The organism is Micromonospora sp. NPDC000121 (assembly GCF_042899165.1).
Taxonomy (GTDB): Bacteria; Actinomycetota; Actinomycetes; order Mycobacteriales; family Micromonosporaceae; genus Micromonospora.
Genome location: NZ_JBIAZP010000001.1, coordinates 786120 through 840760 on the forward strand (window position 1 = coordinate 786120; position 54641 = coordinate 840760).

General features: G+C 74.6%; 59 protein-coding genes, 1 tRNA gene and 3 pseudogenes (1 of these 63 only partly in view). 37 read left to right on the plus strand and 26 right to left on the minus strand.

What is annotated here, in order from left to right; translation table 11 throughout:
• Positions 1 to 16 precede the first annotated feature (16 nt).
• Complete coding sequence (gene folP / locus ACFY23_RS03830) at positions 17 to 886, minus strand: dihydropteroate synthase (protein ID WP_350678126.1); 870 nt, start codon at positions 884 to 886, stop codon at positions 17 to 19.
• A gap of 367 nt (positions 887 to 1253) precedes the next feature.
• Between folP and ACFY23_RS03835 the strand changes: the two are divergent.
• The 4 genes and pseudogenes from ACFY23_RS03835 to ACFY23_RS03850 all read left to right on the plus strand — a co-directional run.
• Positions 1254 to 1689 (plus strand): annotated as a pseudogene (locus ACFY23_RS03835) (DivIVA domain-containing protein); the annotation flags it as partial.
• Between the two features lie 394 nt (positions 1690 to 2083).
• The gene (locus ACFY23_RS03840; RefSeq protein WP_350678123.1) at positions 2084 to 2581 is read left to right on the plus strand and encodes an SRPBCC family protein; all 498 of its coding nucleotides are present in this window, start codon (positions 2084 to 2086) and stop codon (positions 2579 to 2581) included.
• A gap of 176 nt (positions 2582 to 2757) precedes the next feature.
• Positions 2758 to 3339, plus strand: a complete 582-nt coding sequence (locus tag ACFY23_RS03845; RefSeq protein ID WP_350678121.1) for a DNA-3-methyladenine glycosylase I — start codon at positions 2758 to 2760, stop codon at positions 3337 to 3339.
• Positions 3340 to 3352: 13 nt separating this feature from the next.
• The gene (locus ACFY23_RS03850) at positions 3353 to 3976 is read left to right on the plus strand and encodes a hypothetical protein (RefSeq protein WP_350678119.1); all 624 of its coding nucleotides are present in this window, start codon (positions 3353 to 3355) and stop codon (positions 3974 to 3976) included.
• A 101-nt stretch (positions 3977 to 4077) separates the two neighbouring features.
• Here ACFY23_RS03850 and ACFY23_RS03855 read toward each other — a convergent pair whose 3' ends face one another.
• Together ACFY23_RS03855 and ACFY23_RS03860 are read right to left on the minus strand one after the other, a co-directional pair.
• Complete coding sequence (locus ACFY23_RS03855) at positions 4078 to 4869, minus strand: enoyl-CoA hydratase-related protein (protein WP_350678117.1); 792 nt, start codon at positions 4867 to 4869, stop codon at positions 4078 to 4080.
• Complete coding sequence (locus tag ACFY23_RS03860) at positions 4866 to 5690, minus strand: PaaX family transcriptional regulator C-terminal domain-containing protein (protein ID WP_350678115.1); 825 nt, start codon at positions 5688 to 5690, stop codon at positions 4866 to 4868. Before ACFY23_RS03860 ends, ACFY23_RS03855 begins: the two co-directional genes overlap by 4 nt.
• Before the next feature lie 190 nt (positions 5691 to 5880).
• Here ACFY23_RS03860 and ACFY23_RS03865 point away from each other — a divergent pair, with 190 nt between their 5' ends.
• Together ACFY23_RS03865 and ACFY23_RS03870 are read left to right on the plus strand one after the other, a co-directional pair.
• Positions 5881 to 6048 carry a DUF3117 domain-containing protein gene (locus ACFY23_RS03865; protein ID WP_013283866.1) on the plus strand — a complete coding sequence of 56 codons (168 nt, stop codon included), beginning with the start codon at positions 5881 to 5883 and terminating at the stop codon, positions 6046 to 6048.
• A 127-nt stretch (positions 6049 to 6175) separates the two neighbouring features.
• Entirely contained in the window at positions 6176 to 7645 is a 1470-nt protein-coding gene (locus ACFY23_RS03870) for a leucyl aminopeptidase family protein (RefSeq protein ID WP_350678112.1), read from the plus strand.
• A 39-nt stretch (positions 7646 to 7684) separates the two neighbouring features.
• Here ACFY23_RS03870 and ACFY23_RS03875 read toward each other — a convergent pair whose 3' ends face one another.
• Positions 7685 to 8272: an O-methyltransferase gene (locus tag ACFY23_RS03875; protein WP_350678153.1), complete on the minus strand. Its 588-nt coding sequence runs from the start codon at positions 8270 to 8272 to the stop codon at positions 7685 to 7687.
• A 283-nt stretch (positions 8273 to 8555) separates the two neighbouring features.
• Between ACFY23_RS03875 and ACFY23_RS03880 the strand changes: the two genes are divergently transcribed.
• Positions 8556 to 9896, plus strand: coding sequence for a trypsin-like peptidase domain-containing protein (locus ACFY23_RS03880; protein WP_350678151.1), 1341 nt, complete (start codon positions 8556 to 8558; stop codon positions 9894 to 9896).
• 75 nt (positions 9897 to 9971) lie between these two features.
• Entirely contained in the window at positions 9972 to 10394 is a 423-nt protein-coding gene (locus ACFY23_RS03885; protein ID WP_350678110.1) for a preprotein translocase subunit TatB, read from the plus strand.
• Between the two features lie 221 nt (positions 10395 to 10615).
• On the opposite strand, the gene ACFY23_RS03890 is transcribed toward ACFY23_RS03885, so the two are convergent.
• From ACFY23_RS03890 to ACFY23_RS03900, 3 genes are all read right to left on the minus strand, one after another.
• Positions 10616 to 11764 carry an Mrp/NBP35 family ATP-binding protein gene (locus tag ACFY23_RS03890; RefSeq protein WP_350678108.1) on the minus strand — a complete coding sequence of 383 codons (1149 nt, stop codon included), beginning with the start codon at positions 11762 to 11764 and terminating at the stop codon, positions 10616 to 10618.
• A 157-nt stretch (positions 11765 to 11921) separates the two neighbouring features.
• Positions 11922 to 12539 carry a DUF1003 domain-containing protein gene (locus ACFY23_RS03895; protein WP_350678106.1) on the minus strand — a complete coding sequence of 206 codons (618 nt, stop codon included), beginning with the start codon at positions 12537 to 12539 and terminating at the stop codon, positions 11922 to 11924.
• Positions 12532 to 13815 carry a magnesium transporter MgtE N-terminal domain-containing protein gene (locus ACFY23_RS03900; RefSeq protein ID WP_350678104.1) on the minus strand — a complete coding sequence of 428 codons (1284 nt, stop codon included), beginning with the start codon at positions 13813 to 13815 and terminating at the stop codon, positions 12532 to 12534. The genes ACFY23_RS03895 and ACFY23_RS03900 overlap by 8 nt, the downstream gene beginning before the upstream one ends.
• 33 nt (positions 13816 to 13848) lie before the next feature.
• On the opposite strand from ACFY23_RS03900, the gene ACFY23_RS03905 reads away from it, so the two are divergent.
• Positions 13849 to 14718, plus strand: coding sequence for a PhzF family phenazine biosynthesis protein (locus ACFY23_RS03905; protein WP_350678101.1), 870 nt, complete (start codon positions 13849 to 13851; stop codon positions 14716 to 14718).
• Positions 14719 to 14810: 92 nt separating this feature from the next.
• Complete coding sequence (locus ACFY23_RS03910) at positions 14811 to 15320, plus strand: hypothetical protein (protein ID WP_350678098.1); 510 nt, start codon at positions 14811 to 14813, stop codon at positions 15318 to 15320.
• A 222-nt stretch (positions 15321 to 15542) separates the two neighbouring features.
• On the opposite strand, the pseudogene ACFY23_RS03915 reads toward ACFY23_RS03910, so the two are convergent.
• Positions 15543 to 16217, minus strand: a pseudogene (locus ACFY23_RS03915) (HAD family hydrolase); the annotation flags it as partial.
• Positions 16218 to 16321: 104 nt separating this feature from the next.
• Here ACFY23_RS03915 and ACFY23_RS03920 point away from each other — a divergent pair.
• The 4 genes from ACFY23_RS03920 to ACFY23_RS03935 all read left to right on the plus strand — a co-directional run bounded on the left by ACFY23_RS03920 (position 16322) and on the right by ACFY23_RS03935 (position 21718).
• The gene (locus ACFY23_RS03920) at positions 16322 to 17281 is read left to right on the plus strand and encodes a DMT family transporter (protein ID WP_350678093.1); all 960 of its coding nucleotides are present in this window, start codon (positions 16322 to 16324) and stop codon (positions 17279 to 17281) included.
• A 226-nt stretch (positions 17282 to 17507) separates the two neighbouring features.
• Positions 17508 to 19733 carry an APC family permease gene (locus ACFY23_RS03925; RefSeq protein ID WP_350678091.1) on the plus strand — a complete coding sequence of 742 codons (2226 nt, stop codon included), beginning with the start codon at positions 17508 to 17510 and terminating at the stop codon, positions 19731 to 19733.
• 54 nt (positions 19734 to 19787) lie between these two features.
• Complete coding sequence (locus ACFY23_RS03930; protein WP_350678089.1) at positions 19788 to 20312, plus strand: SigE family RNA polymerase sigma factor; 525 nt, start codon at positions 19788 to 19790, stop codon at positions 20310 to 20312.
• Positions 20309 to 21718, plus strand: a complete 1410-nt coding sequence (locus ACFY23_RS03935; protein WP_350678086.1) for a hypothetical protein — start codon at positions 20309 to 20311, stop codon at positions 21716 to 21718. The genes ACFY23_RS03930 and ACFY23_RS03935 overlap by 4 nt, the downstream gene beginning before the upstream one ends.
• A gap of 57 nt (positions 21719 to 21775) precedes the next feature.
• On the opposite strand, the gene ACFY23_RS03940 is transcribed toward ACFY23_RS03935, so the two are convergent.
• Both ACFY23_RS03940 and ACFY23_RS03945 read right to left on the minus strand, forming a co-directional pair.
• Positions 21776 to 22522, minus strand: a complete 747-nt coding sequence (locus tag ACFY23_RS03940; protein ID WP_350678084.1) for a GNAT family N-acetyltransferase — start codon at positions 22520 to 22522, stop codon at positions 21776 to 21778.
• Positions 22523 to 22562: 40 nt separating this feature from the next.
• A complete protein-coding gene (locus tag ACFY23_RS03945) occupies positions 22563 to 23387 on the minus strand; it encodes an SDR family NAD(P)-dependent oxidoreductase (RefSeq protein ID WP_350678081.1) in 825 nt (274 codons plus the stop codon).
• Positions 23388 to 23515: 128 nt separating this feature from the next.
• Here ACFY23_RS03945 and ACFY23_RS03950 point away from each other — a divergent pair, with 128 nt between their 5' ends.
• Complete coding sequence (locus ACFY23_RS03950) at positions 23516 to 24472, plus strand: CoA ester lyase (protein ID WP_350678079.1); 957 nt, start codon at positions 23516 to 23518, stop codon at positions 24470 to 24472.
• Between the two features lie 54 nt (positions 24473 to 24526).
• Here the strand turns inward: ACFY23_RS03950 and ACFY23_RS03955 are convergent, their stop codons facing one another.
• A complete protein-coding gene (locus tag ACFY23_RS03955; RefSeq protein WP_350678077.1) occupies positions 24527 to 25030 on the minus strand; it encodes a DUF4190 domain-containing protein in 504 nt (167 codons plus the stop codon).
• 121 nt (positions 25031 to 25151) lie between these two features.
• Between ACFY23_RS03955 and ACFY23_RS03960 the strand changes: the two genes are divergently transcribed.
• Complete coding sequence (locus ACFY23_RS03960; protein ID WP_350678074.1) at positions 25152 to 26057, plus strand: SDR family NAD(P)-dependent oxidoreductase; 906 nt, start codon at positions 25152 to 25154, stop codon at positions 26055 to 26057.
• A gap of 19 nt (positions 26058 to 26076) precedes the next feature.
• Here the strand turns inward: ACFY23_RS03960 and ACFY23_RS03965 are convergent, their stop codons facing one another.
• Positions 26077 to 26631 (minus strand): DUF4190 domain-containing protein, encoded by a 555-nt coding sequence (locus ACFY23_RS03965; protein WP_350678069.1) that lies wholly within the window; start codon positions 26629 to 26631, stop codon positions 26077 to 26079.
• 173 nt (positions 26632 to 26804) lie between these two features.
• Here ACFY23_RS03965 and ACFY23_RS03970 point away from each other — a divergent pair, with 173 nt between their 5' ends.
• On the plus strand, positions 26805 to 28001 hold the full coding sequence (locus ACFY23_RS03970) for an acyl-CoA dehydrogenase family protein (RefSeq protein WP_350678066.1): 1197 nt from the start codon (positions 26805 to 26807) through the stop codon (positions 27999 to 28001).
• 296 nt (positions 28002 to 28297) lie between these two features.
• Here ACFY23_RS03970 and ACFY23_RS03975 read toward each other — a convergent pair whose 3' ends face one another.
• Both ACFY23_RS03975 and ACFY23_RS03980 read right to left on the minus strand, forming a co-directional pair.
• A complete protein-coding gene (locus tag ACFY23_RS03975; protein ID WP_350678064.1) occupies positions 28298 to 28705 on the minus strand; it encodes a CoA-binding protein in 408 nt (135 codons plus the stop codon).
• Between the two features lie 63 nt (positions 28706 to 28768).
• A complete protein-coding gene (locus tag ACFY23_RS03980; RefSeq protein ID WP_350678148.1) occupies positions 28769 to 29818 on the minus strand; it encodes an Rv2578c family radical SAM protein in 1050 nt (349 codons plus the stop codon).
• Positions 29819 to 29919: 101 nt separating this feature from the next.
• Between ACFY23_RS03980 and ACFY23_RS03985 the strand changes: the two genes are divergently transcribed.
• Positions 29920 to 30339, plus strand: coding sequence for a DUF393 domain-containing protein (locus tag ACFY23_RS03985; RefSeq protein WP_350678061.1), 420 nt, complete (start codon positions 29920 to 29922; stop codon positions 30337 to 30339).
• Here ACFY23_RS03985 and ACFY23_RS03990 read toward each other — a convergent pair.
• From ACFY23_RS03990 to trxA, 3 genes are all read right to left on the minus strand, one after another.
• Positions 30303 to 31214: an HTTM domain-containing protein gene (locus ACFY23_RS03990; RefSeq protein WP_350678059.1), complete on the minus strand. Its 912-nt coding sequence runs from the start codon at positions 31212 to 31214 to the stop codon at positions 30303 to 30305. The genes ACFY23_RS03985 and ACFY23_RS03990 overlap by 37 nt on opposite strands.
• A complete protein-coding gene (locus ACFY23_RS03995; protein WP_350678056.1) occupies positions 31211 to 31651 on the minus strand; it encodes a hypothetical protein in 441 nt (146 codons plus the stop codon). The genes ACFY23_RS03990 and ACFY23_RS03995 overlap by 4 nt, the downstream gene beginning before the upstream one ends.
• A gap of 136 nt (positions 31652 to 31787) precedes the next feature.
• Positions 31788 to 32150, minus strand: a complete 363-nt coding sequence (gene trxA / locus ACFY23_RS04000) for a thioredoxin (RefSeq protein WP_350678054.1) — start codon at positions 32148 to 32150, stop codon at positions 31788 to 31790.
• Between the two features lie 549 nt (positions 32151 to 32699).
• Here trxA and ACFY23_RS04005 point away from each other — a divergent pair.
• From ACFY23_RS04005 to ACFY23_RS04055, 11 genes are all read left to right on the plus strand, one after another.
• Positions 32700 to 33215, plus strand: coding sequence for a MaoC family dehydratase (locus ACFY23_RS04005; protein ID WP_350678051.1), 516 nt, complete (start codon positions 32700 to 32702; stop codon positions 33213 to 33215).
• Positions 33216 to 33276: 61 nt separating this feature from the next.
• Entirely contained in the window at positions 33277 to 33801 is a 525-nt protein-coding gene (locus ACFY23_RS04010) for a hypothetical protein (protein WP_350678049.1), read from the plus strand.
• Positions 33802 to 33873: 72 nt separating this feature from the next.
• Positions 33874 to 34497: an RNA methyltransferase gene (locus tag ACFY23_RS04015; RefSeq protein ID WP_350678046.1), complete on the plus strand. Its 624-nt coding sequence runs from the start codon at positions 33874 to 33876 to the stop codon at positions 34495 to 34497.
• A gap of 95 nt (positions 34498 to 34592) precedes the next feature.
• Positions 34593 to 35279, plus strand: coding sequence for a DUF6758 family protein (locus ACFY23_RS04020; protein WP_387051183.1), 687 nt, complete (start codon positions 34593 to 34595; stop codon positions 35277 to 35279).
• A gap of 116 nt (positions 35280 to 35395) precedes the next feature.
• Entirely contained in the window at positions 35396 to 35554 is a 159-nt protein-coding gene (locus ACFY23_RS04025) for a hypothetical protein (protein WP_007455302.1), read from the plus strand.
• A 6-nt stretch (positions 35555 to 35560) separates the two neighbouring features.
• Positions 35561 to 36436, plus strand: coding sequence for a PH domain-containing protein (locus ACFY23_RS04030; RefSeq protein WP_350678039.1), 876 nt, complete (start codon positions 35561 to 35563; stop codon positions 36434 to 36436).
• A 102-nt stretch (positions 36437 to 36538) separates the two neighbouring features.
• Positions 36539 to 37498: a SigE family RNA polymerase sigma factor gene (locus ACFY23_RS04035; RefSeq protein ID WP_350678036.1), complete on the plus strand. Its 960-nt coding sequence runs from the start codon at positions 36539 to 36541 to the stop codon at positions 37496 to 37498.
• A 56-nt stretch (positions 37499 to 37554) separates the two neighbouring features.
• A complete protein-coding gene (locus tag ACFY23_RS04040; protein WP_350678034.1) occupies positions 37555 to 38781 on the plus strand; it encodes a hypothetical protein in 1227 nt (408 codons plus the stop codon).
• A 47-nt stretch (positions 38782 to 38828) separates the two neighbouring features.
• Positions 38829 to 39695, plus strand: a complete 867-nt coding sequence (locus ACFY23_RS04045) for a PHP domain-containing protein (RefSeq protein ID WP_350678031.1) — start codon at positions 38829 to 38831, stop codon at positions 39693 to 39695.
• A gap of 40 nt (positions 39696 to 39735) precedes the next feature.
• The gene (locus tag ACFY23_RS04050) at positions 39736 to 40350 is read left to right on the plus strand and encodes a MarC family protein (protein ID WP_350678028.1); all 615 of its coding nucleotides are present in this window, start codon (positions 39736 to 39738) and stop codon (positions 40348 to 40350) included.
• Positions 40351 to 40485: 135 nt separating this feature from the next.
• Positions 40486 to 41328, plus strand: coding sequence for a RecB family exonuclease (locus tag ACFY23_RS04055; protein ID WP_387035873.1), 843 nt, complete (start codon positions 40486 to 40488; stop codon positions 41326 to 41328).
• A gap of 5 nt (positions 41329 to 41333) precedes the next feature.
• On the opposite strand, the gene ACFY23_RS04060 is transcribed toward ACFY23_RS04055, so the two are convergent.
• Both ACFY23_RS04060 and ACFY23_RS04065 read right to left on the minus strand, forming a co-directional pair.
• Positions 41334 to 42191: an oxygenase MpaB family protein gene (locus tag ACFY23_RS04060; protein ID WP_350678023.1), complete on the minus strand. Its 858-nt coding sequence runs from the start codon at positions 42189 to 42191 to the stop codon at positions 41334 to 41336.
• A gap of 84 nt (positions 42192 to 42275) precedes the next feature.
• The gene (locus ACFY23_RS04065) at positions 42276 to 42704 is read right to left on the minus strand and encodes a Fur family transcriptional regulator (RefSeq protein WP_350678021.1); all 429 of its coding nucleotides are present in this window, start codon (positions 42702 to 42704) and stop codon (positions 42276 to 42278) included.
• 193 nt (positions 42705 to 42897) lie between these two features.
• Between ACFY23_RS04065 and ACFY23_RS04070 the strand changes: the two genes are divergently transcribed.
• On the plus strand, positions 42898 to 43380 hold the full coding sequence (locus ACFY23_RS04070; protein WP_350678018.1) for a DUF2231 domain-containing protein: 483 nt from the start codon (positions 42898 to 42900) through the stop codon (positions 43378 to 43380).
• A 113-nt stretch (positions 43381 to 43493) separates the two neighbouring features.
• Here ACFY23_RS04070 and ACFY23_RS04075 read toward each other — a convergent pair whose 3' ends face one another.
• Positions 43494 to 43829 carry a hypothetical protein gene (locus ACFY23_RS04075; RefSeq protein ID WP_350678016.1) on the minus strand — a complete coding sequence of 112 codons (336 nt, stop codon included), beginning with the start codon at positions 43827 to 43829 and terminating at the stop codon, positions 43494 to 43496.
• A gap of 196 nt (positions 43830 to 44025) precedes the next feature.
• On the opposite strand from ACFY23_RS04075, the gene ACFY23_RS04080 reads away from it, so the two are divergent.
• A complete protein-coding gene (locus tag ACFY23_RS04080; RefSeq protein WP_350678014.1) occupies positions 44026 to 44208 on the plus strand; it encodes a hypothetical protein in 183 nt (60 codons plus the stop codon).
• Positions 44209 to 44591: 383 nt separating this feature from the next.
• Here ACFY23_RS04080 and ACFY23_RS04085 read toward each other — a convergent pair whose 3' ends face one another.
• Entirely contained in the window at positions 44592 to 44984 is a 393-nt protein-coding gene (locus ACFY23_RS04085) for an FmdB family zinc ribbon protein (RefSeq protein WP_350818887.1), read from the minus strand.
• Between the two features lie 92 nt (positions 44985 to 45076).
• Positions 45077 to 45712, minus strand: a complete 636-nt coding sequence (locus ACFY23_RS04090) for a 5-formyltetrahydrofolate cyclo-ligase (protein WP_350678009.1) — start codon at positions 45710 to 45712, stop codon at positions 45077 to 45079.
• Positions 45713 to 45797: 85 nt separating this feature from the next.
• On the opposite strand from ACFY23_RS04090, the gene ACFY23_RS04095 reads away from it, so the two are divergent.
• The 6 genes from ACFY23_RS04095 (at position 45798) to ACFY23_RS04120 (ending at position 52586) form a co-directional block, all read left to right on the plus strand.
• Positions 45798 to 48293 (plus strand): diguanylate cyclase, encoded by a 2496-nt coding sequence (locus ACFY23_RS04095; RefSeq protein WP_350678007.1) that lies wholly within the window; start codon positions 45798 to 45800, stop codon positions 48291 to 48293.
• Between the two features lie 9 nt (positions 48294 to 48302).
• The gene (locus ACFY23_RS04100; protein ID WP_350678004.1) at positions 48303 to 49265 is read left to right on the plus strand and encodes a UTP--glucose-1-phosphate uridylyltransferase; all 963 of its coding nucleotides are present in this window, start codon (positions 48303 to 48305) and stop codon (positions 49263 to 49265) included.
• Complete coding sequence (gene glp, locus ACFY23_RS04105) at positions 49262 to 50575, plus strand: gephyrin-like molybdotransferase Glp (protein ID WP_350678002.1); 1314 nt, start codon at positions 49262 to 49264, stop codon at positions 50573 to 50575. The genes ACFY23_RS04100 and glp overlap by 4 nt, the downstream gene beginning before the upstream one ends.
• A gap of 133 nt (positions 50576 to 50708) precedes the next feature.
• A complete protein-coding gene (locus tag ACFY23_RS04110; protein WP_387035870.1) occupies positions 50709 to 51317 on the plus strand; it encodes a GNAT family N-acetyltransferase in 609 nt (202 codons plus the stop codon).
• 178 nt (positions 51318 to 51495) lie between these two features.
• Positions 51496 to 52287 (plus strand): hypothetical protein, encoded by a 792-nt coding sequence (locus ACFY23_RS04115; protein WP_350677997.1) that lies wholly within the window; start codon positions 51496 to 51498, stop codon positions 52285 to 52287.
• A gap of 222 nt (positions 52288 to 52509) precedes the next feature.
• Positions 52510 to 52586: transfer RNA gene (locus ACFY23_RS04120), tRNA-Ala, on the plus strand.
• Positions 52587 to 52735: 149 nt separating this feature from the next.
• Here the strand turns inward: ACFY23_RS04120 and ACFY23_RS04125 are convergent.
• From ACFY23_RS04125 to ACFY23_RS04140, 4 genes and pseudogenes are all read right to left on the minus strand, one after another.
• Positions 52736 to 53374, minus strand: a complete 639-nt coding sequence (locus ACFY23_RS04125) for a hypothetical protein (protein WP_350677996.1) — start codon at positions 53372 to 53374, stop codon at positions 52736 to 52738.
• 140 nt (positions 53375 to 53514) lie between these two features.
• Positions 53515 to 53595 (minus strand): annotated as a pseudogene (locus tag ACFY23_RS04130) (GntR family transcriptional regulator); the annotation flags it as partial.
• A gap of 35 nt (positions 53596 to 53630) precedes the next feature.
• A complete protein-coding gene (locus tag ACFY23_RS04135) occupies positions 53631 to 54092 on the minus strand; it encodes a hypothetical protein (RefSeq protein ID WP_350677994.1) in 462 nt (153 codons plus the stop codon).
• Positions 54093 to 54106: 14 nt separating this feature from the next.
• Positions 54107 to 54641, minus strand: partial view of an AAA family ATPase gene (locus ACFY23_RS04140; RefSeq protein WP_350677993.1) — the 3' portion only. It continues 92 nt past the right edge of the window; only the last 535 of its 627 coding nucleotides appear in the window; the start codon falls outside the window, past its right edge — the gene reads right to left on this strand; its stop codon occupies positions 54107 to 54109.

Here is a 54641-nt window from a genome sequence, read left to right on the forward strand (position 1 = left end):
CGCGAGGTTGTCGGGCTCAGGCCAGGCCGCGCCGGGTCGCCGCGGGCGGGCGGTCACCGCGGATCGAGGCGACCATGTCGAGCACCCGGCGGGTGGGGCGGACCTGGTGCGCCCGGAACACCCGCGCGCCCAGCCAGGCGGAGACGGCGGTGGCCGCCAGCGTCCCCTCCAGCCGCTCGGCCACCGGGAGGTCCAGCGTCTCGCCGACGAAGTCCTTGTTCGACAGGGCGACCAGCAGCGGCCAGCCGGTGTCGGTGAGTTCGTCGAGCCGGCGGGTGATCTCCAGGGAGTGGCGGGTGTTCTTGCCGAAGTCGTGCGCCGGGTCGATCAGGATCCCGTCGGCCCGTACGCCCAGCCCGACCGCGCGTTCGGCGAGCCCGGTCACCGTCGCGACCACGTCGGCGACCACGTCGGGGAAGGCCGCCCGGTGCGGCCGGGTCCGGGGCGTCAGACCGCCGGCGTGCGAGCAGACCAGCCCGGCGCCGGTCTCCGCCGCCACCCGGGCCAGGGCCGGGTCGGCGCCGGACCAGGTGTCGTTGAGCAGGTCGGCGCCCGCGGCCACCGCCTCCACCGCGACCTCGGCCCGCCAGGTGTCGATCGAGATCACCACGTCGGGGAAGGCAGCCCGGACGGCGGCGATGGTCGCCACCGTGCGTCGGATCTCCTCGGCGGCGTCGACCTCGGCGCCCGGGCCGGCCTTGACCCCGCCGATGTCGATGATCTCGGCGCCCTCCTCGACCGCCCGCTCCACGGCGCGCAGCGCGCTGTCCTGGGCGAAGGTCGCGCCCCGGTCGAAGAACGAGTCCGGCGTCCGGTTGACGATCGCCATCACCACCAGATCGCCCGGGCCGAACGTCCGCCCACCGAGCCGTAGCGCCCCGGCCATACCGCCTCCTGAAGGTTCGCGCCGTCGTCCGGTCCCCGTCGCCGGCCGATCCCGACGCTAACCGGTCCGCCGCCGCCGGGCCCGGCCCGGTCGGTCGTCGCCGCGTCGCCCAGGGCGGCGCGCCGTGACGCGGCATCTCCACCTGCCGTTGTCCCGCCCGTCGTCGCCGCCTTTGCCGCGAGCCCGCCGGGTGCGGCCCAACCCTCTGCCGGTCATCGCCGCGTCGTCGCGTCCCGTCCGCCGTCGCCGCCTCGGCACGTTCCGCCTGTCGTCACGGCCCGTCGGGCGGCGGGCCGGCACCCGGATCGGGTGCGTCGGTCGGGGTGGTGGGGTCGCTCCGGCACATTCGACATGCCACGATCTGTGCATGGGTCAGGTTCTGCTCCTGCTTGTCGTCGCGCTGACCGTCGCGGCCGTGGTGTTCGGTGTGACCGTGCTGGTCACCGGCCGGGACCCGGGCCTGACGCCGGCCGAGCCGGACGGGCGCGCCGTGCCGCTGCCGGCCACCCGCCCGCTCCGCGAGGCCGACGTGGGTGAGGTCCGGTTCGACACGGCGCTGCGCGGCTACCGGATGGACCAGGTCGACCAGGCGTTGCGCCGGGCGGCCTACGACATCGGCTACAAGTCCGAGCTCGTCGGCGTGCTGGAGGCCGAGGTCGCCGCGCTGCGCGAGGGGCGGACCGCGGACGCCGAGGCCCTGCGCCGCGCCCGGGAGCAGTCGGCCGGGACGACCGCCGCCGACGCGTCGCCGCAGGCCCGGGCAACGGTGCCGGTGGGGGCCGACCGGCCGGACGGCGGCGGCCAGGACCTGGTCGTCGAGCCGATCCCCGCCTTCGCGGACCCTGAAGCGGGGACGGGTGACGCGACGCCGGCCGGGCCGACCGGGCGGGCGGCGTCGGCGCCGGGCGCCGACCCCGCCGGGCGTCCCGACGACGCGTCCGCCGCCCACGCGGGCGGCGACGGCACCGGGGACCGGACCGGCCGCGTCCCTGCCGAGCACGCCGAGGGAGACCCACGTGAGTCCCGGCGCGAGAACGTGACCGCCGGTGACGATCGGGTGACGGCGCCGACGGGCGCCGACCGGGCGATGTCACCGGCGGGCGAGGACCGGGTGACGGCGTTGGCCCGCGACGACGACACGACGGCGCCGGCGGGCGACGCCGGGCGGCAGGGGCCGGTGGTCCGGTCGGAGTCGGCGTGACCGGGCCCGCGGGCGGCGACAACCTGCGCGAGGCGGCACAGCCCGGTGCGGGCGAGGTCACCGCCACGGTGATCGTCGACGCGCCGGCGGAGCGGGTCTTCGCGGCGCTGACGGCCTGGGAGCGGCAGTCGGAGTGGATCCCGTTCACCACCGTCCGCGTGGTCGAGGGGGATGGCGGCGAGGGCAGCCTCGTCGAGGCCGTCACCGCGCTCGGCCCGGCCGCGCTGCGCGACGAGATGCGGGTGGTCCGGGTGGACGCGCCCTACGAGGTACGGGTGGTGCACTGCGGGAAGCTGCTGCGCGGCCCCGGCGTGCTGCGCTGCACGCCGCTGGCCCGGGATCGCACCCAGGTGGTCTGGCACGAGTGGTTCCACCTGCCCGGCGGCCCGGCCGGCCGGGTGACCTGGCCGGTGCTGTGGCCCGGCTCGAAGTTCAGCCTGACCCAGGCGCTGAAGAAGTTCGGCCGGCTGGTCGAGCAGGGCCGGCTGCCCTGACCGTCGGACGATCGCATGATCGACTCGACATGCCTGACATTGGGGCGTCGACCCGACCGGGACGGCCCGATGTGATTGACCTCGGGCTGACCGAGCCTCGCCTGCGGCGCGCGTACGGGCGCCGGAGGGCGGCCGCAGGCCGCGGGGCCGTCGGGCCCGTGCCCTAGCGTGGACGCGTGACTGACCTGGTGATCGGCGCCGACGGGCTGCCGCGCTGCGGCTGGGGGACCAGCACCCCGGACTACGCCGCCTACCACGACACCGAGTGGGGTCGCCCCCTGCACGGCGACGACGCACTCTACGAACGGATCACGCTGGAGGCGTTCCAGTCGGGGCTGTCCTGGCTGACCATCCTCCGCAAGCGCCCGGCGTTCCGGCTGGCCTTCGACGAGTTCCGGATCGAGACGGTGGCCGGCTACGGCGAGGCCGACGTGGCCCGGCTGCTCGCCGACGCGGGCATCGTGCGCAACCGGGCCAAGATCGAGGCGGCGATCGCCAACGCCCGGGCGGCGCTGGAGTTGCCCGAGGGGCTCTCCGCACTGCTCTGGTCCTTCGCCCCGCCGCCCCGGCCGACCCGGCCCACGTCCTTCGCGGAGGTGCCCGCGTTGACCGCGGAGTCCACCGCGATGGCCAAGGCGCTCAAGAAGCGCGGCTTCCGGTTCGTCGGCCCGACCACGGCCTACGCGCTGATGCAGGCCACCGGGATGGTCGACGACCACCTTGCGGGCTGCCACGTCGTGGCGGTGCGGGCGGCGTGATGGGATGGAGGCCATGACGACCGACACCGCGCACCGGGTGGACGGGGCGACCCACGCCGACGGCACGGGCGCCTGGGCCGTGCTGCTGCCCGGCGGGCGCTACGAGGCCGAGCGGCTCGTCCACCACGACACGCTCGAACTGACCGGCCTTGCCGACGCCGACCGACCCCGCCCCGGCGACCGGGTGGCGGTGCTGGCCGACGAGCCGCCACGGCTGGTGGCGCTGGGTCGGGTCGCCGCGGCCAGCGGCCAGGAGCGGGAGGATCCGGAGGATCCGCTCTCCGAGCGGGGCGAGGCGCCGCTGGTGGTGGCGTACACCCGGCGGGCCTTCGACGAGCCGGTGCCGGCCGAGACGGTGGCGCTCGCCGGGCCGGTGACCGCGCTCGACCCCACGGTGTTCCGGGAGTTGGCCGACAAGCTCGGCCCGCCGCCGCAGCGGCGTTCCTGGCTGGTCAGCCTCGACCTGCCGATCGAGGCCGCCTCGCCCGCCGAGGCGGTCCGGCTGTTCTGGGCGTACGTGCAGGAGCTGGGGCCGCGCGAGCTGCCCGCCTTCGTCTCGCCCTCCGGCGACGAGCTGGCCATGCAGGCGTTCGTGCTCGGCGCGGAGGCCAACCAGGATCCGGAGGAGGACGACTGACCTGACGGGGCGACGTCGCCGGGCCGGGGGCGGTTGGGCCGAAGCCCGGCCGCCCGGGCGGCGGCGACGATGCCCGGCCGCCCGGGCGGAGCCGGCAGGCGTCAGCGGCCCTCGAAGACCGGCTTCTGCTTGTTGACGAAGGCGACGGTGGCGGCCCGGTGGTCGGTGGTGCCCCCGCAGATCGACTGCGCCTGCGCCTCGGCGGCGAGGGCGTCGGCGAGGGTGCCCGCGTCGGCGATGGAGAGCTGCCGCTTGATCGCCCCGTAGGCGACGGTCGGGCCGGCGGCCAGTCGGGCGGCCAGCTCCTGTGCTGTCGGCAGCACCTGCTCGTCGTCCTCCACGAGGCGGTTGAGCAGCCCGAGCTGGCATGCCTCCGCCGCGCGCACCGGCTCGGCCAGCATCAGCAGCTCGACCGCCTTGGCGTGGCCGACCAGCCGGGGCAGCGTCCAGGAGGCGCCGGTGTCGGCGGCGAGCCCGACCTTGGCGAAGGCCATCAGGAAGCTGGTCGACGGCCCGCCGATGCGGATGTCGGCCAGGAAGGCCAGCGAGGCGCCCGCGCCGGCGGCCATCCCCCGCACCGCCGCGACGACCGGCTTCGGCAGGTTGGCCAGCCGGGCGGCGATCGGGTTGTAGTGCGCACGGACGGTGTCCAGCGGGTTGCCGTCGGTGGACTCCAGCGTCTGCACGTGCTCGCGCAGGTCCTGGCCGGCGCTGAACGATCCGCCCGCGCCGGCGAGCACCACGGCCCGGCAGGAGCGGTCGGTCTCCAACTCCGCCAGGGTGTCCCGCAGCGCCTCCTTGAGCGCCACGTCGAACGCGTTCATCGCCGTCGGGCGGTTCAGCGTCAGGGTGACGACGGCGTCGGTGCGGTCGACGAGCAGGGGCTCGGTCACGTCTCACGACCCTTCTGTCGGGCGAGGCGGTTGCCGGCGTCGAGGCACTGCTCGACGTACCGGTCGGCGGCCGGCCGCAGCCGGGCCGCGTGCCGGTCGAAGAAACTGGCCGCGGCGGTGCCGGGCCAGCGCTCGGGGAGCAGCGCCGGCGGCAGCTGCGGGTCCCGGAAAAGGAAGGTACGCCACGCGTGCACGAGCCGGAACCGGGCGGCGTACGCCTCCTCGTCCGGGCTGCGTACGGTGACGCCGGCCAGCAGCGGCCGCTGCTCGGCGACGAACTGCTCGTACGCCTGGCCGATCTCGGTCAGGTTCCAGGCGCGGCGCACGACCCCCATCGCCCCGGGGGTGCCGGAGGTGTGCGCGGCGGTGAACCGCTCGTAGCGCACGCCCGCCTCGTCGAGCAGCATGTCCACGTCCTCGCCGGGGCGGGTGGCCACCCAGGTGCAGTCGTCCAGGGCCCCGTAGCCGAGGAAGGACAGGTTGGCGGCGAGGCGTTGGCGTTCCCGCCGCGCGGCTGGCGCCTCCAGCACCAGCAGATCGAACCGGCCGTCCCAGGTGATCCGGCCGGTCCGGTAGATCCGGGCGGCCGCCTCGTCGAGTCGGCGGGCGGCTTTCGGTGTGATCGAATAACCCGGGCCGGAGGTGAGCCGGCACGGGTCCAGCCACCCCTGCCGGACCATCCGGGAGACCGCCGTACGCACGGCGGGCGGGGCGATCCCGAGCGGCGCCAGCAGCTTGACCAGGGCGGCGACGGGCGCCCGGCCGCCCCTCGCCCGGAGGTGGTCGCCGTACAGGTCGAAGAGTGCCGACCGTGCCTGCATGACCGCACATTGTGACAGGCCTTCTCAGGATAAGCTAGATGCTGTTACATCAATGCTGCTTCGGTTTGGGTCCGGCGGTGTTCATCAGGGAAAATCGTTGGTCGACACCCCCGCGTACGTTGCGGGTGGTCAAGACGAAGTGGCTGTGGGGCAACCCACCGACCCTGGTGTAGGTCTGAGGGGAGACAACATGGCGGCGATGAAGCCGCGGACGGGCGACGGTCCGCTGGAAGTCACCAAGGAGGGCCGGGGCATCGTCATGCGGGTCCCGCTGGAGGGCGGTGGCCGGCTCGTCGTCGAGATGACTCCCGACGAGGCCACCGCGCTGGGCGACGCGCTCAAGGCGGCTGCCGGCTGACCGAGGAGCGGTCCGCGCGCCCGCGCGGGCGTTTCGTCAACCCCTGAGCCACCGGCCCCGCCGGTGGCTCAGGGTCTTCATTCCCCGCGGAGCGCGCTCCGCGAGCTTCCTGGAGGTACGGCTCCGCGTGCTCGCCATTCGTCTGCTCGTCGAGCCGGAACGGCCCGACGTCCTCGTCCTGCCCGTGCGGCCCGCCGCGGCCGACGACGCCCCGGCCCGGCCGGTCCCGACCGACGTGGCGCTGCCCGACGGCGTGGCCGAGGAGGCCGCCGCCCTGGTCCCGGCCGCGCGCGCGACCGGGCGGCCCGGCGAGGTCCAGGCGCACCTCCGGCCCGGGCGCGATCCCGGCCGGCTGCTGCTGCTCGGGATCGGCGAGGGCGACGAGGCGGGCTGGCGGACCGCCGGCGCGGCACTGGCCCGGGCCGTCGGCGATGAGATGCGCGTCACGCTGGCCATGCCGGCCGGGGTCGCCCCGGCGGCCGTACGCGGACTGATCGAGGGGCTGCTGCTGGCGTCGTACCGGTTCCGGCTGACCGAGGCCGGCACCGCCGCGGCGCTGGCCGGGGTCGACATCGTGGTGGCCGACCCGGACGCGCACGCGACCGCCGTGGAGGTCGCCGCGACGACCGCCCGGATGACCCGGCTCGCCCGCGACCTCACCAACACCCCCTCGTCGATCAAGAACCCGGAGTGGTTCGCCGGCCAGGTCGCGCTCGCCGCGGCGGAGGTCGACGTGCCGGACCTGCACCTGCGGGTACGCGGCCCGGAGGAGTTGGCGGCGGAGGGCTTCGGCGGGATCCTCGCGGTCGGCGGCGGCTCGGCCAGCGCTCCGCGCCTGGTCGAGCTGGACTGGCGGCCGGCCGGCGCGCGTACGCACGTGGTGCTGGTGGGCAAGGGGATCACCTTCGACACCGGCGGCATCTCGATCAAGCCGGTGCCGGCGATGAAGCTGATGCGCAAGGACATGGCCGGCGCGGCGGCGGTGGTCGCGGCCACCCTCGGCGCGGCGGCGCTGCGCCTGCCCGTCCGGGTCACCACGCTCGCGCCGCTGGCGGAGAACATGCTCAGCGGCTCGGCCTTCCGCCCCGGCGACGTCATCCGCCACTACGGCGGCACGACCAGCGAGACCACCAACTCCGACGCCGAGGGGCGGCTCGTCCTCGCCGACGCGCTCGCCTACGCCGTCGCCGAGCTCAAGCCCGACCTGCTGGTCGACCTCGCCACGCTGACCGGCGCGAACGCGGTCGCGCTGGGCAAGCGGATGGGGGCCCTCTACAGCGAGAACGACGGGCTCGCCGCCGACGTGCTGGCCGCCATCGCGGCGGCCGGCGAGGCGGCCTGGAGGATGCCGCTGCCCGCCGACTACGTCGAGTACCTCGGCAGCGACCTGGCCGACCTCTACAGCGCGCCGGAACCGGCCAAATCGGTCACTGCCGCCCTGTTCCTGCGTGAGTTCACCGGCGAGCTGCGCGACCGGTGGCTGCACGTGGACATGTCCGCGCCGTCGTGGGCCGAGGGCGACGACGCCGAGCTGACCAAGGGCGCGACCGGCTGGGGCGTACGCTCGCTGCTGCGCTGGCTGGGGACGCTGGCCTGACCGCCGGTCGGCGCCGGCCCCCGGCGGGCCGGCGCCCGGTCAGCACTTGACGGCGGCGAGCAGCCCGTGGCCGACCGGCAGCAGCGCGGGGGTCCAGTGTTCCGACTCCCGGATCGCCTTGATCGTCTCGCGGATGGTGACCGTCTCGACGTCCCGGGCAGCGGGGTCGCCGATCCGGCCGTCGGCCAGCATGCCGTTGAGCGCCAGCACGCCGCCGGGTCGCAGCAGCCGCAGCGCCGCGTCCACGCAGGCGGCGAACCCGGTCGACTCGGCGTCCACGAAGACCAGGTCGTACGCGCCGTCGGCGAGGCGCGGGAGCACGTCCAGCGCCCGGCCGGTGATGATCCGGGTCCGGCCTGCGGCGAAGCCCGCCTCGGCGAAGATCCGGCGGGCGATCCGCTGGTGCTCCACCTCCACGTCGATCGTGGTGAGTACGCCGTCGGTGCGCATGCCGCGCAGCAGCCAGACCCCGCTGACCCCGGTGCCGGTGCCGATCTCGACCACCGCGCGGGCGCTGCCGGCGGCGGCGAGCAGCCGCAGCGCCGCGCCGGCGCCGGGGGTCACCGCGTCGAGGCCGACCTCCCGGGCCAGGCTGCGGGCGGTGCGCAGCACGAGATCCTCGGTCACGTACGACTCGGCGAACTGCACGGCCTGGGTCGTCGAACTGCCGGAACCGGCGACCGTGGCGATGGGACACCTCCGGGCGGCGCGAGTGGTGCGGGGGCGGGTGGGCACTGTGAGCCTAGAGGCGACGTCGGACGGACGCAGCCGCGCGTCCGCCACCCGACGATCACGGCCGGCAACCGGTGACTGAGTCCGTGGCATCCGTGTAATCCTGGAAGCGGTATTCCGTCGATCGCGACCGGGCGGCCCCTCGCCGGGTCCGGGGCGCGCGGGATCCGGGGAAGGACTGGGAGGCACCGACGTGACCGACGGCTGGGACTGGCGCCAGCCCGGGGGGACTCCGGCACCGGCGCGACCGCCGGGGCCCGGGTACCCGCCGGCGGGGTCGCCACCGGCGCCGCAGGGCGCCGCGGGCGGCACGACATCGCCCTGGTGGTCCGACGCGCTCGCCGACCCGTGGCGCGACCCGGCGGCGCCGGCCGCCGTGGTGGTGCCGGCCGCCCCGAGCCCCGGCTCGGAGCCCGAGCCGGTCAGCGACCCGGACGCCCCGAGCCGGCCGACGCTGCGCCAACTGCTGCTCATCCCGCTGATCACCGCGCTGCTCGCTGGCAGCCTCGGCGGCGCCCTCGGGTACGCCTTCGCGGTGCGCGGCGGCGCCGGGGGTGGGCCGGTGCTCGGCGCCGACCCCCAGGCCCCCGGCCTGGCCCAGCGCCGGCCCGAGTCGCTCGCGGGGGTCGCCGAGCGGGTGCTGCCCAGCGTGGTGACCGTCCGGGTGGCCAGCCTCGGCGGCACGAGCGAGGGCTCCGGCTTCGTCGCCAGCGCCGACGGGCACGTGATCACCAACGACCACGTGGTGGCGGGGGCGACCGGCGGCAAGGCGTCGGTGATCTTCAACGACGGCAGCTCGGCCCCGGCCACCGTGGTCGGGCAGGACCCGGAGTCCGACATCGCGGTGATCAAGGTCTCCCGGACGGGCCTGCGCCCGGTCGAGTTCGGCGACTCGGACGCGCTGGCCGTGGGCGACCCGGTGCTGGCCATCGGGTCGCCGCTCTCGCTGGCCAACACGGTCACCGCCGGCATCGTCAGCGCGCTGGACCGGACGATGCAGGCCGGCGAGCCGGGCGGTCCCACGCGCTACTACGCGGCGATCCAGACCGACGCGGCGGTCAACCACGGCAACTCCGGCGGCCCGCTGGTCGACGGCGCCGGCCGGGTGATCGGCGTCAACTCGACGATCAAGTCGCTGGTCTCGGACGGGCAGGAGGCGGGCAACATCGGCCTCGCCTTCGCCATCCCGATCAACCAGGCCAAGCGGGTCACCCAGGACATCATCGGCACCGGCAAGGCCCGGCGCACCGTGATCGGCGCCCAGGTCGGCGGCCCGGGCGCGGGCACCGCAGGGGCCGGCGTACGCCTGGCGGCCGTCGAGCCGTCCGGGCCGGCGGCCGGCGCGGGGCTGAAGGCCGGCGACGTGATCCTCAAGCTCGCCGGGCGGCCGATGACCGAGCCGACCGACCTGATCGCTCTGGTGCGGAAGTTCGCGCCCGGTTCGGTGGTGACGGTGGAGTACCGCCGGGGCTCCGACCGGCAGAACGCCTCCGTGACGCTGGCCGCAGACGCCAAGTAGCGGCCGGTCACCCCCTCCCCGCGCGGCGTCCGACGTGCGTAGTCTTGCTGCTGACGCCGAGAGGAGGCCCGTGCAGTGTTCGACAACCTGAACTGGTGGGAGATCGGTGGGCTGCTGCTCCTGGCGCTGCTGATCTTCGGTGACCGGCTGCCCGCCGTGATCGGCGACGGCCTGCGACTGGTGCGCAACCTGCGCAACATGGCCCGCAACGCCACCACCGACCTCAGCCGTGAGCTGGGCACCGACATCCAGCTGGAGGACCTGCACCCCAAGGCGTTCATCCGCAAGCACCTGCTCAGCGAGGAGGACGAGCAGGCGATCCGGAAGCCGTTGCAGGGCGTCTACGACAACCTGCGCGCGGACGTCACCGGTGTGCACAACGAGCTGAAGGACGTCGCCTCCGCCGCGGACCTGCGGTCGAAGGGCGCCGGCCCGAGCACCGCCACGGGCGGCGCGCCGGCCCCCGCCCCCCGCGTCAGCTACGACGACGCCACCTGACCCCGCCCGCCGCCTCAGCCCGACCAACGCCTCCGGCCGGCCCGGCATCGTCCGCGACGGCGCGTCCGGCCCGGTGGGCCGGCGTCGTGACGTGGCCGGCGTGCGACCGCTCCCGGCCGGCCCGCGTCATACGCCGGCTGGAACGGCGACGGGGGCGGCGTCCCCGGGGGAACGCCGCCCCCGATCGGGTGGCGACAGCGCCGGCGGGGCCGGCGGGCGGATCAGCGGCCGGCGGGCTTGAGGCCCAGCGGCTTGCCGAGCAGCGACTCCCGCCGCAGGGCGAGCCGGTCGGCGACCTGGCCCAGCGCCTTCGCGGCCGGCGACTCCGGCTGGGCCAGCACGATCGGCGTGCCCTCGTCACCGGCCTCGCGGACCCGGGTGTCGAGCGGCACCTGCCCGAGCAGCGGCACCTGCGCGCCGATGGTCTTCGTCAGCGACTCGGCGACCGTCTGGCCGCCGCCCGCGCCGAAGACCTCCATCCGCGAGCCGTCCGGCAGCTCCAGCCAGGACATGTTCTCGATGACGCCGACGACGCGCTGGTGGGTCTGCAGGGCGATCGCGCCGGCCCGCTCCGCCACCTCGGCGGCGGCGGCCTGCGGCGTCGTGACGACCAGGATCTCGGAGTTGGGCAGCAACTGGGCCAGCGAGATGGCCACGTCGCCGGTGCCCGGGGGCAGGTCCAGCAGGAGCACGTCCAAGTCGCCCCAGTAGACGTCGGCGAGGAACTGCTGCAACGCCCGGTGCAGCATCGGGCCGCGCCACACCACGGCGGCGTTGCCGGCGGTGAACATGCCGATCGAGATGACCTTCACGCCGTGCGACTGCGGCGGCATGATCATGTCCTCGACGCGGGTCGGGCGGCCGTCCGCGCCGAGCATCCGGGGCACCGAGTGGCCGTAGATGTCCGCGTCGACCACGCCGACGGAGAGCCCACGGGCGGCCAGCGCCGCGGCCAGGTTGACCGTCACGCTGGACTTGCCGACGCCGCCCTTGCCGCTGGCGACCGCGTACACCCGGGTGCGGGAGCCCGGCTGGGCGAACGGGATGACCGGCTCCTGGGAGGCGCCCCCGCCGCGCAGCTTCGCCTGGAGCTCCTGGCGCTGTTCGGGGCTCATCACGCCGAACTCGATCTCCACGCCGGTCACCCCGGGCACCGCGCCGACCGCGGCCGTGATGTCCGCGCGCAGCTTGTCCTTCAGCGGGCAGCCGGCGACGGTGAGCAGCAGCTCGACCCGTACGACGCCGTCGTCGCCGACCTCGGCGGAGCGGACCATGCCCAGCTCTGTGATGGGCCGGCGGATCTCCGGGTCGTTGACGGTGGCCAGCGCGGCCTGGATCGCGTCGGAGACGGTGCTGACGGGTGCTGACATGCCCGCAATGCTACGTCGGCGGTGCCTCGCCACCGCGCCAGCGGGGCCCGGTGTGAGCGAATCGATGACGGCGGTTGGGGGTGGACCGCCGACGGCGCGAAGTGGGACGATCAAGGCGAACGCCGCTCGCCCGGCCCCTTGGGGCGAGCGGCGTTCTTCACGCGTCCCGGGCCTCCGGCCGGCCGTCCCGGGCCCAGTCGCCGTCCAGCTCGTCGCGGGGCTCGTCGAGCCCGTCCCCGCCCTGCTCGCGCTGCGCGGACCGCTCCTGCTGGCGGCGTTCCAGCCGCTGCCGGCGGTGGCTCGCCTCGTCCAGTTCCTCGGCCAGCCGGGCCAGCTCCGAGCGGAGGAAGTCCCGGGTCGCCACCTCGCCCATCGCGTTGCGCAGCGCGGCGATCTCCCGCGCCAGGTACTCCGTGTCGGCCTTCTGCATGGTCGCCCGCCGGCGGTCCTCCTCCAGCGCCACCCGGTCCCGGTCCGTCTGGCGGTTCTGCGCCAGCAGGATCAGCGGGGCCGCGTAGCTGGCCTGCAGGGACAGCACCAGGGTCAGGAACGTGAAGGTGTACGGGTCGAAGCGCAGGTGCGCCGGGGCCAGGGTGTTCCAGCCGAACCAGAGCGCGATCACCACCGTCATGTAGACGATGAAGTTCGCGGTCCCCATGCCCCTGGCGATGCCCTCGGACCACCGCCCGAACGCCTCCGGGTCGAACCGGGGCAGCTTGACGCCCCGCCGCTCGCGCGGCTGGTCGAGCCGCGGCGCCCGTCGCTGGTCAGCCATCCGCGCCGCCCACCGGCTCGGAGGCGGCCGGGCTCGCGGTGGCGTCCCGGTCCCGCCAGTCCCGGGGGAGCAGGTGGTCCAGCACGTCGTCGACCGTGACCGCGCCGACCAGCCGGTTGTTGCGGTCGACCACCGGCATGGCCACCAGGTCGTACGTGGCCATCCGGCGGGTGATCTCCGGCAGCGGGGTGGTCGCCCGCAGCGGGTCGATGTCGTTGACCACCACCCCGCCGAGCAGGTCGGCCGGCGGCTCGCGGAGCAGCCGCTGGAAGTGCACCATGCCGAGGTAGCGGCCGGTCGGGGTGGTCATCGGCGCCCGGGACACGAAGACCTGCGCGGCGATCGCGGGCGAGAGCTGCGGCTCCCGGATCCGGGCCAGGGCCTCGGCGACCGTGGCGTCCGGCGGCAGGATCACCGGCTCGGAGGTCATCACGCTGCCCGCCGTGCCGGGCGTGTACTTGAGCAGCTGACGCACCGGGTCGGCCTCGTCCGGCTGCATCAGGTCGAGCAGCACGTCCTGCTCCGGGGGCGGCAGCTCGCTGAGCAGGTCGGCCGCGTCGTCCGGGTCCATCTCCTCCAGGACGTCGGCGGCCCGCTCCCGGTCCAGCGCGGCCAGGATCTCCACCTGGTCGTGCTCCGGCAGCTCGCTCAGCACGTCCGCCAGACGCTCGTCGTCCAGCGCGGCGGCGACCTCGTTGCGCCGGGCGTCGGGGAGGTCCTGAAGGGCGTTGGCGAGGTCGGCCGGGCGCATGTCCTCCAGCACCGCGAGCAGGTTGGCGGTGCCCCGGCTGTCGGCGATGCCGCTGAGCCCGCGTACCCGCTCCCACTCGACCTGGTGCAGGTGGCCCCGGCGGCTCAGTCGCCCGGTCTGCTCGCGTACGGCCACCCGGGTCAGCGACCACTCGCCGCCCCGGCTGCACTCCATGGCCACGTCGACCACCGAGCCCGGCTGCCCGCCCGGCTCGACCTGCACCCGCCGGTCGAGCAGCTCCTGGAGCACGAGCAGCTCGTTGGGGCGCTTCTCGAAGCGCCGCAGGTTGAGCGTGCCGGTGCCGAGCACGACCGCGTCGGCGTCGATGGAGGTGATCCGGTTGATGGAGAGGAAGATGCGCCGCCGCATCGGCATCTCGGCGACCAGCCCGACCACCTCCGGCGGGCGCTGGGTCGGCCGTAGCCGGGCCACCGCGTCGCGGACCCGGCCCACCTGGTCGCCGTTGGGGTCGAAGACGGCGACCCCGGCGAGCCGGGCGATGTAGATCCGGGTCGGCATGCTCACGGGCACCAGCCTAAGCGCCTAGTGTTTATCAACATGTCGACCTTGGCCTACGAGATCGTGGACGTCTTCACCGACCGCCCGTTCGCCGGCAACCCGCTGGCCGTGGTGTTCGGCGCCGAAGCGCTGGCCACCGAGCAGATGCAGGCGCTCGCGTGTGAGTTCAACCTCTCCGAGACGGTGTTCGTGCTTCCGCCCACCCAGGTCGGCGCCACCTACCGGGCCCGCATCTTCACCCCGGCCGAGGAACTGCCCTTCGCCGGGCATCCGAGCGTCGGCGCGGCGGTGACCGCCAGCCGCCGGGGGCTGTTCCCGCCGGGGCAGGTCATGCAGGAGTGCGGTGCGGGCGTGCTCCCGATCGAGGTGACCGCGACCGGGGCCACGCTGACCGGCGGCGTCCCCACCCTCGGCCCCGAGCTGGACCCGGAGCCGCTGCTGGAGATGGCCGGCCTGACCGCGGACGACCACGTCGGCCCGGCGCCCCGGGTGGCCGGCTGCGGGCTGGAGTTCCCGTACCTCCCGGTCCGTCCGGACGCGGTGGCCCGCGCCCGGGTGAACGCGGGGGCGGCACAGCGGTACGGAGTGGAGCACGTCAGCGTCTTCTCCTGGGACGCCGCCGCGCAAACCGCGCACGCCCGGGTCTTCGTGCCCGGGTTGGGCGTGCCGGAGGACCCGGCCACCGGCTCGGCCGCCCTGGGTCTCGGGGTGTGGCTGGTCGCCAGCGGCCTGCTCCCCGCCGACGGGCGCGCGGAGTACACCGTCCACCAGGGCATCGAGATCAACCGCCCGTCGGTGCTGGCCTGCACGGTGACGGCCGCCGGCGGCCAGGCGGTGGGCACCACCGTGGCCGGCCACGTCATGCCGGTGGCCCGGGGCGACATCATGGTCCCTCCGTTCGTCGGCTGACCTGCGCGATCCGTGCCGCCACGCCCACCGGCCACGCGGACGGACGCCGGGCGGCGCTGACGGGACGGGGACGGGTGCGGGAGGATGCGGGTGTGACCGACGCGGACCGGACCAGCACGCCGCTGGTCGACGAGGCGATGAAGAAGGCCGCCGTGGCCTGGGTGAGCGTGCCCGGCGGGCCGGCGCTCGCCCTCTGGTGCATCCCCCTGGAGGGGGCGCTCTTCGTGGTCAGCGGCCCGGGGGAGCAGTCCGCGCCGGGGCTGGCCGACGCCACCGACGCCCAGGTCACCCTGCGCGGCGACCACGGCGGGCGGATCGTCACCTGGCCGGCCCGGGTGAGTCGCCTCGTGCCGGGCACCGAGCACTGGGAGAGCACGGCCCCGCTGGTGGCCGCGAAGCGGCTCAACGCGCCCGGGCCGACGGCCGAGCTGGTGGCCCGCTGGGCGGCAGACGGCTGCGCGGTGAACCGGTTGGCCCCGGCCGGGGAGCCGCTCGCCGGCGCCGCGCTGCCCGCGGGCTCGCTGGCCGAGGTGCCCCGGGAGGCGCCGGTGGTCCGGGCGATCCGCAAGCCGTTCCGTCTGCACCGCGTCCGCCGCCGCTGAGGCGGGGCGGTCACGAGGCCGGCCGGCCGGTCGCGTCGTGGGCCGCGGGGCGCGGCCGGGTCAGGAGAAGCAGCCCGCCGGCATCGGCGCACCCGCCAGCACGGGTGTGCCCCCCGGTTTGGGCCCGGCCGCCGGCACCGCCACGCCCGCCGGCACCGGCGTCCTAGCCGGCGCGGGGGCGCCCGCCGGTATGGGTGTGCCCGCCGGCAGCGCCGACCGGCCGACCAGGTCGACCACCTCGTCGAGCGAGCGCAGCACCGGCCCGCGCCAGGCCGCGTCGGCGTTGAACACCATGTGTTCGGCCAGGTCCGGCGCGGCCAGCCGCACCGCGGTCATGCCGGCCCGTTCCGCCCCGGTCAGCTCCTGGCTGCCGCCGTCGCCGACGTAGAGGCAGTCCGCCGCGGCCACGCCGAGCCGCCCGCATGCCGCCTGGTAGAGCACCGGGTCCGGCTTGCAGCGCCCGACCTGCACCGAGAAGACCCGCACGTCGAGCAGCGGGGCGATCGGCAACTGCGGCAGGAACGCCGGCAGCTCGTGGGTGCAGTCGCTGATCAACCCGGTCAGCAGGCCGCGCCGGCGCAGTTCGGCCAGCGTGGGCACCGCCTCGTCGCGTAGCCGGGTGTCGGCGCGTACGGCCCGGTGGCGGGAGGCCACCGCCGACCGGACCGCGTCGTCCGAGGGGTGTACGCCGGCCTGCTCGCAGACCCAGCGCAGAGTCGCCTCGGCGTTGCCGTACCGCCCGCAGGCCCGCTCGTAGAAGGTGCGGTCGAGCACGTCGACGAGCGTGCGGGGCGGGCAGCCGAGCAACTCGGCGGTCGACCGGTGCGCCGCGCCCCGCTGCACGGAACGGGTCAGCGTGCCGAAGAAGTCGAACAGCACCGCCTGGTAGGTGGGCATGGGAGCGCCTCCGGGCGGTCGAGGGGTCGCCGGCGCGGACAGGCATGATCGTAACCGAGCGCTGACGGTCCGTCATGGGCCGTGCCGTGTGAGGATTGCGTCCCGTGTCCACCGCACCGCACCGCCCGACGCTCGACCCGGTGACCACCGGGGCGCTCGTCCTGGCCGTCGTCGCCGTCTCGTCCTCCGCCCCGCTGGTGGCCTTCGCGGCGGCGCCCGCCCTGGCCGTCGCGTTCTGGCGCAACACGCTCTCGCTCGCCGTGCTCGGCCCGTACGCGCTGGGCCGGCGGCGCGCCGAGTTCCGGTCGCTGACGGTCGGCGCCGGGCGGCGTGAGGGCCTCTACTGCGTCCTGTCCGGGGTCGCGCTCGCCGCCCACTTCGCCACCTGGATGCCGAGCACCCAGCTCACCTCGGTCGCCGCGGCGACCGCCCTGGGCGCCACCCAGCCGGTCTGGCAGGGCCTGATCGCCCGCGGCCAGGGCCGCCGCCTGCCGGTCGCGGTGTGGGCCGGCATCGGGGTGGCGGTGGCCGGGGCGGCCCTCGCCACCGGGGCCGACTTCGGCGTCTCGGGCCGGGCCTTCGCCGGCGACCTGCTGGCGGTGGTCGGCGGGATGTTCGCGGCGGTCTACACCGCGCTCGGCGAGCGGGCCCGTACGACCATCAGCACGACCACGTACACCACCATCTGCTACGGGGTCTGCGCGCTGCTCCTGCTCGTGGTCTGCCTGGTCGGCGGGGTGCCACTGACCGGGTTCGACACCGGCACCTGGGCCGCCGTGCTGGCCCTGGTGGCCGGTGCCCAACTGCTCGGTCACTCGATGTTCAACTACGCGCTGCGCCGGGTCTCGGCGACCACGATCAGCGTGCTGGTCCTGCTGGAGGCCCCGGGCGCGGCCCTGATCGGCTGGGCCTGGCTGGGGCAGCTTCCCCGGGCCACCGCCCTGCCGGGGCTGGCGCTGCTGCTGGCCGGCGTCGCGGTCGTGGTGCTCGGCGGTGCCCGCGCCGCCCGCCGTGTCCCCGCCGCCACAGCCGTCCCGGCCGACGCGGGCCCGCTGCGCGACTGACCCGTGGCAACCCGGGCACGACGGGTTCCGGCTCGCCCGGGTGGACCGGGCGGATCGGGCGAAGTGTCGCGGCGGGGACGCCCGCCGGTCACCCGGCCGGGCGTCTGCACGCCCGTCGCGCGGTGCGCCGGCGGGCACTCTTTGCCGCGAGAACTGCCGTTCCGCCCGCCGGGGGCGGACGCGTCCGTGAGAGTGCGGAGGAGGGAGACACGGGACGGGACGGCGGATGGCTGAGCGGAACGGCGGCGAGGACGAGCGCGGCACGGTCGTCACGCCGTCGGCCGAGTTCCCGCCGCTCGACCCGGACGAGCTGGGGGCGCTGCGCCGGATCGGCGACCGCTGGCGGGCCGCCCGGCCGGGCCGACCACCCGGCGGGGACGCCCTGCCGGTCGATCCGACGCTGCGCCGGCACCCCGGCCAGCCGGCCCCGACCCGGTTCGGCCGGCTCGCCCCGATCGCGATGTTCCGGGTCGGGGAGCCGGACGAGCTGGTCGCCGCCGAGCCGGCCAACCTGCCCGGCACCCGACTCGGCCGGGCAGGCACCCGGCTGCGGCGGGCGCTGTTCGGGCCGCCGCTGAGCAGCGCCGCCGTGCTCTACGAGCGGATGCGCAAGCCGGTCGCCCTGCCGGTGCTCGCCTCCGACCTGCTCAGCTCGGTGGCGTACGGGCCGGAGGCGATGCTGGCCGTGCTGCTGCTCGCCGGCAGCGGCGCGCTCGGGCTCTCCCTGCCGCTGGCCGCCGGGCTGGCGCTGCTCATGGTCGCGGTCGGCGTCTCCTACCGGCAGACCGTGGCCGCCTACCCGCACGGGGCCGGCTCGTACATCGTGGCCGGCGACAACCTGGGCGCGGGAGTGGGCCTCGCCGCGGCCGCGGGTCTGATGACGGACTACGTGCTGACCGTGGCGGTGTCCGTCTCCGCCGGCGTCAAGGCGGTCACCTCGGCCGTCCCGGAGCTGACCGGCTGGACGGTGCCCCTCGGGCTGGCCGTGATCGGCGTGCTGCTCGCCGGCAACCTGCGCGGCGTGCGCACCGCCGGCAACCTCTTCGTGCTGCCCACGTACGCCTTCGTGGTCGCGCTGCTGGCGCTGCTCGCGGTCGGCTGGTTCCGCGCGGCCGGACGGGGGTTCGTTCCGGTCGACCCGCCGTCGGTGCCGGCCGTCGAGGGGCTGGGGCTGCTGCTGGTGCTCCGCGCGTTCTCCTCCGGCGCGGTGTCGATGACCGGCATCGAGGCGGTCTCGAACGCGGTGCCCGCGTTCCGGCCGCCGGAGTGGCGCAACGCCCGCACCACGCTCACCTGGATGGTCGCGATGCTGGTGCTGTTCTTCGTCGGGCTCATCGGGCTGATCCACCTGTCCGGGCTGGTGCCCACCGCCGAGCAGTCGATGCTCTCCCAGTTGGCCCGGGTCACGTTCCCCAGCGGTCCCTGGTACGGGCTGGTCCAGGCCGCGACGGCGATGATCCTGCTGCTGGCCGCGAACACCGCTTTCAACGACTTTCCCCGCCTGCTGTTCTTCATGGCCCGGGACGGACACGCGCCGCGCCGGTTCCTGCACATGGGCGACCGGCTCGCCTTCAGCAACGGGCTGGTCGCGCTGACCGTCGCGGCGGCGGTGATCCTGGTGGCCTTCCGGGGGCACACCGAGTCGCTGATCCCGCTCTACGCGGTCGGGGTGTTCCTGGCCTTCACCCTGTCCCAGGCGGGGATGGTCGTGCACTGGCGCCGCCGGCGCGGGCCCGGCTGGCGCCGCCGGGCGGCGGTCAACGCGGTGGGCGCCGTCTTCTCGGGGCTGATCCTGGTCACCGCGGCGGTCGCCAAGTTCACCGAGGGCGCCTGGGTGGTGGTCGTCGCCGTGCCGCTGCTGATCCTGCTGTTCCGGGCCATCCAGCGGCACTACCGGTCGCTGCACCGGTCGCTGGCGCTGCACCCGCCGCCGGCCGGCCCGGCGCTCGGGCCGCCGGTGGTGCCGGCGCGGCCGCCCGCCGCCGGGCCCGCCGCTGGACCCACCGCCGGGCCCGCCGCGCCCGAGGACGAGGAGCTGCCCGAGCAGGTACGCCACCTCGTGGTGGTGCCGGTCGTCCGGCTGAACCGGGCCTCGCTGCGGGCCCTGGCGTACGCGGCCTCGCTCGGGCAGCCGACGCTGGCCGTCCACATCGCCCCCGAGGAGCCGGAGGCGGACCGGTTCCGGGAGCAGTGGCGGGCGTGGGGCGACCACCTGCGGCTGGAGACGATCGTGTCCCCGTACCGGGCGGTGGTCGGGCCGCTCGCGCACTACCTGGAGGCGCTGCACGCCTCCCGCGCCGACCTGGTGCTGACCGTCGTCGTGCCGGAGGTGGTGCTGCGCAGCCGCTGGCACCGGCCGCTGCACAGCCGCACCGAGCAGCGGCTGCGCGCCGCGCTGCGCCGGCTGCCCGGGGTGGTGGTCACCAGCCTGCCGGTGCACCTGGACGAGTAGGTTCCCTCCGCGGCGGCCCCGGTCGGCGTCTGTCCCGGTAGGGAGGGCGATCCTTTGACCACTGAAGACCGCGCCCGGGCCGGCTTCGCCGAGTTCGTACGCGCCGAGACGGCGGGGTTGACCCGGTTCGCGTACCTGCTGACCGGCGACCGGCACCACGCCGAGGACCTGGTGCAGGTGGCGCTGGCCCGGGTCGCCGTGCGCTGGGAGCGGCTCGACGAACCCGGGGCGTACCTGCGCCGGGTGCTCTGCACGCAGGCGGCCAGCTGGTGGCGGTGGCGCAGGGCGCGCCCGCCCGAGCGGCTGGGCGCGACCCTGCCCGAGCGGGCCGGCCCGGCCGACGACCCCGACCTGCGGCTGGTGCTGCGGGCGGCGCTGGGTCGGCTGACCGTCCGGCAGCGGGCCGTGCTGGTGCTGCGCTACTACGAGGACCGCACCGAGGCCGAGACCGCCGAGCTGCTCGGCTGCCGGGTGGGCACGGTCAAGAGCCAGACGCGGCACGCCCTCGGCAGGCTGCGCGCCCTCGCCCCCGAGCTGGCCGAGCTGGTCGGCCACACTCCGCAGGAGGTGAACCGATGACGGTCCGACTCGGCGCGGCGCTGCGCGGCCTGGCGGACGGCGTGCCGGCCGCCGTCGTACGGGCGGATTTCTTCGACACGGCGCGGCGCCGGCACCGGCGTCGGCGGGCCGCCGCGGCGGGCGCGCTCGCCGTCCTGGTGCTGCTCGTCTCCGTCGGGTACGCGCTGCGCCCGGTCGCCCTGCCGGCTCCCGCGGCCTCCCGCCCCGACACCCCCGGCCTGCCCACCCGCCTGGTCACGCCGGGAGTGCTCACCGCGCCCGTCGACGGGTCGCCGCCGGGCCCGGCGGCGGTGCTGTTCGGCGGGCCGGCGGTGCGCAGCGACTGGCACGAGAACCGGATGGCCGTGGTGGCCGCCGAGACCGACCGCTACCGCCGCCTCGACGTCGGCCCGGTCACGCCGGGGTTCGACGCGCTGCTCTCCCCGGACGGCCGGTACGTCTGGGCCGGCGGCCTGCTGTTCGACCTGACGACCGGCGAACGCCACGGCGCGGGGACGGCGGGGCACCCGCTGGCCTTCGCGCCGGACGGGAACCGGCTCGCCTATGCGGCCGAGGACACCTTCACCGCGCCGAACACCTACGCCACCCCCCACGTGGGCCTGTACGACCGGGACCGTGGGGCCGACGTGCTGCGGGTCCCGGTCGGTACCGCCTGGGTGCCGCCCGGGCGGGCGGCCGTCTCGCCGGACGGGGGCACGCTCGCCGTCCAGGTGCGTGACGAGGTGTGGCTGGCCCGGGTCGCCGACGCGGGCGCCGACGGCACCGCCGAGCCGTACCGGAAGCTCCCAATGGGCAGCGGGCGCCTGGCCGGGCCGGGCGCGTGGTCGCCCAACGGGTGGCGGGTGGCCGTGCTGGAGCGGTCGACCTGCGAGAACTGCCCGGTGCCGTCCTACCCGCGCAGCTGGCGGTTGGTGACCCACAACCTGACGGTGTGGCCCGTGGGCGACGGCCCCGCCTTCCCGGAGGTGCGCTCCGCCACCTTCGTGCAGGTGCTCGGCTGGCGGTCGGCGGACGAGGCGGTCGCGCTGGTGGGCGTGCCCGGCCCGGACGCGGTCGACCGGCCGGACGAGCACGACATCGCCCGGAGCCCCTACGCCGAGCCGGGCACCACGGCCGTCCAGCTCGTGCTGCTACGCCGGGGTGCCGCCGCACCAGAGGTGCTGTTCCGCACCCCGGCAGGCGTCACCGAGCTCGCGGTCGCCGCCGACCTCGCGGTCGACGGTGCGGTCCGGAAGTCCGGTGCACCCGACTTCGGTCCGCCCCCACCCTGGCTGGTTGCTCTCGGTCTGGCCGGCGTGGCGCTGCTGGTCGCCGTTGCATCCGTCCTGGTGCGGGCGAGGCGGCGCCGGGCGACGGCGATCCCGCCCGACGATGCGGCGACGACGGCGGCCTCGCCGGGCGGGTGACGGGACTGGCGTGCCCAAGCCGGGCGACCAGCCGCGCCGCCGCCCGGCGGACCGGCGTCAGACCTCGTGGACCTCGAGCACGCGGGCGGTCGGGGCCGCGTCGCCCAGCGCGGCCCGCAGCGCCACCCGCTCCGGGTCGGCCAGGAAGGCGTCGTAGCCGTCGCGGGTGTCGAACCGGATCAGGTGCACCTCCGTGTGCCCGTCGCCGGTCCGCAGCCGGCGCTCCAGTCGCCCGCCGTGCCGCCCGAGCAGGCCCAGCACCTCGTCCTCGTACCGCCGGCCGGCCGCCACCTCGGGCAGCTCCACCAGGGCGACCACGCGCAACGCCGCCGCCGGATCGGTGACCAGCGACTTCCAGAAGTGGTGGTCGACGTGGCCGCCGGGGATGCCCTCCCGACGTCCCGTGTCGAGGTAGCCGTTGCGGCGGTAGAACTCGGGCGCCTGGAACGAGAACGAGGCGACCGACATCTGGGTGCAGCCGCGCCGGCGGGCCTCCTCCTCGGCGGCGCGCAGCAGCCGGCCGCCCCAGCCCTCGGACCGCCGGTCCTCGCGTACCCACACCATGTTGATGCCGGCGCAGTCGCCCCAGGTCCAGCCGGTCAGCCCGGCGACGAGTTCGCCGGCGGCGTCGGTGACCCGGACGGAGAGGTCGGCCTCGTCGGCCGCGCCGGTCGCCCGGTTGTTGAAGGCGGTCAGCTCGGCGTCGAGCCGGGCCGCCAGCTCCTCGTCCGCGCCGAGCACCCGCAGCGTGTCGCCGTCGCCGGCCGGCGCGTCCCGCGCGGCGGTGTCGTTCCCCGTCGTCATGCGGCGGAGTATGGCAGCGGGGCGGTCACGGGCGACACCGCTATCCCGCGATGCCGACCGCCTCGGCGCTGGCCGCCCAGAGTCGGGCGGCGAGCCGCGGGTCGGCCGCCTTGCGCAGCGGCCGGCGCGGCCGCCGGTCGGCGTAGTAGCCGCCGGTACGCAGCCGCGACGGGTCCTGGTTGGCGAGCCAGACCAGCGTCTCGGCGCCCTTCTCGGGACTGCGGAACGGCAGCAGCCGCATGCCCAGGGCGACCAGCCGGCTGTCGTTGCCGAACCGGGTGCGCACCACACCGGGGTGGAAGCAGTACGCCGGGACGTCCGGCCAGCGGCGGGCCGCCTCGGCCGTGAACAGGATGTTCGCCTGCTTGCTGGTGCCGTACGCCTGCACCGGCCGGTAGCGGCGCAGCGGGGCGTTCAGGTCGTCCGGGTCGAGCGCGCCGCTGCGGTGCGCGCCGGAGGCGGTCACCACCATCCGGCCGATCCGGTCCCGCAACAGGTTGCTGAGCAGGAACGGGGCCAGGTGGTTCGCCTGGATGGACAGCTCGAAGCCGTCGACGGTGGTGAGCGGCTGGAGCACGATCGCGCCGGCGTTGTTGGCCAGCACGTCGATCCGGTCGTACGCGGCCCGCAGCTTCTCGGCCAGCCGGCGGACGTCGTCCAGCACCGCGAAATCCGCCCGGAACAACTCGGGCCGTTCGCCCGACGCCTCCCGCACCTGCTCCGCTGCGGCCTGGAGCCGGGCCGGGTCCCGGCCGACCAGTACCACCTGGTCACCGCGGCGCGCCAGGTCCACGGCGGCTGCCAGGCCGATGCCCGAGCTGGCCCCGGTCACCACCACCAGCCGACGCCCAGTGAAATCTTCCACAGGTCCATTCACCCCGGTCACGGCACGAGGTTACCGTGGCGTCACAACGCCCTTTGGGATCGTTAAGTTCTCGCCTTTCTCGTCAGGTGGCGTCGGCGTGCCCGCCGCACGCTGGAAGGAGCGCATCCATGGCCGCAGTCGGTCGCCCCCGCCGGTCCTGCCTCGCGGTACCCGGCTCCAGCGTCAAGATGCTCGGCAAGGCCCAGGGTCTCCCCGCCGACCAGGTCTTCCTCGACCTGGAGGACGCGGTCGCCCCGCTGGCCAAGCCCGACGCCCGGAAGAACATCGTCGCGGCGCTCAACGAGGGCGACTGGTCGGGCAAGACCCGGGTCGTCCGCGTCAACGACCTGACCACCCCCTGGACCTACCGTGACGTCATCGACGTGGTCGAGGGGGCCGGCGCGAACCTCGACTGCGTCATGCTGCCGAAGGTGCAGAACGCGGCCCAGGTGCAGTGGCTCGACATGACGCTGACCCAACTGGAGAAGACGCTCGGCCTGGAGGTCGGCCGGATCGGCATCGAGGCGCAGATCGAGAACGCCGCCGGCCTGGTCAACGTGGACGCCATCGCCGCCGCCTCGCCCCGGGTCGAGACCATCATCTTCGGCCCGGCCGACTTCATGGCCTCGATCAACATGAAGTCCCTGGTGGTCGGCGCCCTCATCCCGGACTACCCGGGCGACCCCTACCACTACATCCTCATGCGCATCCTGATGGCCGCGCGGATGCACGACAAGCAGGCCATCGACGGCCCGTTCCTGCAGATCCGCGACGTGGACGCGTTCCGCGAGGTGGCCAAGCGCTCGGCGGCGCTCGGCTTCGACGGCAAGTGGGTGCTGCACCCGGGCCAGATCGACGCCGCGAACGAGGTCTACTCGCCGGCCCAGGCCGACTACGACCACGCCGAGCTGATCCTCGACGCGTACGAGCACTACACCTCGGAGGCGGGCGGCAGGCTCGGCGCCGTGATGCTCGGCGACGAGATGATCGACGAGGCGTCGCGCAAGATGGCGCTGGTCATCGCGGCGAAGGGCCGGGCGGCCGGGATGAGCCGCACCTCGACCTTCACCCCGCCGGCGGAGTGAGGCCGCGCCGTACGGCCCGTGCCGCCCCGGCCCGCGCCGGGGCGGCACGTTGCTTCAGTAACTGCTGCTCGAGCTGCCCTGGGTGATCGCCAGCACGATGATCCCCACGTAGAAGAGGATCAGCAGCACGAGCAGGCCGGTGAGGATCCAGCCGATGATGATGGCGGCCTTCGCCATGCCCTCGCCGCCCTCGCCGGTCTGCCGGATCTGCTTGGCCGCGACGTGACCGAGGATCGCGCCGACCGGCGCGGTGATGCAGGACGTGAAGCCGACCAGGGAGAGCACCAGGGCGGCGATCGCCATGCCGTTGGTCTTCTGCGGCGCGCCGTAGCCGTACGCCGGGTAGGCCGGCGGCGGGTATCCGGCGGGCGCCGGCTGGGCCGCCGGCTGCGTGCCGGCGTACGGGTCGCCGCCCGCGTACGGGTCCGCCGGGGCGTACGGGTCGCCGGTGGGTTGGGTGGGAATGGGCTGGCCGATCACCGGGTCGGCGGGCGGGCTCGACTGCTGGCCCGACCACGCCGGGTCGTTCCAGCCGCCGGACGGCGGGGGATATGTCATGCGTCTACTCCGTTGGGTGCGGGTGCGCCCGCCAGGGTAGTCACGCCGGCGCAAACCCTGGGGGGTCGCCACCTGGTGTGCCGCGTTGCCCGGGCCCTGGGAAGCGGGCAGGATCCTGACCATGGTGATTGACGCGCGAGCCGCGGACCGCTCCGGAAGCCGACCGAGACGGGACGTGAGCCGCCCCGGCCTGGCCCGGCGCACCCGGGCCGCCGCCCCGGCGAGCCCGGCCGGCACCGACGAGCCGGCGCCGCTGCCGGACCCGGTGACGATGCGGCTCGACGGGAAGGTCGCCCTGGTCACCGGGGCGGGCAGCCCGGACGGCATCGGGTACGCGACGGCGCGCCGGCTGACCGACCTCGGCGCCCGGGTGGCCATCGTCTCCACCACCCGACGCATCCACGAGCGGGCCAGCGAGTTGGGCGTGACCGGTTTCGTCGCCGACCTCACGGACGAGTCGGAGGTCGGGGCGCTCGCCGACGCGGTCACCGAGCAGCTCGGCGACGTGGAGGTGCTGGTCAACAACGCCGGGCTGGCCAGCCGGGCGAGCCCCGAGGTGCTGCGTCCGGTCGCGCAGCTCAGCTACGACGAGTGGCGCGGCGAGATCGACCGGAACCTCACCACCGCGTTCCTGTGCAGCCGGGCCTTCATCGGCGGCATGGCGGAGCGGGGCTGGGGCCGGATCGTCAACCTCGCGGCCACCGCCGGCCCGGTCAACGCCCTGCCGACCGAGGCGGCGTACGCGGCGGCCAAGGCGGGCGTGGTCGGGCTCACCCGGGCGCTGGCGATGGAGATGATCGCCGACGGGGTGACCGTCAACTCGGTCGCCCCGGGCACCATCCACACCGCGGCCTCGACAGTCGCCGAGATCAAGCAGGGCCTCGGCACCCCGGTCGGCCGCCCCGGCACGCCGGACGAGGTGGCCGCCGCGATCACCTTCCTCTGCTCGCCGGCCGCGTCGTACATCACCGGGCAGATGCTGGTGGTGGACGGTGGCAACAGCGTCCGCGAGGCGCAGTTCCGGTGAGCCGGGCGGACGGCGGGCGTCAGTAGGTGGTGCCGCTGTCGCCGGCGGCGACGACCAGGGCGATCCAGCCGCAGCAGGCGAGCAGGCCCAGCCCGGTGAAGACGTAGCTGAGGACGAGGCCCCAGGTGGCGAGCTGGTCGCCCTCCTCGCCCGTGCTGCGGATCTGCCGCTTGGCCAGGTGCCCGAGCACGATGCCGGCCGGGGCGAACACGAACGCGAGCACCAGCGACAGGATGGCCAGCACGTTCGTGCCGCCGGGCCGGGGACCGGACGGCGGGCCGTACTGCCCGTAGGGCACCTGCGGGGTGTACGGGGGCTGGTGCGCCCACTGCTGGCCGTGCGGCGGCTCGCCGGGCTGCTCGTAGGAGGGCTGCCCGTACGCCGGCTGCTCGTGGGAGGGCGGGCCGTAGGACGGCTGCTCGTAGGCGGGCGGCTGCCCGTACGGCGGCTGCTCGTGGGAGGGCGGGCCGTACGGCGCTGGTTCGGACCGCGACGGGTCGTGGCCCGGCGAGGGCTCCCAGGGCGACGGCGGCCGGTCCGGATCGGGCGGGCCCGGCGGCGGTGGCTGGCTCACGGTCTCCTCCTGCCGGTGGCGGATCACGTCCCCTCTTGCCGGACGCTACCCCAGCGGTGAACCTTTTCACAGCGGTTGTGTGGACTGGTCACCTTGGCCTCGCCCGCCAGGCGGCTGATACTGACCGAGCGTTCAGTTACCCATGAGTAAGGCGCCGACCCCCGGAGGCTGAGATGGCCCGACTCGCCCAGACGCCCGGCCTGACCGATGTGCAGCGGTCGATCCTTGAGACCGTCCGGGAGTTCGCCGACAAGGAGATCATCCCGCACGCGCAGCGGCTGGAGCACGCCGACGAGTATCCGACCGACATCCTCGACGGGATGCGCGAGATGGGCCTCTTCGGCCTCACCATCGACGAGGAGTACGGCGGGCTCGGCGAGTCCCTGCTGACCTACGCCCTGGTGGTCGAGGAGCTGTCGCGGGGCTGGATGTCGATCTCCGGCATCGTCAACACCCACTTTATCGTGGCCTACCTGATCTCCCAGCACGGCTCCGTTGAGCAGAAGGCCCGGCTGCTGCCGAGGATGGCCACCGGCGAGGTGCGGGGCGCGTTCTCGATGTCCGAGCCGGAGTGCGGCTCCGACGTCTCGGCGATCAAGTCGAGGGCCGTCCGTGAGGGCGACCGGTTCGTCATCAACGGCCAGAAGATGTGGCTGACCAACGGGGCGTACTCGTCGGTCGTGGCGACCCTGGTCAAGACCGACACCGGCGCGGACTCGGTCTACGGCAACATGAGCACCTTCCTGCTGGAGAAGGAGCCCGGCTTCGGCGAGACCGCGCCCGGCCTGACCATCCCCGGCAAGATCGACAAGATGGGCTACAAGGGCGTCGAGACCACCGAGATGGTGCTCGACGGGGTCACCGTCCCCGAGACCGCCGTCCTCGGCGGCGCGGAGAAGGTCGGCCGCGGCTTCTACCAGATGATGGACGGCATCGAGGTCGGCCGGGTCAACGTCGCCGCCCGCGCCTGCGGCATCTCCATCCGCGCGTTCGAGTTGGCCGTCGCGTACGCCCAGCAGCGCCGCACCTTCGGCCAGCCGCTCGCCAAGCACCAGGCGGTCGCCTTCAAGCTCGCCGAGATGGGCACCAAGATCGAGGCCGCGCACGCCCTCATGGTCAACGCCGCCCGCCTCAAGGACGCCGGCCAGCGCAACGACGTCGAGGCCGGCATGGCCAAGCTGCTCGCCTCGGAATACTGCGCCGAGGTCGTCCAGGAGGCGTTCCGCATCCACGGCGGCTACGGCTACTCCAAGGAGTACGAGATCGAGCGGCTGATGCGGGAGGCCCCGTTCCTGCTCATCGGCGAGGGCACCTCGGAGATCCAGAAGACCATCATCTCCCGCGGCCTGCTCAAGGAGTACAAGCTCTGAGGCTGAGGGCTCCGTCGCGTCGGCGGCGCCGGTCCACTGCCGGTGCCGCCGGTCGGCCCCTGTCGAGCTGAGTCGTCTACGACATCACTGCTGCCGTTCGCCTGGAACGGCGTCACCCTGCACGCCGCCCGGTGGCGCGAGCGTGAATCGTCTACGACATCAGCTCGACAGCGCGAGTCAGTGCGAAGCGGTAGTTCTCCTCGCCCCGCTCCCCGGAGTCGGTCGTCTACTCCTCGGCCATCCGTCGAGCTCGGCTGCACCCTGTGCGGAAGCCCGCCGCCCGGCCGTACGCCCGCTCAGCCCAGCCGGGTCAGGCCGGCGGCGGCGCGCTCCACGACCAGGCAGCGGTCCTCCACGTAGTCGATGCCCGCCTCCGTGGCGATGCGGCGCGCCTCGGGCGAGACGATGCCGAGCTGAAGCCAGACCGCCGGGGCGCCGATCGCCACCGCCTCGCGGACCACCTCGACCGCGTCCCGCGCCGGCCGGAACACGTCGACCAGGTCGACGGGGTGCGGGATGTCGGCCAGGGACCGGTAGACCCGCTCGCCGAACAGTTCGTCGGCGGTCGGATTGACCGGGATGATCCGCCAGCCGTACCGCTGCATCTGCAACGGCACGCTGTGCGCGGCCTTGCGGGGGTCGCGGGACGCGCCCACGACGGCGATCACGGCGGAGTCGGCGAGGATCTGCTGAGCGGAGCGCACCCGCCGACTCTAACCCCGCCGCTCAGCCGCCGCCCCCGAGCGCGCGGCGTAGCCCGTCGGCGTCTACAGCAGACTGAGCTGCTCGGCGGCCGGCGGTGCGGGCGTCGGGTCGGGCAGGCGGCGGTTGTCCCCGCGCTCGCCCCGGTGCAGCCCGTGCCGGCGGGACGCGATCCGCACCCGCGCCGTCACCTCCCGTTGGTAGGACTGCGGGACGTACGCGCCGGAGCGGTAGAGCTCGCGGTAGCGGGGGACCAGGTGGGGAAACTCGTGGCCGAGCCAGCGCGCGTACCACTCGCGGGCCCCGGGCCGCAGGTGCAGCGCCAGCGGCGTCACGCTGGTCGCCCCGGCCGCCGCGATCGCCGCCACCGTCGCGTCGATCGACTCCTCGTCGTCGCTGAGCCCGGGCAGGATCGGCGCCATCAGCACCCCGACGTCGAAGCCGGCGTCGGCCAGGGCCTTGACGGCGTCCAGGCGGCGCTGCGGGCTGGGCGTGCCCGGCTCGACCGCGCGCCACAGCCGCTCGTCGACGAAGCCCACCGAGAAGGAGACGCCGACCCGGGTCACCTCGGCGGCCTGGCGCAGCAGCGGCAGGTCCCGCAGGATCAGTGTGCCCTTGGTGAGGATGGAGAACGGGTTGGCGAAGTCGCGCAGCGCGGCGATGATCTGTGGCATGAGCTGGTAGCGCCCCTCGGCCCGCTGGTAGCAGTCCACGTTGGTGCCCATCGCGACGTGCGCGCCCCGCCAGCGCGGCGCGGCCAGCTCCCGCCGCACTAGCTCACCCGCGTTGACCTTGACGATCACCTTCCGGTCGAAATCCGCACCGGCGTCGAGGTCGAGATAGGTGTGAGTATTTCTCGCAAAGCAGTAGCGGCACGCATGGCTGCAGCCCCGGTACGGGTTGATCGTCCACTGGAAGGGGACGCGGGACGTGCCGGGCACCCTGTTGATGATCGACTTGGCCCGGATCTCGTAGAACGTCATGCCGGCGAAGCCCGGGGTGTCGAAGGTGCGGGCGACCGCGCCGGGCAGCGCCAGCGGCAGGGGTGGCGTCGCTGGCGCTGCCCGATCGGGGACCCCCTCGTCCGGGGGAGCGGAGAGGTTGTCCCAGCGCATGGCCTTCATTCGAACACGCGTACGAGCCGAGCGCAAGCGACCCGCCGTGTTCCCGCCCACCTCGGCGTCCGGCCGGGGTCCGGCGGGTGGAGGATGGAGGCATGGAGAGGTCGACGTTCGTCTACGACGGGGACTGCGCGTTCTGCACCCGGTGCGCCGAGTTCATCGACCGGCGGATCCCCACGGGCGTGCACGTGGTGCCGTGGCAGTTCGCCGACCTCGACGCGCTCGGCCTGACCGAGGCGGAGTGCGAGGAGGCGGTGCAGTGGGTCGGCGCGGACGGCTCCCGCGCGGCCGGCCCCGACGCGATCGCGAAGCTGCTCGGCGACAGCGGCGCGCTCTGGCGGGTGGCCGGCGCCGGCCTCCGGTTCCCGCCGGTACGCGCCGCCGCCTGGCCCGCGTACCGCTGGGTCGCCCGAAACCGGCACCGGCTCCCTGGCGGTACGGCCGCGTGCGCGCTGCCCGAGGAGGCGCGGGAGCGCCTCTACGGCCCGTCCGGTCGCCCGGCCGCGGACGCCTGACCGGCGAGTGACGGCGCGGGGCCGCCCGTTTCGACGGGCCGTCCGCCGTCCCGGCGCGCGAGCAGCCGGCGCGCCCAGACGATCGGCCGGACCCGTTCCAGCGGCAGGAAGCTGGTCATCGCGGCGAGGTGCGGGGCGAACGAGATGGTGATGGTCGCGATGGTGACCAGGTGGAACGAGTAGAAGAAGCCCACCGTCGCCAGCCGCCAGCGTTCCCGGAGCAGGAACACCACCGGGCTGAGCAGCTCGAACGCGACGATGCCGAACTGCGCCACGATCAGCAGGTACGGCACCGAGGCGATCAGGTCGGCGAGTTCGGTGCCGCGCCGGAGGATCGCCCGGGCCAGCACCGATCCGGTCAGCCAGTCCAGCCCGCCGAAGCGCAGCTTGGCCCAGGCGGCCAGGAAGTACGTGCAGATGACGGCGATCTGGGTGACCCGCAGGGCCCAGCCGCCGGCCTCGGTGCGGGCGGTGTCGCCGTGCCGGGCCCGGCCGGCGGTGGGCAGCACCGCCAGCGCGACGAGCAGGCCGAACCGGTCGTGGTCGACCTTGCCGTAGCTCATCGCGACGATCATCCACTCGAAGTAGAGCGCGAAGACGGTCCAGCCGAGCAGCCGGGGTGCCCGGCCGGTCGCGGCGAGCAGGGCGAGCGCCAGCAGGGCCCAGAAGATCACGGCGACCACCGCCGGGGTGGGCGTGGGCAGCGGCAGCACCCGCCCGACGAGCAGCGGCTGGTACAGCTCCCCGGGCACGGCGACCCGGGTGCGGATCCACGGGGTGAACACGACCAGGTCGGCGGCGACGAAGAGGTAGATCAGCGTCCGGAAGGCGGCCACCCGGCCGCGGGGCACCGGCTCGGTCAGCCAGCGGCTCATCGGCCCGCCTTCCAGGAGACCACCGTCTCGTCGGTCCAGCGGCCGGTGGGCCGGCCGTCGCGGATGCCGTGCCAGCGGATCACGATGCGGACCTCCACCAGCTCGGCCGCGTCGGGGTGGCGTTCGGCGTACGCGTCGGCGACCTCGGTGAGCAGTTCGGGGTCGGCGGCGTAGCGGTCCTGCTGTCCCTCGATCTCGGCCCGGCGGATGCCGGTGGCGCGTTCGCCCAGGTCGACGACCGCGCCGGTGCTGTCGACGCCCTCGACCCGGGTGTCCGGGGCGGGGGAGTTCGGCGGGTTGGAGGTCGAGTACATCCGGAACGGGCCGAACGGGAAGTGGTCGTCGGTGCCCCAGACGGTGCCGGCGAGCAGGACGGCCAGGCCGAGGGCGGTGGCGGCGAGCCGGATCGCGCGTCCACGGCTGGTCAAGGTCTCCATCGGGTCGTGACGATACGGGATGTACCGCCCGCTCCGGGCTCCCTCCGACGGCCACTTGTCGCCGCCCGGGTGGACGGGGTCGCGGACGCGACGACGGCCGGGCCCGTGGGGCCCGGCCGTCGTGGAGCGGGTCGGCTCAGTGCTGGTGACCGGCCAGCTTCTGCCGGACGTCGTCCATGTTGAGCGCCTGGACCTGCTCGATCAGGTTCTCCAGGGCGGACTCGGGGAGGGCGCCCGGCTGGGCGAAGACGATGACGCCGTCGCGGATCGCCATGATGGTCGGGATGGAGCGGATGTCGAACTTGGCACCCAGCTCCTGCTGCGCCTCGGTGTCGACCTTGCCGAAGACGATGTCGGGGTGCTTCTCCGAGGAGCGCTCGTAGACCGGGGCGAACCGCTTGCACGGGCCGCACCACTCGGCCCAGAAGTCGACGAGCACGATGCCGTCGCGGCCGGCCACCTCGTCGAAGTTTGCCGTGGTCAGCTCTACGGTTGCCATGAAAGTCTCCGATCGGCGCGGAATAGCTACGTCTGGTGGAACCAGGGCGTACCGCGTGGAATTCCCGGCAGTTGCGTGCCGAAACGCGCGCCGGCGGCCCGTGGTGGCGGTCCCGCTCCCATCGAGGGAGGCGGCTTTGCCGGCCAGGTGTGGATCGCAAGTGCACGACGCATTTGCGTGACCAGTGGTGATGGGAGCGCTTCCATAAAGATCGACTCAATGGATCGGCGCAATTCAGCAATCTGGCGGTTGACAAGCGCCTATCCGGTGTGCGGAGATCGCCGAGGACCTCCACCGCGATGACGCAGAGTAGTGTTACGAAAAGATAAATGTGACCTCTGTCTCTGTTCGGCCCTCGTTGTCATACGGCAGAATCTTCCGCATCAGAGCGTGGGCGGCGGGTGCCGGGGAGGGCCCCGCCGCTCATTGCGTCTCCCCCCGGTGGTGCCGGTGTGACATTTCCATGCGGCCCCCGCCCTGCTCCTCGCCTTAACACTCCATAAGGCATGCTGTGCCGAACTCCATCGCCGTCCGTCGAAGGGGACAAGGATGCAGTTCGGCCGCTACTACGAGGAGTTCGAGGTCGGCGCGGTCTACCGGCACTGGCCCGGCAAGACGGTCACCGAGTACGACGACCACCTCTTCTGCCTGCTCACCATGAACCACCACCCGCTGCACCTGGACGCGCACTACGCCGAGTCCGCGAGCCAGTTCAAGCGCAACGTGGTGGTCGGCAACTACATCTACTCCCTGCTGCTGGGCATGTCGGTGCCGGACGTCAGCGGCAAGGCGATCGCGAACCTCGAGGTCGAGTCGCTGCGGCACGTGGCGCCGACCTTCCACGGCGACACGATCTACGGCGAGACCACCGTGCTGGACAAGCGCGAGTCGTCCTCCAAGCCCGACCGGGGCGTGGTCTCGGTGGAGACCCGGGGCTACAACCAGGACGGCACCATGGTCTGCGTCTTCCGCCGCCGGGTGATGGTCCCCAAGAAGGAGTACGCGGCCACGACCGTGCCCGAGGGCGTGGACCCGGAGCGGCCGAGCTTCCCCGAGCCGCGCTGACGTCGACGGCCCCTTCCCGTCGGGTTCGGGTGGAAGGGGCCCATTTCTTCTTCCGGGGCATATGCTGGCGCCGGAGGTCCCCATGAGCCACTCCGTCGCCGGAGAGCCGCCCTCTGCCGGCCGCCGCGCCGCACCGCTGACCACCGCCGTCTACTCCGCCGCCGAGTGGGACCTGCTGACCAGCCTGCCCGGCCGGGTGATCGTGGCCGCCGCCGCGCCCGCCCCCGGCCGGCCCCGCCGGGGGGTCGCCGCCGGGCTCGCCGGCCTGGACGCGGTCGCGGCAGGTCGGGCCTTCGACAGCGATCTCGTACGCGCGGTGGTCGCCGCCATCTACGCCCGCCACGACGGGGCGTCCCCGTCGGTCGACCGACTCATCGATGTGGTGGACCTGCTCGCCGCCTGCCGCGCGGCGACCCGGGTGCTGCGGCGGGCCGATCCCGCCGACTCGGCGGCGTACCGGCAGTGGGTGCAGTCCGTGGCGGCCCGGGTCTGCCGGGCGACGACGCCCGGGGCCGAGGCGCTGCCGCCGGCGCCCGCCGACCGCCGCTTCCTCGACCGGCTCGGCGACGCGCTGGGCCTGGGCTGAGCCGCTGCCGGGCCGGCCCGCCGTCGGGGGCGCGGCTCGGCGCGGGGTCCGTGGGCCGTACCCTGCGTGACCGTGACCGGAGACCAGCTCGACGTCGGCGTGGGACCGTGGCCGGGGGACCCGCCGGACGACCCGCGGTACGACCCCGAGCTGCTCGCCGAGGGCGACCGGCGCAACGTGGTCGACCGGTACCGCTACTGGCGGCGCGAGGCCGTGGTGGCCGACCTGGACCGGCGCCGGCACGACTTCCACGTGGCGATCGAGAACTGGCAGCACGACTTCAACATCGGCACGGTCGTCCGCAACGCCAACGCCTTCCTCGCCGCCGAGGTGCACATCGTCGGCCGCCGGCGGTGGAACCGGCGCGGTGCCATGGTGACCGACCGCTACCAGCACGTGCGGCACCACGAGACCATCGAGGAGTTCGTCGCCTGGGCGGCCGGGCGGGAGTTGCCGGTCGTCGGCATCGACAACCTGCCCGGGTCGCGCCCGCTGGAGACCAGCACCCTGCCGCGGCGCTGCGTGCTGCTCTTCGGGCAGGAGGGGCCCGGCCTGTCCGACCCGGCCCGCGCCGCCTGCGACCAGCTCTTCTCCATCGCCCAGTACGGCTCCACCCGGTCGATCAACGCGGGCGTGGCCAGCGGCATCGCGATGCACGCCTGGATCCGCGCGTACGCCGGCCCGCCGCCCGCCTGAGCGGGTCGTTCCCTTCACCCGCCGGCGGCACCGAAACCGGCGCTCCGCTTGACGGGGCGGCGGCGCGGGGTGACGGTGGGAAGGTGAGTGTCGCGGTGAGTTGTCCGAGATGTGGCGGGCCCGTGCGGGCGCCCGACCTGATGCACACCGAATCGCGCTGCCTGGACTGCGGTCCGGTTCCCCCACTGCACGTGCCCGAGCACATCGGCGCGGAGATCGTCGCCAGCGTGGTGGACCGCATCACCGCCGCCGCCGACCCGCCGCGCCGGCCGGTGACGCCGCTGTGGTGCCCGTGGCCGCTGCCGCCGGGGTGGACCATGACCGGGTTGGCGTACGCCGGGGACGACCGGACCGGCGTGCGCGCCACCGCGGTCGCCTGCGCCGGGCCCGCACCGCTCGGCGGGGGCCCCGCCGACCTGGTCTTCGTGGCGGAGGAGCCGGGCGTCGGCCTGGGCACGCGGCTCGCCGGGATGATCGGCCCGGACCCGGGCCCGGAACTGGCCGAGGCGTTGACCGATCCCGGGCCCGGCCACCCGGAGCACGTCGGGCAGGCCAGGATCAAGGTGGCCGGTCATCCGACTCCACTGTGGCTTGTGAACTCGCCTACGGATCGAAGCGCGTACGCCGGCGAGGCTCGGGGTTTGTGGCTCCATGCGATAGCCTGGCCGGCGAGTGCGGGTCACCTGCTCGCGGAAGAAGTCGTGCTGCACGACCTTACCGAGTGGACACCGCCCGAGCTCGTGTACGGCGCACCGTCTCCGTATCTGCACGGGAAGGCTTGACATCCCTCCCGGAATGACGGAGAACGGACGCAGATATTCACTGTACGACACCACACTGATACTCTGGGTGCCGCTGCGGTAATGGGACCCGGCGCCGCGCGAGAGGATGGCCCGCCATGGTCAAGAAGGTCCTCACCTGGGCCGGAATCGCATTCTTGATCTTCTTTGTCGCCTACCGGCCAAATTCCGCCGCGGACGTGTTCAAGTCCCTGGGCGGCGGCATCATGGACATCGCACAGGGCTTCGGCGACTTCTTCACCAGCCTCGTCGCCTAGCCGCCGATGGGAAACCCCTCCGGTCCACCCTTCGACCCCGACGACCCCGACCGGGAGCGCCGGGAGCGAGACACGGAGCCGATCCCCCGGCTCGGGCCCGACGACGGGCCGGGCTACGGCACCGGCCCGGGTCTCGGCGACGGCCCGTCCCTTTCGGACGACGCCGGCTTCGGCGACGGCCCGGCGTACGCCGGGGAGGGCCGCTCCGGTCGGGCCTGGATCCGCGACCCGGAGGCCGGCTACCAGCCTCCGCAGATCTCGGAGGACGAGCTGGCCGGCCTGCGGGCCGACGCCGCCGGCATGGCCCCGCGCCGGGTGCTGCCGCTGGAGGACGAGCCCAGTTCGCTGGTCGCGCGCTACCTCTTCCCGACCGAGCGCTACCGGGGCGAGTGGAAGCGACACTGGATCCACCTCTCCACCCCGCTGCTGGTCGGCATCGCCGCGACGTTCGTGCTCGGCTACCTGTCCGGCTTCCTCGCCGGGCAGGACGTGGGCGCGCTCACCACGATTGCCGTGCTGCTCTGGTTCGCGGTGATGGGCTGGGTGGCGTGGAAGGTCGCCGACTGGTGGTACGACCGCTTCATCCTGACCAACAAGCGGGTGATGGTGGTCAACGGCATCATCACCCGGCGGGTCGCGATGATGCCGCTGGTCCGGGTCACCGACATGAAGTACGAACAGACCCCGACCGGCCGGGCGCTCAACTACGGCACGTTCGTGCTGGAGTCCGCCGGTCAGGAGCAGGCGCTCCGCGAGATCAAGAACCTGCCCAACCCGAACGAGCTCTACCTGCGCGTCGTCGAGGAGATGTACGAGCCGCAGGCGGTCGAGGCGCGGCTGGGCAAGGAGGCCGACGAGGCCAAGGCCGACGACGGGGCGTGAAACTTTTCGTCCGAACATCGGAGGAACTGCGCACCATTCGCCGTCGACCCGACCTGCCCGGCCGTGGCAACCTGCCAGGGAAGCGGGGCGCGGAGGTGGCTGATGGCGAGCAGGGATCCCTTGGAGGAGGAGTTCCGCGACTTCGTCGCGGCCCGCTCCGGCGCACTCCTGCGCACCGCCTACCTGCTCAGCGGGGACTGGGCCACCGCGGAGGACCTGCTGCAGACCGCGCTGACCAAGACCTACCTGGCCTGGAAGCGGCTCGGCGGGATCGAGGCGATCGAGCCGTACGCCCGCCGGGTCATGGTCAACACCTCGACGAGCTGGTGGCGGCGACGCTGGCACGGTGAACGCCCCACCGAGGTGCTGCCGGAGCGCGCCGCGGTCGACGAGATCGAGCATCAGCTCGACCGTGACCTGCTCTGGCGCCACCTGAGCGCGCTGCCGACCCGGCAGCGGGCGGTGCTCGTGCTGCGCTACTACGAGGACATGTCCGAGGCACAGACCGCCGCCCTGCTCAACATCTCCCCGGGCACCGTCAAGAGCCAGACCTCGCGGGCCCTGGGCACGTTGCGCCGCCGGATGGGCGCCGAGGCCACCCTCGACCTGCCGAGCGGGGCCGAGCCGACCCCGCCCCGGCCCCGGCGCGCTGCCGCCGACCGGCCGGCGCCCGCACCTGCGCCCGCCGACGCGGGGAGGTCGCCGGCGTACGGCGCGCCGAGGATGGTGGTGGGCGCGGACGCGGCGGCCGTGGTCGCGGCGACCAACACCCCGCCGCGCGTCGACGCACCGGGCGCAGGGCCCGCGCCCGCGACCGGGCTGCCCACGTCCGGCGCCGGCCTGCCCCGGCCCGCGACCGGCCTGCCCGGGCCGGAGACCGGGCTCACGCCGCCCGTCGGCGAGCCGGCGGAGGAGCCGGTTCCCGCGGCGTCGGGGGCGCGGGCGGGCCGTGGGGAGGGACCCGCCCCTGGAACCCCGGCCGGTCCGGAAGAGGCCGGCCGCGAGGAGGCGCGAGGCGTGCCGGTCGTACCGGCCGGCACCGGTGCCGGAGAGCGTCGGTGAGCCGCCCGGCGGGGCCTGCTGACAACCTGACCGGCGGCCCGAGGCGTCCATACGGCGTGACCGAGGACGAGCTGGAGCAGGCGGTGCGGGAGACGTTCGCCCGCCGGGTCGCCGTCGCCCACCCGCTCGCCGCCGACCCGGCGGGCCTGGCGATCCGCCGGGCCGACCGGGCCCGGCGCCGGCGCACCGTGGCCGGGCTGGCGCTGGCCGCGGTCACCACCGTGGGGATCAGCGCCGGGATCGCCCAGCTGGGGCAGCAGCCCGGCCGTCCCACCCATCCCACCGTCGTGCTCGGCGACCCGTACGCCTCGCCCCTGCCGAACCTGACCCCGACGCTGCCGGTCGCCCCACCCACCGACCCGGCGCAGAGCGCGGGCCGGGGCGAGGTGGACCTGATCCTCGGCGCGGTGCTCGCCACCACGAGCGGGCAGCGGCTGACGCTGTCCGGCGTGGGCCCGGCCGAGCGCGCCCAGCGGCTGCCGGACGGCACAGGCTGGGCCGTGGTGGGCGCCCCGACGGCGGCCGGCCAGGCGCTGTGGGTGGTGCAGCCCGACGGTGGGGCGCACCTGCTCCTGGCCGGGGCGCGGGACATCGCCCTCAGCCGCGACGGGCGTCAGGTCGCCTGGCGGGAGGGCACCGAGCTGGTCGCCGCGGGGATCGTCGGCACGCAGGTCGTCGGCGCCGCCCGCACGCCGGTGCCGGTCGGGGCGGCGCCGGTCGGCTTCGCCGGCGACGCCGTCCTGGTGCGCCTCGACGCGCAGCGGCCCGGCCACGCCCTGTGGCGTCCGGCGCGGGGCCCGCTGAAGACCGAGGGCGACCGCGCCACGCTGCGCGTCTACGGCACCCGCCCCGACGGCGTGGTGGTCGCGCAGGTGTCCGCGGGCGCTCCGCGCAGGCCCTGCCTCGCCCTGCTCGACCCGGCCCGGGACCTCGCGCCGGCCCGGACCGGCTGTGGACCCACCCTCGGCGACGACGGGCACGGCGGGGTCTCGGCCGACGGCCGGTGGCTGCTGGTCAACGGCCGGGCGGGCGGCGAGGAGCGGGCGTTGCTGGTCGACCTGGACCGGCTGGGCGACACCGCGGCGGTCCGCCCGGCCGGGCCGCCCGCGCACGGGCCGGTGGCGTGGACGCCCGAGGGGACGGCGTACTACTCCGACGCCCGCGCCGGGCTGGTGCGCGTCGACGTGAGCCGGGTGCTCGCGGGCGAGGAGTCCTCGTCCGCCCCGGTCAACGGCCTGGGCGACGGGCAGCGCCCGATCCCGGTCGGCCGCGACGGTTCCTGACCACGCCCGTGCGCGGAGCTTCGGCGGTGGCCGGTAGCGTCGGGGCGGTGAGCGCGCGCCCGCGGATCGACCTGCACACCCACTCCACCGCCAGCGACGGCACGCTCAGTCCGGCCGAGCTGGTGCGGGCGGCGGCGGAGTCGGGCCTCGACGTCGTGGCGATCACCGACCACGACACCACCGCCGGCTGGGAGCCGGCGCTGCGGGCGCTGCCGGCGGGGCTCAGCCTCGTCCGCGGTGCGGAGATCTCCTGCCGCTGGTACGGCGAGGAACCGGCGGTGCCGCTGCACCTGCTGGCGTACCTCTTCGATCCCGACGCCCCGGAGCTGGTCGCCGAGCTGACCCGGGTGCGGGCCGCGCGGCAGGAGCGGGGCGAACGGATCGTGGCGCTGCTGCGGGCCGACGGGATCGACGTGAGCTGGCCGGAGATCCTGGCCGGCGCGGCGGGCGGCTCGGTGGGCCGGCCGCACATCGCCCAGGCGCTGATCCGGGCCGGCCTGGTGGCCACCACCACCGAGGCGTTCGGGCCGGACTGGCTGGGCGAGCGCTACCGGCTGCCGAAGGAGGACATCGACGTCTTCCACGCGGTCCGGCTCGTCCGCGCGGCGGGCGGCGTGCCGGTCTTCGCCCACCCCCGGGCGACCCGGCGGGGGCGGATCGTGCCGGACGCGCTGATCGCCGACCTGGCCGCGGTGGGCCTGGCGGGGCTGGAGGCCGACCACGAGGACCACTCCCCGGCCGAGCGGGCGCACGTCCGTGCCCTCGCCGGCGAGCTGGGCCTGCTGGTGACCGGCTCGTCGGACTTCCACGGCACGCACAAGACCGTCCGCCTCGGCGCGTTCACCACCGACCCGGAGGCGTACGAGCGGCTCCTCGCCGAGGCCGGCGGGGTGACCGGGGTCGCTTCCGGCTGATCCACGTTTCCGCCCCCGGCGGCGCGGCTACGTTGATCACGTGGATGCCAAGCTGTTCGGTGAGGTCTTCGTGACCCTGCTGGTGATCGTCGACCCTCCGGGCATGATGCCCATCTTCCTGGCGCTGACCGGCCCGCTGCCGGCCCGGGACCGCAACCGGGCGGCCTGGCAGGCGGTCGCCCTGGCGCTCGGCGTGATCGTCATCTTCGCGGTGGCCGGCCAGACGCTGCTCGACTACCTGCACGTCGACCTGCCGGCGTTACAGGCCGCCGGCGGGCTGCTGCTCATCCTCGTGGCGTTGGAGCTGCTGACCGGCAAGGCCGACGACCCGAGCCAGCAGGTCACGTCGAACATCGCGCTGGTGCCGCTGGGCACGCCGCTGCTGGCGGGTCCCGGTGCCATCGTCGCCACCATGCTCTTCGTCCAGCAGGCCGACGGCGGGTCGGACTACACCGCCATCGCCACCGCGATCGTCGCGGTGATGCTCGCGGTCTGGGTGGTGCTCCGGTTCTCCGGCGGGATCGTCAAGATCCTGCGCCCGGGCGGGATCGAGGTGCTGACCCGGATCGCGGGCCTGCTGCTCGCGGCGATCGCGGTGCAGCTCATCGCGGACGCGGTGGCCGCCTTCGTGACCCAGTACGCCAACATGGCCTGACCGTCGCCCGGGTCTGTCGGGGCCGGATGGCAGGATCCAGGTGTGCGACGAGCCTCTTCAGCCGGACGATCCTCCGCCACGGGCCGGGCGCCCCGCCCCCGCGGCGACCAGCCCGAGCAGCTCGGCTTCGAGGGCATGCCGGAACGGCTCTTCGTCTGCACACCCAGCAAGCTCGGCGCCTACGCGGACTGCCCCCGGCGCTACCGCTACTCCTACGTCGACCGTCCGGCCCCGCCCAAGGGCCCGCCGTGGGCGCACAACTCCCTCGGCGCGAGCGTGCACACCGCCCTGAAGAACTGGTACGCCCTCAGCCCCGAGCGGCGCCGGCCCGAGGCGCTCGCCGTGCTGCTCAAGGGCACCTGGGTGCGCGAGGGCTACCGCGACGAGGAGCAGGAGCGGGCGGCCTACCGGCGGGCGCTGGGCTGGCTGGAGTCCTACGTCGAGACCCTGGAGCCGGGGGTCGACCCGCTCGGCGTGGAGCGGGTGGTGGCGGTGAAGACCGGAGTGCTGGCCTTCAACGGCCGGGCCGACCGGATCGACTCCCGCCCCGGGCCCGAGGGCCCCGAACTGGTCATCGTGGACTACAAGACGGGCCGCACCGGGCTCGACGCCGACGACGCGCGCGGCTCCCAGGCCCTGGCGCTCTACGCGTACGCCGCCGAGCGGGTGTTCCGCCGGCCGTGCCGCCGGGTGGAGCTGCACCACCTGCCCACCGGCACGGTCGCGGCGCACGAGCACACCGTCGAGTCGCTGGCCCGGCAGCTCAACCGGGCCGAGGAGACCGCGCGCGACATCATGGCCGCCGAGCGGGCGGTCGCCGACGGGGACGACCCCGACGACGCCTTCCCCACCACGCCGGGTCCCCGCTGCGGCTGGTGCGACTACCGGCGCACCTGCCCGGCCGGGGCGCAGACGCCCGGCAAGGAGCCGTGGGCGGCCGTCGAGCAGCCCGCCGACCCGCTGCCCGGCCGGGACTGAACGGTTCAGGCGGGGGTGCGGGCGAGGCGGGCGGCGCGTTCCTTCGCGGCCTGCTGCAAGGGCCCCTCCCGCCAGCGGCGGGGCAGCGCGGCGAGAGTCAGCCGCAGCGCCCGCACCGTCAGGTCGGCCGAGAGCGCGGTGGTCGGCAGGCCCAGGCCGCCGTACAACCGCCGGGCCCAGGCCGGCAGCAGCGCGAACGCGGTGCCGGCGATGCCGAAGTACGCCCAGCGGGCCGGCCCCAGGTTCAGCCCGATCCGGGCGGGCAGGCTGAGCTTCCACGGGATCGGCGGGGCGGTGAGGAAGAGGGCCGTCTCGGCCGCCTCGCGGGTGATCCGCAGCTCCGGACGGATCCACCGGTAGTAGTCGGCCACCTCGGCGGCGGTGCCGGGGACCGTCCGCGGGTCGAGGCCCACCAGCGCGGCGGCGCGCCGTTGCTCGGTGTAGTAGCCGTCGATCTCGTCGGCGGTCAGCGGCAGCCCCGCCCGGCGGGCCGTGTCGAGGAACGACTCGACCTCGGTGACGTGCACCCAGCGCAGCAGGTCGGGGTCGTCGACGCGGAACTCCTCCCCGGTGGCCGGGTCGGTCGCCCGCAGGCGGGCGTGCCGCCGACGTATCCGCCGCCCGGCGGCCTCCGCCTCGGCGGTGGTGCCGTAGATGGTGGTCGCCACGTAGGTGGCGGTGCGCACCAGGCGGCCCCACGCGTCGGAGCGGTAGTCGCTGTTCTGGGCGACCCCGGCCATCGCGCGGGGGTGCAGTGCCTGGAGGTAGAGCGAACGCAGGCCGGCGACGATCAGGATCGGCTCCTCGTGCACCTTCCACGTGACCGAACCCGGACCGAACAGACCGAGGTCATCGGAGTCCACCGACCTAGCGTGCCATGCCCCGCGGCCACCCGCCCCAGGCAACGGACGTCAGCCCGTCGGCCGTATCGCCGTCGGCGGGAGCGGTCAGTGGTCGGCGGAGCGGCGGGACTGGCAGGTCGGGCAGAGGCCCCAGAAGGTCACTTCCGCCTCGTCGACCTCGAATCCGTGGGCGATGTCCGGGTCCAGGCAGGGGGTCCTGCCGACCGCGCAGTCGATGTCGGCGATCTCGCCGCAGCCCCGGCAGACCACGTGGTGGTGGTTGTCCCCGGCCCGCGCCTCGTAGCGGGCGGGGCTGCCGGCCGGCTCGATCCGACGGGACAGCCCGGCCCGGGACAGCGCGCCGAGCACGTCGTAGACCGCCTGGGTGGAGACGGAGTCGAGGCGCTCGCGGACCCGCCGGGTGATCTCGTCCACCTCGAGGTGGCCGCCGGCGGCCAGTACCTCGAGCACGGCGAGGCGCGGCCGGGTGACCCGCAGGCCCCTCGACCGGAGCAGCTCCTCCCCACCGGACATCTGTCCATGACAGCACGAGGTGACCGGGTCGACAACCAGCCTCCGGCGCAGGGTGGCCCCGGCCACAGCCAGCTCGCCGTCCCGGCGCTGAACCGGACCGGTCCGGGGCGCGTGTAGCGGATCAAGAGGCATGGGCGGGTCGGCCGACGGACCGTAGGCTGGCAACCCGCGACCGCGTACGCCGGAGGTGTGGATGTTCGAGGAGATCCTGGGTCTGCCGGCCCACGTGCTGGTGGTGCACGCGGTGGTGGTGCTCGTGCCGCTGTTGGCGCTGCTCTCCGCCGCGTACGTGGGGCTGCCCCGGTTCCGGCCCCGGCTGGACTGGGCGGTGGCGATCCTCGCCGTGGTGGCGCCGGTGGCGGCCTTCGTCGCGGTCGAGTCCGGCGAGGAGCTGAACGACGCGTTCATGGCCCGGGGCATGCAGGGCCCGATCGTGGACCAGATCCTCCAGCACTCTCGCTACGGCGACATCCTGTTCTGGTACGTCCTGCCGCTGGCCGTGGCGTCGCTGCTGCTGCTCGTGCTGACGAGCGGGCACCCGCGCGTGCCGAGGCTGCCGTCCTGGATCACGCCAGTGCTGTCGGTCGTGGTGGTCGCGCTCGGCGTCGCGAGCATGGTCTACGTCTACCTGACCGGCCACTCGGGCGCCGAGGCGGTCTGGGGCAACACCCTCTGACACCCGCCCCGCCTGACCTCCGCGGCACGCACCTGCGACCCACCTTCCGTCCCGTTCTCGGGCCCCCGGCGGGGCACTGTCGGCGAGATCGCGCGGGGAGGGTGGGGATCGGGTCAGAAGACGAGGCGCGAGCAGATCAGGCAGACGAGGACCACCAGCACCACGCCGGCCACCGCGCCGACGCCGTACGTGACTCGCTGCGCCCGCTGTTCCGCCGCGTCGAGCCCGGCCATGTCCTGCGGGGGCAGCCGCCGGGGCGGTGGCGGTCGCAGGTGCACCGGCGGTCGCCACCCGGCCGGGGGCGGGGTGGTCGCCGGCGGGCCCACGTAGCCGCTCCCGGGCGCCGGCGTCGGCGTCGGCGTCGGCGCGGCCCCGGTCCCGGACTGCTCCGGAGTGTCGGGGCGCCGCCAGTACTCGTCGGGGGCGCTGCCGGAGGTGGGGGTCGTCACGCCGTCCGACGCTACCAACGCTCCGGCCCGGTGGCCGCTGGACGCGGCCGGGCGGTCGGCGGGCCGTCCCGGCCAACCGGGTCCGGAGGGCACCGGGGTCCGGGCTTCGGATCTCCGCGCGAGAGGGGCGCGGGCATGGTGGTCGACCCGGTCGGAAGCCGGTGACCGGGTCGCGGCTGCGCTAGTCTTGCCGCTCGTGAGCACCGAGTTTCCTCCGACGCCGGCGGTACGCGGCGACGACGACCGTGCGGTCGACCTGAGCGACGACTTCGTGGTGCTGCCCGAGCAGACCGCCGACGACACGGATCGGGGCTGGGGCGAGCGCTCCGGCGGCAACGACGACTGGCTGCTCGCGGAGCGCCCGCCGCACTGGGACTGAACGGCCGCCGGGCGGCCCGCCGGGACTCGGGGACGGCCGCCGGGCGACCCGCCAGCGTCCCGGGCCGGCCAGTCGGGCCACCCGCCGGGACTTGAGGCCCGCTTTCGCACCTGTGGAGAAACCCCGCCGGCCTGTGGACAACGTCCCCCGGGCCTGTGGATGACGCGGCGACCCTGTGGACAACCTCCTGCCGGCAACCGCGCGACCACCCCTGTCGCGCCTTCCGCCTCCACGGAGTAATCCGAGGGGCGGCACCCGGTCCGTCCCGACGATCGAGACGTAGAGCCAGGGCGCGGGGGCCGGCCGCCCCTACCCCGGTTACCGGAACGGCGGGACGTGCCCGGGGCGGGCGGAGCCGGCCCCGGGGCAGGTCGTGGCGTGCGTCAGGAGGCGCTGGCGGTGCTGGCGGCCGGGGTCTTGCTCGCCCCGCTGCCGGAGCCGTTCGAGCTGGACGACGACGAGGACGAGGACGAGGCGGCGGTCGAGCCGCTCGACGAGCCGGAGTCACCACCGGAGGAGGACGAGTCGGACTTCGCCGGCTTGGCGGCGGTGCCGCTGCTGCCGGTGTCGCTGCCGGAGGTGCGGGAGTCCGTGCGGTAGAAGCCCGAGCCCTTGAACACGATGCCGACCGAGTTGAAGAGCTTGCGCAGCCGCCCCTCACACGCCGGGCACTCGGTCAGCGGCTCGTCAGAGAAGGACTGCACCGCCTCGAGCTGGTGGCCGCACGCGGTGCAGGCGTACTGGTACGTGGGCACGTTCTCCTCCGGATCTGGCACGGCCGGTTGGCACTCGACGTCTTCGAGTGCCAATGGTGCGTCATCGCCCCCGGATTCGTCCAGCGGAAGTGTGGGGCGCGACACCGCCGCCCTCAGGCGCGACCCGCCGCGTCCCGGGGGGCGGCGTCAAGCGTACGCAGGCCGTCGGCGGGAGTGACCACCGCGCGCACCGGCCGGTCGTGCGGCTCGGCGGGCAGCGCCCCGACCAGCTCCCCCTCGTGCAGCGGCACCACGGTCAACGCGGTCGCGGGCACCCGGGCCAGCGCCCGGTCGTACGAGCCGCCGCCCCGGCCCAGCCGCAGCCCCCGGCGGTCCACCGCCAGCGCCGGCACCACCACCAGCTCCGCCGCCGCCACCGCGTCCCGGCCCAGCCGGGGCCCGGCCGGCTCGCGCATGCCCCGGCCGGCGGCCACCAGCGCGTCCGGCCCCGCCCAGGCCGCCCAGTCCAGGTCGAGATCGTCACAGAGCACCGGCAGCAGCAGCTCGGCCCCCGGCGGCAGCGCCGCGTGCAGCACCGCCGGCAGGTCGGGCCCGCCCGGCTCGGAGCCGACCGGCACGTACGCCGTCATCCGGCGCGGGCGCAGCCGGCGTACGAGAGCCACCAGCTCGGCCTGGACGCGCCCGGCGGCCTCGGCCCGCCGCGGCGCCGCCAGCGCCCGGCGGGCGGCGAGCACGGCGGCGCGCACGTCCCGCTTCGCCGCTTCCGCTTCATGAGAGAAATCGGGCACGCAACACTCCTGACGCAACGTTTGTCACCTGGTTGCTCTGTGTCAGCATCGCAAGCGACGGCGGCGGAACTTCCGGGGGGACCGAGTGACGCTTCGCGGGCGGTTGACCACAGCCTTCCTGGCGGTGGTGCTCGGCCCGGTCCTGCTCGGGGCGTTCTTCGTCGGTTCCACGGTGGTGGCCGTCGACCGGAGCCGTTCCACCGAGCGGCTCGCGGTGGCCGCCGCGACCGTGCGCACCTCGGTCGACGCCCTCTGCCAGCAGCTGCGGGCCGCCGCCGACGCGGTCGCCCTGGCCGGCGACCGGCCCGTTGCCGCGAGCCAGGTGGTCAGCCGCGGCCTGGCGACCGCCGTGCGGGTCACCGACGTGGCCGGCCGGGTCACCTACGCCACCGCCGGCGGGCCGACCGGGCCCTGGCGGGACTGCGCCGCCACCGCGCCGGCCGCCGGCCCGGTGCGGGCGCTCGCCGCCCGGGTCGACCTGCGCGACCGGTCCGGCGGGCCGCTGGGCACGGTCGCCGCGGCGCACCCGGTCGACCCGGCCTTCGTGGCGCGGCTCGCGGCCGTGACCGGCGTCGCGGTCACCCTGCTCGACGACGCCGAGGCGCCCGTCCGCCTCGCCCACACCACCGAGTCGACCGGGGTACGCGACGCCGTGCTCGCCGCCGCCGGCACGCTCGACGGCGAGCGGGTCACCGAGACCGCGGACGGCCGGTACGTCCGCCGGGTCGGCCCGTCCGCCGGGCAGCCCCTGCCGCTGGTGCTCTCGGTTCCCAGCGACCAGCCGCCCGGCCTGTACGCCGCCCTGGTCGCGGCGGTGCTAGTGGCGGCCCTGCTGGCGGTGGTGGCCGCCTGGCGGCTGGCCCGGGTGACCACCCGCCCGCTGGTGGAGTTGGCGGGCGCGGTGGGCCGGGTGGCCCGCGGTGATCTGACCGTCCGGGTGCCGGTGCGCAGCCGCGACGAGATCGGCCGACTGGCCGGCGCGTTCAACCGGATGACCCGGGAGACGGGCACCTACGTGGCGGCGCTGACCAGCAGCCGCGACCAGTTGCGCGGGCACCTCGCGGTGCTGGGGGACACCCTGGCCAGCACGCACGACCTGCAACGCATCCTGCGGGTGATCCTGCACAGCGCGATCGCGGCGACGGGCGCCCGGGCCGGCGCGGTGCTGCTGGTCGACGACGGCGGGGTGCTCGTCGCGCAGTGCGCGGAGGGGCTGGACGGGCGCTGCCCGCCCGACGAGCGGGCCGGGCCGCTGCGGGTGCCGCTGGGCAGCGGGGTGCTCGGGGCCGTCGCCGCCACCGGTGAGCCGCAGCGCGGCCGGGCGGAGCCGTCCGCAGTGGTGACGGGCGAGCCGAGCTGCCGGACGTACGTCGCGGTGCCGTTCGCCGCCCCGGGCGCGACGGGCGCGGTCGACGCCGCAGCCCGCGCGGACGCCCCGCCCGCCCGGCCCGGCCTGTCGGATCCGGCGTCCCCGGCCGGGGCGCTCGGCGTACTGGCCCTCTACGACCGGCTCGGCGCGGACGAGTTCGACGACGACGACCTGGTGACCCTGCGGACCTTCGCGGGTCACGCCGCCGTGGCGGTGGACAACGTGCGGGTGCACGAGGAGGCGCAGCGGCTGTCGCTGACCGACCCGCTGACCGGGCTCTGGAACTACCGTTACCTGCGGGAGTCGATCCGCCGGGAGGTCGAGCGGGCGAACCGGTTCGGCCGGATGCTCAGCGTCCTCGCCCTCGACCTGGACCGGTTCAAGGAGGTCAACGACACGCACGGGCACGCGGCCGGCGACGCCGTGCTGGCCGAGTTCGCCCGCCGGGTGCGCGGCGAGATCCGCGAGGTGGACCTGGCGTTCCGGCAGGGCGGCGAGGAGTTCGTCGTGCTGCTGCCGGAGACCGACGCCCGGGGGGCGGCGATCGTCGCGGAGCGGCTCGGCGCGGCGATCCGGGAGGCCCCGATCGCGGCCGACGGGCACGGCGGGGGTGCGCCCGTGGCGATCCGGGTGACGGTCTCCATCGGCATCGCCGTCTATCCCGGCCACGCCAGCACCGGCCAGGAGGTGCTGGACGCCGCCGACGACGCGCTCTACGCCGCGAAGGCGGCCGGCCGGGACACCTGGCGGATCGCCGAGGACCGGGCCGGCGAGGAGGGGGCGGATGCCGGTGGGGCCGGCGAGGAGTGGGCGGGCGTCGACCGTACCGGCGAGGAGTGGGCGGATGCCGGTGGGACCGGCGAGGAGCGGGCGGGCGCCGACCGTATCGGCGAGGGGCGGCCCGCCCACGGCCCGGCCGACCCGCCGGCCCGGGAGATCCCCGTCCCGGCGGGCGCGGTCAGCCCCACGGACGGGATGCCGCGCGCCGGCGCCCCGCGCCAGCCGGCCCGGACCCGCCCCGACCCGGCCGATCCCGTCGACGCCGAACCGTGCGGCACGCCGGCCGGACCCGGTGCCGAGCCCCGGAGCACGCCGGCCGCGTCCGGGGCCGAGCCCCGGACCACGCCGGCCGGACCCGGTCCCGCGCGGCCCGGCACGAGTGGCGGCGCGTCTTCCGGTCCTCACCCTCCACGGCAGAGCCGTGGCCGATAGTCTCGCGACATGTCGGAGCACTCAGCGAACCCCTCAACGGCGACCGCCGCAACCGGTCGCTCCCGCGCGGTCAAAGCCGTCATCCCGGCTGCCGGACTGGCCACCCGGTTCCTGCCGGCCACGAAGGCGGTGCCCAAGGAGCTGCTTCCGGTGGTCGACCGGCCGGTGCTGCAGTACATCGTCGAGGAGGCCACCCAGGCCGGCATCGGCGACGTCCTGCTGATCACCGGACGGGGCAAGACGTCGATGGTGGACCACTTCGACCGCCGCCCCGACCTGGAGGCCCGGCTGGAGGAGAAGGGCGACGCGGAGCGGCTGGCCGCCGTGCGCCGCCCCAGCGAGCTGGCCGAGATCTACACCTGCCGGCAGCCCGAGCAGCTCGGTCTCGGCCACGCCGTCGGGTACGCCGAGTCGCACGTCGGTGACCAGCCCTTCGCGGTGCTGCTGGGCGACGAGTTCGTGAAGCAGTCCGAGCCGCTGCTGCCGGCCATGTTGGAGCTCCAGGCGCGCACCGGCGGCGTGGTGCTGGCGTTCTTCGAGGTCGACCCGTCCGAGACCAAGCGCTACGGCATCGCCTCGGTGGAGCCGGCGGAGGCGGAGCTGACCGACATCGGCGAGGTCGTCCGGGTCACCGGCATGGTGGAGAAGCCGAAGCCGGAGGACGCGCCGAGCAACCTCGCGGTGCTGGGCCGCTACGTGCTGCCGGCCAGCATCTTCGACGCGATCCGGCGCACGAAGCCGGGCAGCGGCGGGGAGATCCAGCTGACCGACGCGATGGAGCTGCTGCGCAACGAGGGCACGCCGGTGCACGCGATCGTCTACCGGGGCACCCGCTACGACACCGGCATGCCGCTGGGCTACCTCCAGACGGTGGTGCAGATCGCCGCCGAGCGCGACGACCTCGGCGGCGAGTTCCGCAAGTGGCTGGCCGAGTTCGTCAACTCCGGCGCGTCGGGCGTGACTGGTACATGACAGCGTCGGCCGACGCCGAGGCGGCCGCGAACGAGTTGACGCCGCTCGCCGACTACCTGGGCAGCGTGCTGCGCAGGTTACGCGCGCTGCCTCCGCTCGACCTCGACCTCACCCAGGCGCACGGCAACGTCCTCGCCGAGGACGTCGTCGCGCCGCACTCCTTTCCGGCCTTCGACCAGGCGGCCGTGGACGGGTACGCGGCGCGCTGGGAGGACATCTCCGGCGGCGGTCGGGGCGTGGGCTACGTCCCGACCCAGTCCGGCGGGCCGGGCGGGCGCAACGTCCGGCTCAACGTCGTCGGCGACCTCGGCGCGGCGAGCTGGCGGCCGGTTCGGCTCACCCCCGGCGCGTGCTTCTCCGTCGCCGCCGGGGCGCCGCTGCCGCTCGCCGCAGACGTGGTGGTCCCCGTCGAGTGGACCGACCAGGGCATGGCCGCGGTGGAGATCTTCCGCGTCCCCAAGCGGGGGTACGGGGTGCGCCGGGCCGGCGAGGAGCTGCCCGCCGGGACCCTGCTGGCCCGGGCCGGCACCTACGTCTCCCCGGCGCTGGTCGCGGTGTTCGCCGCCACCGGCATCGGGCACGTGGTGGTCCGGCCCAGCCCCCGGGTGGTCATCGTGGCCACCGGCGACGAGCTGGTCGACGTGGGCCGGGGCAGCCAGCCCGGCCAGACGGTGGACGCCAACTCGCACGCGCTCACGGCGGCGGCGGCCGAGGTGGGCGCCCTGGCGTACCGGGTGGGCATCTGCGACGACGACCCGGAGGGGCTGCGCGGGCTGCTGGAGGACCAGACGCTGCGCGCCGACCTGATCATCACCACGGGGGGCACCGGCACCGGGCCGGGGGACATGGTGCGGCGGATCCTCTCCCGCCGGGAGGGCGGCCGGGCCGGGCCGGTCACGTTCACCGAGGTGGCGCTCTATCCCGGCACCTCCCTCGGCTTCGGCACGGTCGGCGCCGAGGAGGTGCCGGTGGTGTGCCTGCCCGGCGACACGGGCGCCGCCCTGATCGGCTTCGAGGTGCTGGCCCGCCCGGCGATAAACCTGCTGGCCGGGGCGGAACCGGTGTTCCGGCCCAGCGTCCGCGCGCACCTGCTGGAGACGATCTCGTCCCCGGCGGGGCTGCGCGAGTTCCGCCCCGCGCACGTCGCCGAGCGGCGCGGCGGCGGCTACACGGTCCAGCCGCTCAACGGCGGGCCGTACACCCTCTCGGGGCTGGCCGAGGCGAACGGCCTGTTGGTGCTCGGCGAGCGGGTGACCACCGCGGCAGCCGGGTCCACAGTGGACGTCCTCCTGCTGGACCGGCGCCGGTGAGCGTGGCCTCCCGCGTGGCGGCTGGACGGACGGCGCGGTACGCGCGGGAAGTGCGCTTGCGGTGGCGCGGTCGTGAGCGGAAGCTGACGCGGTGAATCTGTTCGGGGGTGGCCGGGCGCCGGGGTGGCCGGCGGTGCTGACCGACGGCCCGGTGGTGTTGCGGCCCTACCGGCGGTCGGACGCCGCGGCCTGGTCGGAGGTGCGCCGCGCCAACCGGGAGTGGCTCGCGCCGTGGGAGTCGTCCCTGCCGGGAACCTGGCACGAGTTGAACTCGCCGGCCGCGTTCCGCTGGGTGCACCGCGACCAGCGCCGGTCGGCGCGCACCGGCGAGGGGATGCCGTTCGCGGTCTGCCTGCGCGAGGACGGCCGGGAGCGGCTGGTCGGCCACCTCAACGTGGGCAGCATCGTCCGGCGGGCGTTCTGCTCCGGGTACGTCGGCTACTGGGTGGACTCCCGGGTGGCCGGTCGCGGCATCATCCCGACCGCGATGGCGCTCGCCGTCGACCACGCCTTCGGCCCGGGCGGGCTGCACCGGGTCGAGGTGAACATCCGCCCCGAGAACCGCCCGTCCCGCCGGGTGGTGGAGAAGCTGGGCTTCCGCGAGGAGTCGTACCACGTGCGGTACATGCACATCGACGGTGCGTGGCGGGACCACATCGGATACGCGATGACCAGCGAGGAGGTCGCGGCCGAGGGCGGGCTGCTGGCCCGCTGGCACCGGATCCGCGCCACCGCGGGGTGAGCCGTCCCACGGACGGGATCGGCGCGGCGCGTCATCATCCGCGTCCGCGGCCCGTAACCTCAAGTGACTGCAAGCTGTGGCAAGCGCTGCTTCACCCGTACGATCCACGCATCCGACCAGGCTCGGTGGAAGATCCTGCGGTCGGGCGGCGGTTGCTCCGAATTCGGTGACGGGAGGGGTGAGGGTGCCGACCTCGGTGCTCCTCGCCGTCCTCGCCGCCGCCGGTCTGCTCGCCCTCGCGCCGGCACTGGTCCGCCGGTACGACGCCACCGAGCGGCTGGTGGCGGAGCGGGCGCATTCGACGGCGCGGGTGCTCCAGCGCCGCCGGCGGCGCCGTACTGTCCCGGGGCGGCGGCCGGTCCACCCGCCCCGCTCCCTCGTCGTCACGCTGAGCGAGAACAAGGACACGGGCGGTCTCGCCGCCCCGGTCTCCGCGCCGCCCGCCGCCCGCCGGTCGAGCCGGCTGCGCGCCGTGCCGCCCACCGGGAAGAAGACCCGCCGCCGGCCGCCGCCCCGCCGGCAGCACACCCCCGCCGTCTACCGTCGGCGCCGGGTGCTCGCCGCGCTGCTGCTGCTCAACTTCGTCGAGCTGATCGGCGTGGTCGTGGTCAGCCCCGGCTTCTGGATCAGCTTCGGGGTCACCGCCACCCTGCTGGTCGCGTACGTCGTACACCTGCGGGCGCGGGCGGTGGCGGAGCGCCGGCGGCGGCGGGCGCAGGCCCGGGAGGCGGCGTGGCTGGCCGCCCGGCAGGCCGAGGTACGGCGGGAGCAGGCCCGCCGGGCGGCGGCCCGCCGGGAGGCGCAGCGTCGCCTGGCGGCCCAGCGCGAGGTGGTACGCCGCGCCGCGATGGGCCTGGACCGGCCGGCCGACCTGCCCGCGGCGGCCAACGGCGGCTCCGTGTCCTACCGGCGTACGGGAGGCCTGCGGGGCCGCCCGTACCAGTCCGGCCGCGGCACCCACTCGGCCTGACCGTCCGTGCCCGCCGCGGCGTGGGTGTCCGTTTCGGTGTCGACTGGGTGTCCGGTTCCAGCTCGAGTGATCTTGGTGGGATTCGGCCCCTCCAAGGGCTCGTTACTGCCAAGATCTCGCCGCGCCGGGGGTGGATTTCGCGGCGGGGGCGTCGACCTGTTAGCCTTGTCGCCGGCCCGCCCGGTGAAAGCCGGGTGGGACCGACGCCGGTTCGCCGGCGGAGGGGCTGTGGCGCAGACCGGTAGCGCACCTCGTTCGCATCGAGGGGGTCAGGGGTTCAAATCCCCTCAGCTCCACCAGTTCAAAGGCCGTTTCCGCCAGTCGGAGACGGCCTTTTCGATCTTGTGCAGCAGTGCAGTGCAGCAACCAGGCTCCGCCAGGAAGGCGGCCGGCGGTGGCAGCCCGGGGCGCTCCGCTATTCGTGCTGAGGGAGCCCTCGCGGGTCGTGCTACTGCCGCGACGGGTAGAAGCGTCGGTGGACCGCCGGCACAAACAGCAGAATCAAGACCACGACCGCCGCGCCCACAAGCAGGGGTGGCCCCAGCGCATCGCCAATCCGCACCCAGGTTGGCGCCGGGGTATGCCCAGCCGTGTTCGGGTTGCCAGTGCTTCCGTTGAAGGAACCCTGACCGTTGATGAACGCCGAGCCGCAGCAGAGGGCAAAGGGAGCGGTCAGGATGCAGGTCGTCACATGGGCCCACGTTTTGCCGCGCACGAGCCCTGTTAGCGACAGGAGTAGGCCGGCCACGGCCAGTCCGGACAGAACCAGGGTCAGTTGGTCGACGACCTGGAGGCCGAGGTCTGCAAGGCCGTTCCGGTTGGCTGCCTCCTCCGGCGGCACGTAGTGCACCTCGTCCCAATGCATGAGGTCGTAGGTGATCGTTGCGGCGTTGAGCGTTAGGCCGAGCACCAGCAGACCGACCGCGACTGCCGGTGCGAGCACGGGCCATCGTGATTTCAATGTCACGGCAAGCCTCGCCGAGCGCAGGTATCCCTGATGATCACTCGACGGACCATACATAAAGCCGACCGAGCGAAGGGGTACGTCGATCCCCGAGTTGACAGCAGCGGCGACAGAAACCTGCACGGATTCGCCGAGATCGTTATCAGGACAGGGGTGGCATGTCCAGACGAGCGTCCGAGGTGGCGTATGTAGAGGAGAAGGACACCGGACTGGGCGCACAGAGCTTGTAAGCGAGGCGTCGCGCCTTGGAGGGCGACCCCGGCTTACCGGGGAAGCGGGTTGGCGAGGTAGACGCCCTTGCCCTGCCGGCCGTCGATCATCCCTTCGGCCTTGAGCAACAGCATGGCGGTTGAGCTGGGGGCTCTCTTCGTGTTGGTGATCAGTTGTCCATGACGTGCACCCGGCGGGGCTCGGGCAGCCGGTAGATCTCTGCCCACCATTTGACGACACGGAGGGCGATTTCCTCGGCCATCGGCTTGTTGTCGGCCACCAACTCGACGGTTAGCTCGGTTTCGTTGTCATGCATTTCAGCCGAGATCAGCCGGCCCGACCGCTCGCTGGGCATGGGCCCGTCAGGCTCGTTGTACCGGCGTTCGGGGATGGCGTCGTACTTGACCCTCACGATCCACGTCTGCCCCTTCAGTATGTAGTCAGGGTCATTGCCGAACGTCATGCGCACCTCGCGCACGAGCCCGGGAGCGAACGGCTCCGCGTCCTGGATGCTCCACCAGGCTTCCTCGGTGATGGGGTCCATGTCAGCGGGCTCCTCGCGCACCCTGGTGGTCGGCAACTGTGTCGGGTTGACCAGGCTCGTGATTAGCACCCAGTCCTCGGCCGTCAAGTCTCAGTTCCGCTTCAACGTGTGGGCCGGACTGCAACTGGCACGTAGGAATCAGACGGTGACCGAAGTAGGGCGAAGAACGCTGTCTCGACGGCCTCGATGACCGGGTGCTCATGGTCTGAGGTGTCGACTTCGACGACGGCGTCGACTCCATCTGGCGGCTCGAAGATCGACCGCTTCATCTCGCCTCGCTGGAACTGGGATGCAAGGTGTTGGTCGATGGCCCCGCCTCTGGCCGCTCTGGCACGAAGGCGTTCGCCGATCACCGCCTCGTCGGCGACGACGTGCACAGCGAGCACTCGGGCGTCACACGCGAGCAGCGCATCCAGCAGTTCGCGGGACAGCACCGAGGACTCCACGACGAAGCTCACCCGTGAGGTTGCGAGCAGCCGGGCTGCGTCGACCATCACGGCCTCAGCGCGGACGCTGAAGGGGCCACCGGCGACGTGAAATTCCCGGTTGAGCTGTCGGCCGCCGTCCTGTGCGGCGGAGGCGGCCGACAGCCCGAGGCCGTTCTTGATCTCGTCCCGGGTCAGGAGCGGCAGGCCG

Coding starts and splice junctions, on each gene's coding strand:
- folP (WP_350678126.1), bottom strand. CDS start 886: ATGGCCGGGGCGCTACGGCTCGGTGGGCGGACGTTCGGCCCGGGCGAT.
- ACFY23_RS03850 (WP_350678119.1), top strand. CDS start 3,353: ATGACGACCGACACCGCGCACCGGGTGGACGGGGCGACCCACGCCGAC.
- ACFY23_RS03860 (WP_350678115.1), bottom strand. CDS start 5,690: ATGCAGGCACGGTCGGCACTCTTCGACCTGTACGGCGACCACCTCCGG.
- ACFY23_RS03865 (WP_013283866.1), top strand. CDS start 5,881: ATGGCGGCGATGAAGCCGCGGACGGGCGACGGTCCGCTGGAAGTCACC.
- ACFY23_RS03890 (WP_350678108.1), bottom strand. CDS start 11,764: ATGTCAGCACCCGTCAGCACCGTCTCCGACGCGATCCAGGCCGCGCTG.
- ACFY23_RS03895 (WP_350678106.1), bottom strand. CDS start 12,539: ATGGCTGACCAGCGACGGGCGCCGCGGCTCGACCAGCCGCGCGAGCGG.
- ACFY23_RS03905 (WP_350678101.1), top strand. CDS start 13,849: ATGTCGACCTTGGCCTACGAGATCGTGGACGTCTTCACCGACCGCCCG.
- ACFY23_RS03925 (WP_350678091.1), top strand. CDS start 17,508: ATGGCTGAGCGGAACGGCGGCGAGGACGAGCGCGGCACGGTCGTCACG.
- ACFY23_RS03935 (WP_350678086.1), top strand. CDS start 20,309: ATGACGGTCCGACTCGGCGCGGCGCTGCGCGGCCTGGCGGACGGCGTG.
- ACFY23_RS03940 (WP_350678084.1), bottom strand. CDS start 22,522: ATGACGACGGGGAACGACACCGCCGCGCGGGACGCGCCGGCCGGCGAC.
- ACFY23_RS03950 (WP_350678079.1), top strand. CDS start 23,516: ATGGCCGCAGTCGGTCGCCCCCGCCGGTCCTGCCTCGCGGTACCCGGC.
- ACFY23_RS03955 (WP_350678077.1), bottom strand. CDS start 25,030: ATGACATATCCCCCGCCGTCCGGCGGCTGGAACGACCCGGCGTGGTCG.
- ACFY23_RS03960 (WP_350678074.1), top strand. CDS start 25,152: ATGGTGATTGACGCGCGAGCCGCGGACCGCTCCGGAAGCCGACCGAGA.
- ACFY23_RS03970 (WP_350678066.1), top strand. CDS start 26,805: ATGGCCCGACTCGCCCAGACGCCCGGCCTGACCGATGTGCAGCGGTCG.
- ACFY23_RS03980 (WP_350678148.1), bottom strand. CDS start 29,818: ATGCGCTGGGACAACCTCTCCGCTCCCCCGGACGAGGGGGTCCCCGAT.
- ACFY23_RS03985 (WP_350678061.1), top strand. CDS start 29,920: ATGGAGAGGTCGACGTTCGTCTACGACGGGGACTGCGCGTTCTGCACC.
- ACFY23_RS03990 (WP_350678059.1), bottom strand. CDS start 31,214: ATGAGCCGCTGGCTGACCGAGCCGGTGCCCCGCGGCCGGGTGGCCGCC.
- ACFY23_RS03995 (WP_350678056.1), bottom strand. CDS start 31,651: ATGGAGACCTTGACCAGCCGTGGACGCGCGATCCGGCTCGCCGCCACC.
- trxA (WP_350678054.1), bottom strand. CDS start 32,150: ATGGCAACCGTAGAGCTGACCACGGCAAACTTCGACGAGGTGGCCGGC.
- ACFY23_RS04005 (WP_350678051.1), top strand. CDS start 32,700: ATGCAGTTCGGCCGCTACTACGAGGAGTTCGAGGTCGGCGCGGTCTAC.
- ACFY23_RS04010 (WP_350678049.1), top strand. CDS start 33,277: ATGCTGGCGCCGGAGGTCCCCATGAGCCACTCCGTCGCCGGAGAGCCG.
- ACFY23_RS04025 (WP_007455302.1), top strand. CDS start 35,396: ATGGTCAAGAAGGTCCTCACCTGGGCCGGAATCGCATTCTTGATCTTC.
- ACFY23_RS04030 (WP_350678039.1), top strand. CDS start 35,561: ATGGGAAACCCCTCCGGTCCACCCTTCGACCCCGACGACCCCGACCGG.
- ACFY23_RS04035 (WP_350678036.1), top strand. CDS start 36,539: ATGGCGAGCAGGGATCCCTTGGAGGAGGAGTTCCGCGACTTCGTCGCG.
- ACFY23_RS04055 (WP_387035873.1), top strand. CDS start 40,486: ATGCCGGAACGGCTCTTCGTCTGCACACCCAGCAAGCTCGGCGCCTAC.
- ACFY23_RS04065 (WP_350678021.1), bottom strand. CDS start 42,704: ATGTCCGGTGGGGAGGAGCTGCTCCGGTCGAGGGGCCTGCGGGTCACC.
- ACFY23_RS04070 (WP_350678018.1), top strand. CDS start 42,898: ATGTTCGAGGAGATCCTGGGTCTGCCGGCCCACGTGCTGGTGGTGCAC.
- ACFY23_RS04100 (WP_350678004.1), top strand. CDS start 48,303: ATGTCGGAGCACTCAGCGAACCCCTCAACGGCGACCGCCGCAACCGGT.
- glp (WP_350678002.1), top strand. CDS start 49,262: ATGACAGCGTCGGCCGACGCCGAGGCGGCCGCGAACGAGTTGACGCCG.